At 65.9% G+C, this 57671-nt stretch carries 22 protein-coding genes and 2 pseudogenes (1 of these 24 running past the window's edge); 12 read left to right on the top strand and 12 right to left on the bottom strand.

The annotated features are described in order from the left end of the window. Positions 1-2438: the end of an amino acid adenylation domain-containing protein gene (locus ACFWF1_RS12140; protein WP_379285170.1), read on the top strand. The gene continues 13846 nt to the left of window position 1, outside the view; the window shows 2438 of its 16284 coding nt (coding positions 13847-16284); its start codon lies beyond the left edge, outside the window; the stop codon is at positions 2436-2438. A 71-nt stretch (positions 2439-2509) separates the two neighbouring features. Here ACFWF1_RS12140 and ACFWF1_RS12135 read toward each other — a convergent pair whose 3' ends face one another. Together ACFWF1_RS12135 and ACFWF1_RS12130 are read right to left on the bottom strand one after the other, a co-directional pair. Beyond that, entirely contained in the window at positions 2510-3715 is a 1206-nt protein-coding gene (locus ACFWF1_RS12135) for a cytochrome P450 (RefSeq protein ID WP_379285171.1), read from the bottom strand. 10 nt (positions 3716-3725) lie between these two features. Beyond that, positions 3726-4946 (bottom strand): cytochrome P450, encoded by a 1221-nt coding sequence (locus ACFWF1_RS12130; RefSeq protein WP_379285172.1) that lies wholly within the window; start codon positions 4944-4946, stop codon positions 3726-3728. 329 nt (positions 4947-5275) lie between these two features. Between ACFWF1_RS12130 and ACFWF1_RS12125 the strand changes: the two genes are divergently transcribed. Beyond that, positions 5276-5407: a hypothetical protein gene (locus tag ACFWF1_RS12125; protein WP_379285173.1), complete on the top strand. Its 132-nt coding sequence runs from the start codon at positions 5276-5278 to the stop codon at positions 5405-5407. A 327-nt stretch (positions 5408-5734) separates the two neighbouring features. Next, the gene (locus ACFWF1_RS12120; RefSeq protein WP_379285203.1) at positions 5735-5962 is read left to right on the top strand and encodes an MbtH family protein; all 228 of its coding nucleotides are present in this window, start codon (positions 5735-5737) and stop codon (positions 5960-5962) included. Positions 5963-6076: 114 nt separating this feature from the next. Here ACFWF1_RS12120 and ACFWF1_RS12115 read toward each other — a convergent pair whose 3' ends face one another. The 5 genes from ACFWF1_RS12115 to ACFWF1_RS12095 are packed head-to-tail and all read right to left on the bottom strand — an operon-like array spanning position 6077 to position 28619. Beyond that, positions 6077-7999, bottom strand: coding sequence for an alpha/beta fold hydrolase (locus tag ACFWF1_RS12115; RefSeq protein ID WP_379285174.1), 1923 nt, complete (start codon positions 7997-7999; stop codon positions 6077-6079). Further along, positions 7996-14274: a type I polyketide synthase gene (locus tag ACFWF1_RS12110; protein ID WP_379285175.1), complete on the bottom strand. Its 6279-nt coding sequence runs from the start codon at positions 14272-14274 to the stop codon at positions 7996-7998. Before ACFWF1_RS12110 ends, ACFWF1_RS12115 begins: the two co-directional genes overlap by 4 nt. Positions 14275-14285: 11 nt before the next feature. Next, positions 14286-26246, bottom strand: a complete 11961-nt coding sequence (locus tag ACFWF1_RS12105) for an SDR family NAD(P)-dependent oxidoreductase (RefSeq protein WP_379285176.1) — start codon at positions 26244-26246, stop codon at positions 14286-14288. Positions 26247-26274: 28 nt separating this feature from the next. After that, complete coding sequence (locus tag ACFWF1_RS12100; protein ID WP_379285177.1) at positions 26275-27438, bottom strand: cytochrome P450; 1164 nt, start codon at positions 27436-27438, stop codon at positions 26275-26277. Continuing rightward, positions 27435-28619, bottom strand: a complete 1185-nt coding sequence (locus ACFWF1_RS12095) for a pyridoxal phosphate-dependent aminotransferase (RefSeq protein ID WP_379285178.1) — start codon at positions 28617-28619, stop codon at positions 27435-27437. The genes ACFWF1_RS12100 and ACFWF1_RS12095 overlap by 4 nt, the downstream gene beginning before the upstream one ends. 501 nt (positions 28620-29120) lie before the next feature. Between ACFWF1_RS12095 and ACFWF1_RS12090 the strand changes: the two genes are divergently transcribed. From ACFWF1_RS12090 to ACFWF1_RS12060, 7 genes are all read left to right on the top strand, one after another. Then, positions 29121-30461 (top strand): lysine N(6)-hydroxylase/L-ornithine N(5)-oxygenase family protein, encoded by a 1341-nt coding sequence (locus ACFWF1_RS12090; RefSeq protein WP_379285179.1) that lies wholly within the window; start codon positions 29121-29123, stop codon positions 30459-30461. Between the two features lie 7 nt (positions 30462-30468). Continuing rightward, complete coding sequence (locus ACFWF1_RS12085; RefSeq protein WP_379285180.1) at positions 30469-31029, top strand: hypothetical protein; 561 nt, start codon at positions 30469-30471, stop codon at positions 31027-31029. Between the two features lie 350 nt (positions 31030-31379). After that, a complete protein-coding gene (locus tag ACFWF1_RS12080) occupies positions 31380-32162 on the top strand; it encodes a thioesterase II family protein (protein ID WP_379285181.1) in 783 nt (260 codons plus the stop codon). Continuing rightward, positions 32159-35980, top strand: coding sequence for an SDR family NAD(P)-dependent oxidoreductase (locus ACFWF1_RS12075; RefSeq protein WP_379285182.1), 3822 nt, complete (start codon positions 32159-32161; stop codon positions 35978-35980). The genes ACFWF1_RS12080 and ACFWF1_RS12075 overlap by 4 nt, the downstream gene beginning before the upstream one ends. A gap of 163 nt (positions 35981-36143) precedes the next feature. Further along, complete coding sequence (locus tag ACFWF1_RS12070; RefSeq protein WP_379285183.1) at positions 36144-36689, top strand: hypothetical protein; 546 nt, start codon at positions 36144-36146, stop codon at positions 36687-36689. Positions 36690-36702: 13 nt separating this feature from the next. Further along, on the top strand, positions 36703-37488 hold the full coding sequence (locus ACFWF1_RS12065; protein ID WP_379285184.1) for a DUF4097 domain-containing protein: 786 nt from the start codon (positions 36703-36705) through the stop codon (positions 37486-37488). A gap of 253 nt (positions 37489-37741) precedes the next feature. Continuing rightward, entirely contained in the window at positions 37742-39346 is a 1605-nt protein-coding gene (locus tag ACFWF1_RS12060; protein WP_379285185.1) for an MFS transporter, read from the top strand. A 1052-nt stretch (positions 39347-40398) separates the two neighbouring features. Here the strand turns inward: ACFWF1_RS12060 and ACFWF1_RS12055 are convergent. Further along, positions 40399-41151, bottom strand: coding sequence for an FMN-binding negative transcriptional regulator (locus ACFWF1_RS12055; RefSeq protein ID WP_379285186.1), 753 nt, complete (start codon positions 41149-41151; stop codon positions 40399-40401). A gap of 413 nt (positions 41152-41564) precedes the next feature. Here ACFWF1_RS12055 and ACFWF1_RS12050 point away from each other — a divergent pair, with 413 nt between their 5' ends. Beyond that, positions 41565-42287 (top strand): hypothetical protein, encoded by a 723-nt coding sequence (locus ACFWF1_RS12050; RefSeq protein ID WP_379285187.1) that lies wholly within the window; start codon positions 41565-41567, stop codon positions 42285-42287. Positions 42288-42360: 73 nt separating this feature from the next. Here ACFWF1_RS12050 and ACFWF1_RS12045 read toward each other — a convergent pair whose 3' ends face one another. The 4 genes and pseudogenes from ACFWF1_RS12045 to ACFWF1_RS12030 all read right to left on the bottom strand — a co-directional run. Continuing rightward, complete coding sequence (locus tag ACFWF1_RS12045) at positions 42361-43569, bottom strand: cytochrome P450 (RefSeq protein ID WP_379285188.1); 1209 nt, start codon at positions 43567-43569, stop codon at positions 42361-42363. Between the two features lie 109 nt (positions 43570-43678). After that, positions 43679-43816 carry a hypothetical protein gene (locus ACFWF1_RS12040; RefSeq protein WP_379322182.1) on the bottom strand — a complete coding sequence of 46 codons (138 nt, stop codon included), beginning with the start codon at positions 43814-43816 and terminating at the stop codon, positions 43679-43681. Between the two features lie 27 nt (positions 43817-43843). After that, a pseudogene (locus ACFWF1_RS12035) lies at positions 43844-43900 on the bottom strand (hypothetical protein); the annotation flags it as partial. Positions 43901-44025: 125 nt separating this feature from the next. Continuing rightward, positions 44026-44523 (bottom strand): annotated as a pseudogene (locus tag ACFWF1_RS12030) (hypothetical protein); the annotation flags it as partial. 498 nt (positions 44524-45021) lie between these two features. Between ACFWF1_RS12030 and ACFWF1_RS12025 the strand changes: the two are divergent. Continuing rightward, positions 45022-57671, top strand: a 12650-nt coding sequence (locus ACFWF1_RS12025; protein ID WP_379322173.1) for an amino acid adenylation domain-containing protein, incomplete at its 3' end; no start/stop codon positions are given.

Here is a 57671-nt window from a genome sequence, read left to right as displayed (position 1 = left end):
AGATGTTCGAGCGTCAGGTCGCCCTATCACCGGATGCCGTCGCCGTGGTGGCCGGCGAGGTGTCGTTGACCTACCGGGAACTCGACGCCAGGGCCAACCGCCTCGCCCACGAGCTGATCCGGCTCGGCGCCGGGCCGGAGTCCGTGGTCGGCCTCGCGCTGCCACGGTCGGCGGATCTGGTGACGGGGATGCTCGGGATCCTCAAGTCCGGCGCGGCATATCTGCCGATCGATCCCACATACCCCGGTCAGCGCTCGGAATTCGTACTGGCACAGGCGAATCCGCTGGTGGTGTTGACTGACACCGAGACCGCGACTGGCCTGCCGGTCGGTGCGCTGCCCTTGTTCCATCTCGATCGGCTCGATCTCGACACCGGTCCTTCGGGTGCGCCGGGCGATACCGACCGGCGTTGCCCGCTACGGCCGCAGCACCTGGCGTACGTGATGTACACCTCCGGCTCGACCGGAACGCCGAAGGGTGTGGCCATCACGCAGCGTGGTGTCACCAACGGCATCGCGGGTCTGGTCTCTGCGCTGAAGGTGCCTCCCGCTTCGCGGACGCTCGCCGGGACGTCGATCAACTTCGACGTATCGGTGTTCGAGATCTTTACTACGCTGAGCACCGGCGGCACCGTCGAGGTGGTCAGGAACGTGCTCGAACTGGGGGAGCGCGACAGCTGGCATGGCGGCGTGATCAGCGCCGTGCCCTCGGCTTTCGCCGAACTCGTCGACCGCGTCGCCGGGAAGATCGAGGCGCATGCGGTGGTGTTCGCGGGTGAGGCGCTGCCCGCCGATCTCGTGCGGCGCGTGCGGGAAGCCATTCCGGGTGTCCGGGTGCTCAACGCCTACGGCCAGAGCGAAAGTTTCTACGCCACAACGTATTCGCTGCCGGACGACGACGCGCGGGCCGACAGCGCGCCGATCGGGGTACCCCTCGGCAACATGCGGGCCTATGTGCTCGGTCCCGGGCTGTCCCCGGTGGCGCCGGGCGTGGTCGGCGAGTTGTACGTCGCCGGGGTAGTCGCCCGGGGTTACTACGGACAGGCCGGGCTTACCGCAGGCCGATTCGTGGCCGACCCGTTCGGGCCGCCCGGATCGCGGATGTACCGCTCGGGCGACCTCGCGCGGTGGAACCCCGACGGTGCGCTCGAATACGCGGGCCGGGCGGACGCACAGGTGAAGGTGCGCGGCTTCCGCGTCGAACCCGGCGAGATCGAGGGCGTCCTCGCCGCGCATCCCGAGGTCGGGCAGGCGGTGGTGATCGCCCACGGCCACGGCACCGGCCGCAGGCTCATCGGCTACGTGGTGCCCGAAACAGACAGCGCTGTCCTGGTTTCGGGCCAGTTGCGGAAATTCGTCGCCGACCGGCTGCCGGAGTACATGGTGCCCGCCGCGGTCATGCCGGTGGACCGGCTGCCGCTGATGCCGAACGGAAAGCTGGACCGAGCCGCGCTGCCGGAGCCGGAATACCTCGGCGGTGTGTACCGGGCGCCGCGCACTCCGCGGGAGGAGCGCCTCGTCCAGCTGTTCACCGAGGTGCTCGGGGTGGACCGGATCGGTATCGATGACAGTTTCTTCGATCTGGGCGGGCATTCGCTGCTGGCGACCCGGCTGATCGGACGGGTCGGCGAGGTCTTCGAGATCAACGTGCCGATGCGCATGGTGTTCGAGTTCCCGACCGTCGCGGAGCTGGCCACCCGGCTGGCCGACGGGGCGGCGCCGCAGTTCGAGGACCCGTACGCGGGCTTGCTGCCGATCAGGACCGAGGGTGCCGGGACGCCACTATGGTTCATCCAGCCCGGATTCGGGCTCAGCTGGGCGTATCTCAACTTCGCCGCGCACCTGCGTGACCGGCCGGTGTACGCCTTCCAGGCCCCGGTGTTCAGCGGCTTGCCGGTGCCGGAGACGCTCGATGAGCTGGTGGACGACTATCTGCGCCAGATTCTCGATATCCAGCCGGAGGGGCCGTATCACCTGGTGGGCTGGTCGTTCGGTGGTACTGCGGCGCACGCGATGGCTGCGGAACTGGAGCGGCGCGGACTCGAGGTGGGGCTACTCGGGCTGCTCGATTGTGCGCCCGGCAGCCACTTCGGCGAGGTGCAGGAGCTCGAGCAGGCAGAGGTGGAACACGTGCTCGCGGACTACATCGGCCACCTGGTCGGTTCCGACGAGTATCAGCGGGTGTTGCAGGCGTCGGCGTCGGCGCTGATCAGTCACCTGACGATGGTGCGGGAGTACACCTCTCCGGTATTCGCCGGGGATGTGCTGTTCTTCAATGCGGCGCTGAATCCGCTCGACTCCTTCGCGAGCCTCTGGCAGCCGTACGTCACCGGTACCATCGTCGAGCACGACATCGAGACTGCTCACCCGCAGATGTGTGACCCGCGCCCGGCCGCGGCGATCAGCGAGATCCTGAACCGGGTGCTCGGGGCGCGATGACGAAAGCGGCCGCCTCCGGCGTGAAGCCGGAGGCGGCCGCTGTGTTCAAGCGGTATCCGCAGCGCGCGGATTTACCAGATCACGGGCAGCTCGTGCAGTCCGTAGACGCCTTCTTCGCCCCGGAATCTCAGCTCTTCGAACGGTACCGCCAGCTTCAGGCCGGGGATACGGGCGAACAGCGTGTCGAACACGATCTGGAACTCCAGCCGGGCGAGGGTCTGGCCGAGGCACTGATGCGCGCCATAGCCGAAGGCCAGATGAGCTCGGGACGGGCGGTCGATATCGAACTTCTCGGGCTCCGGGAAGACGCTGGGATCGTGGTTCGCCGCGTTGATGAGCGCCACCACCCCGTCGCCCGCGCGGATGACCTTGCCGCCGATCTCGACGTTCTCGGTGGCGACGCGCATCATCGCCAGTTCGGAAACGGTGAAGTAGCGCAGCAGTTCCTCCACCACCGCTGGGGTCAGCGCGGGGTCCGCAGTGAACCGGGCGCGCTGCTCCGGGTGCCGCAGTAGTAGCGCGACACCGAGCGCGATCGTGTTGGTCGACGTCTCGTGCCCGGCCACCAGCAGCAGGAAGGCCAGGCCGAGCAACGACGCCAGGTTGTCGTCGCCAGCTTCCCGGTTCTTGGCGAGCTGCCTGCTGAGCAGGTCGTCTCCCGGTTCCTTCTGCTTCTTCTCGATCAGATTCCACAGGTAACCGGCGAGTGCGCCGAACGCCTCGTCTCGCTCATGCTCCGGCGTGTTGATGCTGACCAGCTTCGCGCTGGTGGTCAGGAAGAATTGGTGGTCCTCGATGGGGACCCCGAGCTGTGTGCACATCACCAGCGCAGGCACCGGCACGGCGAAACCCGCGACCAAATCGCCGGGCTGCGGGCCTACCAAGAACGCGTCCACCTGGTCGTCGACGATCCGCTGGATATGCGGCCGCAAGTCTTTGACCCGTTTCGCGGTGTATTCACCGACCACCCGGCGTCTGGCCTCGGTGTGCTCCCGAGCATCCAGGTTGATCATCGTCTGGAGCGGCTGTTCGGTCGGTTTCTCCTGGCTGAGCCACGGATAGCCGGGGTGTCGGCTATCCGAGCTGAAGCGAACGTCGGTAAGGATCCTGCGGACGTCCGCGTAACTGGTCAGGGCCCAGATTTCGTCATTGTTCGGCAGCCGGACCCTGGAAACGGGCTCGTCCGCGAGCATTCGTTCGTACGCCGGGGGTGGGGCGAAGGGGCAGGTTCTGGCGAAGGGGATCTTCGCTTCCGCCGAGGTGGTTGGTTCGGTCATGACTCCGCTTTCAGATCCGGACCGGCAACCGGACCAGGTGGGTGCCGTCGCCGGGCCAACTGCCGTATTCGAGTTCGTCACGGCCGACGGCAAGGGCCACGCTGTCCCGGCGGAACAGCAGCCGGTCCAACGCGATCTCGGCCTGCATCCGAGCGAGTGCCGCACCGAGGCAGTAGTGCGCGCCCGCGCCGAACGCGAGGTGCTGCTCGCCCTGGCTGGGCGCCCGATCGATGTCGAGTCGTTCCGGCTGAGCGAACCTGGTCGGGTCGTGGTCCGCGGCGAGGAACGCGGTGGTGACCGATTCTCCGCGCTTCAGCTGTACCCCGGCGAATTCGAGGTCTTCGGTCGCGTACGCCGTCGCCCCGACGGTCACCGGCGTGGTGTACCGCAACAGTTCGTGGATCGCTTTCGGCATCAGGCTGTGGTCGGCCCGCAGCCGGGCGAGTTGTTCGGGGTGATCCAGGAGTGCGAGCAGCGCGGTGCAGAGGAACAGCACCGGCGGTGTATGCCCGGTATTGATCAGCAGGAACACCATCGCGATCATCTCGGCCTCGGTGGCGGGGTCGTGGTCAGCGATCATGCTGGAGATGAGGTCGTCGGTCGGGGCCTCCCGCCGCCGCTGGATCAGCTCCTTCGTGTAGTTGACGACACCCTGCAGGCCCGCGACGATCTCCACCGGTTCACTGCCGGAGACGTACTGCAGGATCCAACCGCGCATCTTTTCCTGGTCAGCCTCCTCGACGCCGATCAGGTCGCAGATGGCGGCATTGGCCAGCGGGTAGGCGAAATCCGCCATCAGGTCGATCTCGTCGCGGCCGTCGAGCTCCTTCAGCAGCGTGTCGGCGACCTGCTCGACGGAAGGGCGCAGCGCGTTGATCCGGCGCGCCGAGAAGGTCCGGATCACCTTGGCGCGCAGCCGGCTATGCTCGGGCCCGTCGATGACGACCAGACTGGTCAAGTATTCGCCGTACTCCAAGGGCAGATCCCAAGCTTTCAGCATCTCGATACCGAGATGCGGGATGTCGACGTCAGGTATTTTGCTGTGGTCCCGGACGAACCGGGTGTCTGTCAGCAGCGCCTTGATATCTTCGAAATGGGTGACAAACCAGGTGGGCGACACAGTACCCGGCAGGACGACGTTGGCGAGCGGGCCCTGTTTACGCAGTTCGGTGTAGCCGCCGACGTGGTCGCTGACCTGCTCAGGTGTTAACTCGACGGGAGACTGAGTCATGGTCTTCCTTTCTGTGAAGTAGACATTGCCGCGAACATTACGTGTGGCGCGGGAACGCGGCCAGAATTTTCGGACCGTAAGCTTGCGTAATTCGCACTGCAGAGTTGACTCTGGACAAACGTGATCGGCCGTGTGCGAGTGCGTCGCCGTCCGGTCGACGGGACACGGTTGCCGGCATACGCAGGCGCCCCCGGTGGTGAATCCACACATTTTTCGTAATACCAGGTGCTACCTCTCGATATGCATTTTCGGTTGCGCCGTAATTCGACGGCACCAATTTCTGAATTCCGGTACTGGGAGCGCGGCGACGAATCCGCACAATGCCTCGAATGGTTCGGTCGGGGTGGCTGGAGGTGCGGCAACCCGAGCGCGTCAACGAGGGCGAAGGCGACTTCCTCTGCACCGGTAACGGGATCCTGGCGGGCAGCGGGATCCGGCCGACGCCGTGGTCTTCGGCTTGAATGTGCTGTCGGACGGCCGGGAATGTGTTCTTGCCGGACCGAGTGGCAGGGCTGGCCAAACGATTGCTGGAGCACGGTTGCACACCAGTCAGCGTCGATCTAACCGAATTACTGAAGGCTGGCGGCAGCGTCGAATGCTGCACGCTCGAATTGCGTGACCGACCGGAGCGCACGCCGGGCCGCGTAATAGCGTTACCCGAGTGCGTTTCGGTCGATATTTTCGCTGATCGACCATCTCTTCGATTCACGTGGTTCGGCGAATTATCGAATATGATGGATATGGCGATGGGGTATCGCATTTTCCGTTCGAGAAATTGGGTTTCGACTATGAGTACCAATCCATTCGACGATACGAACGGCCAGTTCCACGTGCTGGTCAACGAAGAAGGGCAGCATTCCATGTGGCCTGCATTCGCCGAGATTCCGCCGGGCTGGCACAGTATCAACGGCTTGGCCGACCGGCGGAGCGCTTTGTCTTATATCGAGGAAAATTGGGTCGATATGCGCCCCAGGTCATTGCGCGCGGCTATGGCTGCCGACAAAACGGGGGAATAAAAGAAGAAAACCGTCATCGAGTGTTGTGCACTCGATGACGGTTTTCTTTATGAACAGACCCGGGGTTCGGGGGGTTACCTCGACCCCGGGCGATCATTGCGGCATACTCTCCGGTCAGAAAAGCAGCTCTTCGTTTATCTCGGAAACCGCGGCGCATCCGGTCAGGGTCAGCGCGAGATCGATATCGGCGAGCAGGCAGCGCAGGACGTGTTCGACACCGGCCTGCCCGGCGATACCCAGGCCGTACGCGTACGGCCTGCCGTACAGCACCGCGTCGGCACCTAGGGCCAGTGCCTTGACGACATCGGCACCGGTGCGGATTCCAGAGTCCACCAGGACGGTTGCCGCAGGCCCGACCGTCGCGCGTACGGCGGGCAGGGCGTCCACCGCGCCGACACAGCCATCGAGCTGGCGGGCGCCGTGGTTGGAGACGATCACCCCGTCGGCGCCGACAGCGAGCGCCGCGCGCGCGTCGTCGGGGTGCAAGATGCCCTTGATCAGGATGGGCAGGCTGGTCAGACGCCGCAGCCACGCGATGTCCTCCCAGTGCAGCCGCGGCGTCGCGGTCACCTTCGCCCAGTACATCACGTCGGCGAAGTCACCGGCCGCGGGGTCGACGCCCGCGCGGAAGGCCGGGTCGCTGGTGTAGTTCGCGATGCCGATGCCGCGCAGGAATGGGGAAGAGCCGCTGTCGAGTTCGGCCGGGCGCAGGCCGAGACTGGTGGCGTCCACCGTGACGACCAGTGCGGTATATCCACTCCGCTCGGCCCGCCGGACCAGCGACTCGCCTATGGTCCGATCGTTCGGCAGATACAGCTGAAACCAGCGCGGCGCCGAGCCCGCCGCCAACGCCACCTCCTCCATCGTCTGCGCGGAGTAGCTCGAAAGTATCAGTGGCACACCGGTTTCGGACGCCGCTCTGGCCGTGGCAAGCTCGCCGTCGGGGTGCAGGATGGCCTGTGCGGCAACCGGGGCGAGCAGTACCGGCACCGGTAGCCGCGTGCCGAGCAGGCGGACCGACAGATCAGGGCGAGTGACACCCCGCAGCATTCGCGGCATCAGCTGAATGCGTTCCAGCGCCGCCCGGTTCGCCAGTCCGGTCCCGCCCGATCCCGCATTGCCCGCCACATACGCGAACGCGGTGGGTGGCAACGTGGTTCGAGCGACCTCCTCGAGTGCGGTCGGATCGGTGGGCAGCGGCGGCAGCTGGTCACCGAGCCCGCGCAACATCGTGGCGCGGACGAAGTCGGCGGGCCTGGCGTCGCCGGGCTGTACGACAGGTTCGCGTATCCGCTCGGTGAGCAAGGACGAGGTGGCATCTGGCGCATCGAGCAGGGCGAAGTGCCCGCCCGCGAGTACCCGCATCTCGTAGCCGCCATCGGTGTGCCTGGCCCAGTCGCGCATCTGAGTTGGCGTGCTCTTCGGGTCGACGTCACCAAGGAGCACGGTGATAGGCGCGGCGATGATGGCGTCGGAAGCGCACCGGTAGTCGCGCAGGGCGCGATGGTCGGCCCGCAGCACCCGCAGCACCTCCCGGCTGGCGTCCGGATCGTCCAGGATCGGTGTCGGCACCCCACCGAGCAGCCGCAGTCCGTCGACGATGGCGTCATCGGTCAGCGCGTCGACGTCGGCTTCACCCCAATCCTGGGCAGGTGGGCGGGCTGCCGAGACGAACAGCCGGACGACCCCCCGCCCATCGGCCAGCAGCCGGGCAGCCTCGAACGCGACCAGTGCTCCCATGCTGTGTCCGAGCAGGAACAGCGGCACCGACGTGTCGAGTGCGGCGGTTGCCGCCGCGGCCATCGCGCTGATTTCCTCGACGCATGGCTCGGCCCGGCGGGCCTGTCTGCCGGGGTATTGCACGGCGACAACATCTATCTCGGGTGGGAGTGCCCGCGCCAGCCCGCTGAAGGCACTCGCCGCGCCACCCGCGTGCGGAAAACACACCAGCCGGGCGGTGGCGGCCGGCGCCGCGCGCAGCGTTCGGATCCAGGCCGAGGCACGTGTGGCTTCGGGGCGGATGTCGGTCGACGTCATACTGTCACCTCGGTCTTCTCGGTCTCTGCGGGTAGCTGGGTGCGCAGATGGTCAGCCAGGTCGGCTGGCGTCACCCAGTCGTAGATGAAGGTCGCGGGCAATTTGATGCCGGTCGCCTCGGCCAGCCTGTTGCGCAGCTCCACGGTCATCAGCGAGTCGAAGCCGATCTCGTCGAAGACCACATCCGCGCCGATCGCGCCACTGGACCCGTGCCCGAGCACCGTGCTCGTCTCGATGAGAATGGTGTCGAGCAGTGCATCCCCGGTGTCGGAACGGGTTTCGATCGGCACATGCGATTGCCCGGCGACCGACGGCCGAACCTGCTCGCGCTGCCACTGTGCGGCGATGACCACCGGATGGTTCATCGCGATGGCGTCGTCGAACATCCGCAGTCCTTCCTCGGTGGACAGCGGCAGCAGGCCGGCGCGGGCCATCCTGGCTAGGTCGGTCTCGGTGAGCCGGGCACCCATGCCGCCGCTGGAGTCCCACAGCCCCCAGACGATCGACACCCCGGGCAGTCCCACTGAGCGCCGGAATTCGATCAAGCCGTCGAGTACCGCGTTCGCCGCACCGTAAGCGGACTGACCGGGCGCGCCCAGAGTGCCCGCGAGTGAGGAGAACACCACGAAGGTGGACAGGTCGAGCGATTCGGTGAGTTCGTGCAGGTTCAGCGCCGCGTCGACCTTGGGCCGCAGCACCCGGTCCAGCTGTTCGGTGGTCACCGTGGGCAGGAGCCCGTCGTCGACGATGCCCGCGGAGTGGACCACGCCACCGATCGAGACGCCCTCCGCCGACAGGCCCTCGAGCAGTCCGGCGAGTGCGTCACGGTCTGCCGCGTCGCATTGCACGACGCGGATGTCGACGCCCTGCTCGCGCAGGTCATCGAGGTCGCGGACGGCCTCGGCACTCGGGGCGGTTCGGCCGAGCAGGATGAACTGGCGCACCTGGTGTCGGGCTGCCAGATGCTTGGTCGTGAGCCGTCCGAGCCAGCCCAGTCCGCCGGTGACGAGCACCGCCCGCGTGCTGTCCCACCGGTTGCTCTCGTCGAGCGCGAGCACCACCTTGCCGATATGCCTGGCCTCGCCGAGGAATCGGAACGCCTGCGGAGCATCGCGAACGTCCCAGGTCGAGACCCGCGGCGGCAAAATAACGCCCTGCTCGATGAGTTCGGCAACGGCGCGCAGCATCTCCTGGATCTGGTCCAGGCCGAATTCGCCGATATCGAAGGCGCGGTAGCGGACACCGGGATGCTGTGCTGCTACTTCGGCGAGGTCCCGCACGTCGGTCTTGCCCATCTCCAGGAAATGGCCACCGGGAGCGAGCAGGCGCAGCGACGCGTCGGTGAACTCGCCAGCGAGAGCGTTCAGCACCACGTCGAAGCCCGCTTCGCCGGTGGTGCGCCGGAAGTGCCGCTCGAACTCGAGGTTGCGAGACGAGGCGATCCGGTCGCCGGTCAGCCCGGCTGCCCGCAAGGCGTGCCACTTCGCCGGGCTCGCCGTCGCGTAGGCGGTCGCCCCGAGATGGCGGGCCAACTGGAGCGCGGCGGTGCCGACACCTCCGGTACCGGCGTGCACCAGAATCTTTTGTCCCGGCCGCAAATCGGCGAGGTGGATGAGGGCGTAGTAAGCGGTCATGTAGGTGATCGGTATTGCCGCCGCCTGCCGGACTGACAAGCCCCTCGGGATGGCGCACAGCGTCGCGCGATCGGTCACCGTGGTCGATTCGATACTCGTGAACAAGCCCATTACCTGATCGCCCGGTTGCAGATCCTCGACGTCCTTGCCGACCTCGAGGACCTCGCCCGCACCCTCGCTACCGACGACATCGGCACCCGCCGACGAGGTGACCAGCGCGGGCGGGATGACGTTCAGTGTCATCAGCACGTCACGGAAGTTCAAGCCGGACGCGAGCAGCCGTACCCGTACCTGACCCGGCCCGAGCGGTGCGTCCGCCTTGGGCGAGGGTGTCAATGTCATATTGGCGAAGCTGCCCTTGCCGATATGGTCGAGCCGCCAGTGCGGCATGTCAGGCGGCGCGACCAGTGCCGTCCCGGCGGGCCGCTGGACTGCGGTGCCGGGTCGGTACGCGGCGCCGCCGCGCAGGGTCAGCTCGGCCTCGTTGGCTGCGGCCGCGGCGAGTAGCGACTGCCATGATGCCGCCGCGCCATCGATATCGATGTGGGTGAACCGGTCCGGGTGTTCCCGCCGAACGCACCGCAGCAGGCCCGATATCGCGCGTGCGGACAGCGCTGCTTGACCCGCGGCACTGCCGTTCCTGGTCAGCACGACGACCCGGGCTCCGGACAGTCGATCGTCGCGCAGTATGACCTGGGCGGCCTCGACCACCTGGTGCAGTAGGTCGCGAATGGCGACCGGAACTGGGGCCTCGGGGCGCTCGCAGGCGACCACGATCACCTCGGGTATCGGATCGCCCGCGGCGATCGATTCGAGCAACGACGTCGATGTGGCGTACTCACCGTGCAGCCGATCCGACAGCGCCACGCGCAGGGCGTCATCGACCGCGCCGAGCACCACCCAGCCTGCGTCGGCCTGTGCGCTCGAGGCGATAGCCACCTGGTCCCACGTCGGGATCCGGAGGCCGCCGCGAGCACTCGAGCCGACCAGCATCGGCCGCAACGCGAGCGACCCGATGGTGGCGACAGGCCGACCCGTCGCATCGGCGAGATCGATGGACACTTTGTGCTTGCCGATCGTGGTGAGCCGAGCGCGCAGGGCGGTTCGCGCGGAGCCGTGGACGCGCACGCCGGACCAGGCGAACGGCAGCAAGCCGCCTAGGCCGGGTTCTGCTGACGCGCTCACCGCGATCGAATGCAGCGCCGCATCGAGCAGCGCCGGATGGATCGCGACGCTGTCCGCGGACCAGGCGACCGTGTCGGCGTACCGCTGGTCCGGCAGCTCGACCTCGGCGAACAGCTCGGTGCCGCGTTGCCAGATCGCTTGCAGGCCACGGAAGGTGGCGCCGTAATCCAGTCCTCTGGCAGACATGTCGTGGTACAGCGAATCCAGCGACACGTGCACCGGGTCGGCGTCCGGCGGCGGCCAGGTGGTGAGGTCTGCGACGGAACCTTCGGCAGCGCGCGCGATCGTCCCTTGGGCGTTGCGCGTCCAGATCGGTGCGGCCTCGCCCGCTTCGGCGGAGTAGACCGCGACCGAGCGGCTGCCGGTGTCGTCGGCAGGCCCCACCTGCACGCGCACCAGCACGGCGGTCACACTCGGGACGACCAACGGCGCCTCCAGGACGAGTTCGTCGATCAGATCGCACCCGGCGGACCGTGCGGCGCAGGTCACCAGGTCGAGCATCGCCGTACCGGGCAGGATGACCTGGCCCGCCACCGTGTGATCGCTCAGCCACGGATGCGCGGTGAGCGAGAGCAATCCGCTGAGCAGTAGGTCTCCGCTGCCAGGCAGTTCGGCGGTCGCGTTGAGGATCGGATGATCGAGCGGGGTCAGCCCCGCGAAACGCACGTCGCCGTGCGCCGGGGCCGGTTCGGGCCAGTACGCGCGGTGTTGGAACGAATAGGTCGGAAGGTCGACCCGGCGGGCGTCGCAGTCGGCGAAGACCTCGGGCCAGTCGATGTGGCCACCGGCGGCGTGCAGCCGCGACACGGCGGTGAGCACCCCCACCGGCTCGGTGAGTTTCTTCGGCAGCGCCGCGACCACCACGGGCCGGGCCCGGGTCGGCCGCTTGGTGACAGCCCCAGCGAGACCGCCGATCGCCAGCGAACTGAGATCGCTACCGGGGCCGACTTGGATGAAACGCGTGCATCCCAGTTCGGCGAGCGACAGCACCGCGTCGTGGAAGCGGACGGTCCGTCGCGCATGCTCGGTCCAATAATCCGGGGCGGCAAGTTCATCGGCCGTCACCGGCTGCCCGGTCAGGTCGGATACCACCGTCAGCTCGGCGGGCGAGAAGGTCAGTGCGGCCACCACCTCCCGCAACGGCTGCAGCGCCGGTTCCATCAGATGCGAATGGAACGCATGGCTCACCCGCAGCCACGTCGCTTGGCTGCCGCGTGCCGCGTGCCGCTCGAGCACCTCGACCAGCGCGGCGCGCTCGCCGGACAGTACCGTCGAGGTCGGGCCGTTGATCGCCGCGATCGAGATCCGGTCCGAGTACCCGTCCAGCAACAACCTGGCCTCGGCCTGCGGCACCCGCAGTGCGGCCATGGCGCCGCCGTCGGGCAGCTTGCCGATGATCCGGCCGCGCGCGGCCACCAACCGGGCCGCGTCGGCCAGTGACAGCACGCCCGCGACGTGCACGGCGGCGATCACACCTACCGAATGTCCGGTCACCGCGTCCGGCCGGATGCCCCACGATTCCAGTAACCGGAACAGCGCCACCTCGATCGCGAACAGCGCAGGCTGCGCGTATTCGGTCCGGTCGAGTATCGCGGCATCCGGGTCGGCGATGACGTCCCGAAGCGGGCGCTCGAGCTGCGGATCCAGTGCCGCGCACACCTCGTCGAACGCCGCCGCGAAGGTCGGGAAGGCTTCGTAGAGTTGGTTGCCCATCCCCACGCGCTGTGCGCCCTGACCGGAGAACAGGTATGCGGTCCTGCCCTCGGTCGTGGTATCCCGGATCACCGCCGGACCGGGGGTGCCGTCCACGAGCGCACGCAGTCCGGCGAGCAGATCGTTCTTGTTCTCGGGCAGGAACACCGCCCGATGTGACAGGTGACTGCGGGTCGCCAGCGAGAATCCGAGATCGGCCAGCGCCGTGTCGGGTTCGGCGGCCACCCGCTGATACAGGTTCGCCGCCTGGGCGCGTAATGCCTGTTCGGTCCGCGCCGAGAGCGCGCAGGGCACGACCGGAAGCGGCCGCGCGCCGAGATCCGACGGCGCGGGTTCCTCGGTGTACTGCTCGAGCAGGATGTGCGCATTGGTGCCGCTGATGCCGAAGGCCGACACCCCGGCTCGACGCGGGCGCTCGCGCGCCGGCCACGGGCGGGGCGTCGTCAACAACGACACCGCACCGCTCGACCAGTCGACGTGCTCGCTCGGTTCGTCCGCGTGCAATGTTTTCGGCAACAGCCCGTGCCGCATTGCCATCGTTGTCTTGATGATGGCACCGACACCCGCTGCAGCCTGGGTGTGCCCGATATTCGACTTGAGCGAACCCAGATACAGCGGATCGTCCGCCGTGTGGGCGGCACCGTAGGTGCCGAGGATGGCGCGCGCCTCGATCGGGTCGCCGAGTGCGGTGCCGGTTCCATGCGCCTCCACCACGTCCACCTCCGCGGCGGTCAGTCCCGCGTTGCGCAGCGCGTCTTCGATCAAGCGCTCCTGCGCACGTCCGCTGGGGGAGGTCAGGCTGGTGCTCGCGCCGTCTTGGTTGATCGCGGACCCACGGATGACCGCCAGCACGGTATGCCCGTGGCGGCGGGCGTCGGAAAGGCGCTCGAGCAGGACCAGGCCGGCGCCCTCGCCCCAGCCGGTGCCGTCCGCGGCCGCGGAGAACGCCTTGCATCGGCCGTCCGTCGAGAGTCCGCGCTGCCTGGCGAACTCTACGAACGGCGCCGGTGTCGCCATCACCGTCGCGCCGCCTGCCAGCGCAAGCGAGCACTCGCCGCGCCGTAGTGCCGCACTCGCCAGATGGATTGCCACCAGCGACGAAGAGCATGCGGTGTCCAGGGTCATCGTCGGGCCCTCGAACCCGAACGTGTACGAGATCCGTCCGGACGCAACGCTTGTCGAGGTTCCGGTGCTTACGTAGCCTTCCATTTCCTGCGGCGTCGGAGTGCTCGAGGACAGGTAGTTGGCGTACATGATGTAGTCGGCGTACATGATGCCGACGAAGACACCGGTGTCGCTGCCGCGCAGCGTGTGTGCGTCGATACCGGCGTTCTCGAACGTCTGCCACGCCATCTCCAGCAGGTGGCGCTGCTGCGGATCCATGCCGAGCGCCTCACGCGGTGCGATACCGAAGAATTCGGCGTCGAACTGGGTGGCGTCCTGGAGGAATCCACCCTCCTTCGTATAGGTGGTGTGCGGGACGTTCGGGTCCGGGTTGTACAGGGCATCGAGGTCCCAGCCGCGATCGGTCGGAAACGGGCCGATCGCGTCGACCTCGTCGATGACCAGCCGCCACAGATCCTCCGGCGAGCGCACACCACCCGGGTACCGGCAGCCCATGCCGACGATCGCGATGGGTTCGCTGTCGCGATCGGTGAGATCGGCGTTGATCGCTTCGAGCCGCTCGTTGTCCTTGAGCGCGGCGCGCAGCGCAGCGACGATCTGGTCCGGTGTTGATTCCATCGTGGTTCCTCTCATTGCGTGGACTCGTCACGAATCCCGTTGTCGCCGAGCGCAAGCCGAACGAGATCGTCGGTGCCCATCTGGTCGAGAACACTGTCTTGGCTGGTCTGGTCGGTGCCGTTGCCCACGGCGCCGTGCTGGTCGGGCATGAGCTCGTGGCGTAGCCATTCGGCCAGCGCCGCGGGAGTCGAGTGATCGAAGATCAGCGTCGGGGGGAGCGTCATGCCGGTGGCCGCGGTCAGGCGGTTGCGGAACTCGAGCGCGGTCAGCGAGTCGAATCCGAGGTCGACGAACCCGCGATCGGCACGCACCCGCTCGTCGGTGTCGTAGCCGAGCACATCCACCACCTCGGCGCGCACCGTCTCCAGCAGCAGGTGGCTGTGTTCGTGGCCGGGTGCGACTGCCAGGCGCGCGCGTAGATCGGACTCCTGCGCTCGATCTGGCGCCGGGTGGGTCGCGGGGGCGAGTTCACGCAGCAGCGCGGGCGCGTCTTGGGCCAACTCACGCAGATCGAAACGGGCGGCGGCGACGACCGGTGCCGCACTGGTCAGCGCCGCGTCGAACAGGGCGAGACCCTCCTGCGCTGAGAGGGCGACGATCCCCGAGCGCGTCATGCGTCTGCGGTCGGCGTCGGTGAATCCCTCGGTCAGTGTGCTGGACGGCGCCCACAGCCCCCAGGCCACCGAGACAGCGGCGCCGCCTTCGCCGACGCGCTGCTGGGCCAGGCCGTCGAGCACGGCATTGGCCGCCGCGTAGTTGCCCTGACCCGCCGAGCCGAACATTCCGGCCATCGAGGAGAACAGCACGAACGCCGACAGGTCCAGCTCGCGGGTGAGCTCGTGCAGCATGATCGCTGCCTCCGCCTTCGGTCGCAATACCCGCAGCATGCGTTCGGGGGTGAGCCCGGCGATGACGGAATCGTCGAGCACCGCCGCGGCGTGCACTATGCCGGTCAGCGGATGCTCGTGCGGCACGGTGTCGAGCAGGGCGGTCAGCGCGCCGCGATCACCGATGTCGCAGGCGACGATGTGCACCTGTGCGCCAAGGGTTTCCAGCTCTGCCGCAAATTCGGCGGCCCCGTCGGTGTCCATGCCGCGACGGCTGGTCAGCAGCAGGCGCCGCACGCCGTGCTGTTGCACGAGATGACGGGTGATCAGGCGGCCGAGGGTGCCGAGACCACCGGTGATAAGCACGTGGCTGCCCGCGCCGAACGGCGACTGCCCACCGGAACCGTCGGACCTGCGCCGCAGCTTCGGTACGTAGGTACGGCCTGCCCGGATCGCGACCTGCGTCTCGTCCAGCGCCTCGACCAGACGGCGGGTCGAGGCCGGATGCCGATCGATATCGACGAGGCCGAACCGGCCGGGCTGTTCGGTCTGCGCGGAGCGCAGCAGGCCCCACACCGCGGCGGCCGCGAGATCGGGCCACTCGACCGCGTCGACGGCAACGCCGCCTTCGGTCACCAGCACCAGCCGCACGGACCGCAGCCGCTCGTCGCTGACCCATCGACGAGCGAGCGCCAAGACCGCGTCGGCGGCTGCGCCGACTCGGTTTGCGCCGTTGCTGACCGCGGTCGCGACGACGACATCAGGCATTCGGGCGCCGTCGGCGAACATATCGTAGAGCTCGGGGTAGCCATGCGCGATGATGCCCGCCGCGCGGGCCGCGTCGACGATGCCGTACGCGTCAGGGCCGAGCACAGCGACCGCGCGACCACCAGATCGCAGTTCACGGTGGATCCAGCGCAGGTCGTACAGGCCCGCGCCGTCGGCCTGTGCGGCTGCCAGCTCGCGTACCGCGAACTCGGCAGAAAGCACCGGCGCGCCGGACTCGTCGGTGATGCCGACCGACCAGGTCTTGTCGTCGCTGCGGCCGAGCCGCACTCGTACCGCCGCGGAGCAGGGACGGTAGACCGCCAGGTTGTGCCACGCGAACGGGACCGCCGTCGAATCGTCGTCGTAGGCGAGCAGGCAGGCGTGCAGTGCGGCGTCCAGCAGCGGTGGATGGATCAGGAATCCGTCGGCGATGTCGAGCGGGCCGACCTCGGCGTACAGCTCCGACCCGGCTCGCCACGCAGCGCGCAGCCCGCGGAACGCGGGCCCGTACCGGTAGCCGCGAACGGCTAGCCGATCGTAGAAATCATCGAGATCCAGCGCGGTCGCACCCGGTGGCGGCCAGGCCTTGGACTCGTCGGGTGGCGAAATATCTTGTGTGCGTAGCTGACCCGTTGCATGCCGGAGCCATTTCGCCGACGAGTCGACTGGGCGGGAGTAAAGGACGACGCTGTGCTCGCCGTCATCGCCATGGTGTAGCCGCAACTGCAGGTCGACCGGTTCGTCCACCGGCAGTGGACGTTCCAGCGTCAGCCCGGACACCTGTCGGGCGCCGCACCGGTGCGCGGCCTGCAGGGCGAGTTCGGCGATGGCAGCGCCGGGCAGCAGCACCCGGCCCGCGATCACATGGTCGCCGAGCCACGGCGTGGTTGCTGCGTCTAGGCGCCCACCGAACAGCCACCCCGCGTCGTCGGCCAACTCCATCGCCTGGGTCAGGAAGGGGTGACCGGTGTCGGATGCGGCGGTCATCGCTTCGTCTGATGTGTTGTGCCAGAAGCGCTCTCGCTGATACGGGTAGGTGGGCAGCGGTACGGCGTTCCCGTTGTCCGCGAATCGAGCCCAGTCCACCGCCGTGCCGTGCACATACGCCCGGGCCAACGCCGTCAGGAACGTCTGCTGCTCGCCGTGGCCGCGGTGCAACAGTGGTACCGCGACTACGGTCCGGTGCGTGGCGAGATTCGGGGCGATCATGCCGGAGAGGGTGGCGTCGGGGCCGAGCTCGAGGTACGTTGTCACGCTCTCGCCGCCGAGATGGGCGATACCGTCGGCGAAGCGGACCGGTTCGCGCAGTTGTCGAACCCAGTACTGTGGGTTGGCCAGTTCGGCCAGGGTCACCGGACGCCCTGTCAGATTGGAGATGATCGGGATCGCCGGTTCGGTGAGAGTGACGCGGCAGGCGACATCGTGGAATTCATCGAGGATTTCCGCCATGTGTGGTGAGTGGAAGGCGTGGCTGACGCGCAGTCGCTTGGTCCGTCGGCCGACTCGTTGCCACAGCGCCGCCACCTCGAGTACGGCGGATTCGTCGCCGGAGACGACGACCGACTGCGGCCCATTGATCGCCGCGATCACCGCACCGCCGACCAGAGTGGCCGACACCTCCGCCTCGGTCGCCGCGACGGCAACCATCGCACCGCCGCCACGGGCGCGCTGCATCAGTTGGCCGCGTGCGGCGACCAGCATGCAGGCATCGTCGAGGGAGAGTGCACCCGCCGCGCAGGCGGCCGACAGTTCTCCGATGGAGTGACCGATGAGCTGGTCGGGGACGATTCCGTACTCGCGTAGGAGCTGGAACAGGGCGTATTCGATCGCGAACAGTGCGGGCTGGGTGTAGCGGGTTTCGTCGAGTCGACCCGGTCGCTCGGGATCGTCGGCCCACATCAGGTCTCGTAGCGCGACGTCGAGATGCGGGTCCATCCGGGCGCACACGTCATCGAGCGCGGTCGCGAAGGCCGGGTAGGCGTCGTACAGTTCGCGACCCATGCCGACGTGCTGGCCGCCCTGACCGGCGAAGACGAAGGCGACGGCGCCAGCGCCTTCGGCCTGGCCCGTGACGACCGTGCGGGTGGCCGCGCCGCGGGAGAGGGCGTCGAGACCATCGGTCAGATCGGCTCGATTCGCGGCGAGGACGACGGCACGGTCGGTGAGCGCCGACCGGGTGGTCGCCAGTGTGTACGCGAGGTCGACCTCCGCGGGGCGGAGGGGGCCTTCGCCGTCGACGAGCGGCCGTAGCTGCGCCGCCTGCGCCCGCAACGCCCGTTGCCCACGGGCACCGATCACGAAGGGGAGCAGCGCGGGCACGGGCACGTCCCGAGACCGCGTCCGCGGTGTCTGCGGTGGTTGTTCGATGATGATGTGCGCATTGGTGCCGCTGATGCCGAAGCTGGAGATGGCGGCGCGCCGTGGTCGGCCGGTGCTTGGCCATGGCGTCGTCTCGGTGAGCAGTCGCACATTGCCGACGGTCCAGTCGACATGGGTGGACGGTGTGCTGAGGTGCAGGGTCGGCGGCAGGATTCGGTGCCGAATGGCTTCGGTCATCTTGATGATTCCAGCGATGCCCGCCGCGGCTTGGGTATGGCCGATGTTGGATTTGACGCTGCCGAGGTAGACGGGGTGGCTGCGGTTCTGGCCGTAGGTGCTGAGGATGGCCTGGGCTTCGATGGGGTCGCCGAGCCGAGTGCCGGTGCCGTGGCCTTCGACGACGTCGATTTCGGTGGTGCTGAGCCGGGCGTTGGCGAGTGCTTCGTGGATCACCCGCTGCTGGGCGGGGCCGTTGGGTGCGGAGAGCCCGTTGCTGGCACCGTCCTGGTTGACGGCGCTGCCGCGCAGCACGGCGAGAATCGGCCGTTTTTGGCTGCGGGCGTCGGAAAGTCGTTGCAGGAGCAGGGTTCCGGCGCCTTCGGCCCATCCGGTGCCGTCGGCGGTGTCGTCGAAGGATTTGCAGCGGCCGTCGGCGGCGAGCCCGCGTTGCCTAGTGAATTCGATGAAGATGCCGGGTGTCGCCATCACGGTGACACCACCGGCCAAGGCGAGGTCACATTCGCCGTTGCGCAGGGACTGGGCGGCCAGGTGCACGGCGACCAGCGACGACGAACAGGCGGTGTCTACTGTGATGGCCGGGCCCTGCAGCCCGAGTGCGTAGGCCACGCGCCCGGACACCACGCTCGACACCGTGCCGGTGTGCAGCGTGGTCGCGTAGTCGCTGTACATCACACCGGTGAAAACGCCGGTGCGGGTTCCGTGCAGTGTCGCCGGATCGATCTGCGCTCGTTCGATCGCCTCACGGCTGATCTCGAGGAACAGCCGCTGTTGCGGATCCATTTCGGCGGCCTCACGGGGGCTGATGCCGAAGAAATCGGCATCGAAAAGGTCCGCGTCATAGAGGAATCCGCCCTGTTCGGTGGCCGTCTTGCCATCGACGTCCCAGCCTCGGTCCGGCGGAAACGGACCGACGGCGTCGGTGCCGCCGGACGTCAGCTCCCACAGATCTTCGGGTGAGCGCACATCACCCGGATAACGGCAGGCCGCGGCGACGATGACGATGGGGTCGTCCATCGGTGCCGCCGATACGGTCGGCCGAGTGGTGGCCGCGGGCTTGCGCACGAGTTCGGTCATGAGGTGGTCGATGAGCGCGCCCGGCGTCGGATAGTCGAAGACCGCGGTGGCGGGTAAGGCGATCCCGGTGCCCGTGCGGATTCGGGATCGCAACTCCAGCGCCGTCAGCGAATCGAAGCCGAAATCCTTGAACGCGGTGGTTTCGACGACGTCCGCCGACCCGGTCAGTCCGACAACCGATGCCGTCGCCGTGCCGACGAGTTCGGCGATCCTGCGTCGCCGCTGGGCCTGCGGGAGTTCGGCGGTCTGATCAGCCCACGACCGCGCCTCGCCGCTCGCCCGCCCCGAGGGCAGGCCGTCGGTGCCGACGAGCGAACGGAGCAAGGCCGGAGTGGATTCGTCGGCTGCGCGCAGCGCTGCGCGGTCGAGTTCTACGGGCAGCATCAACGACCGATTCGCGGCGATTGCCGCGTCGAACAGTTCCATGCCGCGTTCGGCGGACAGCGGCAGCACGCCATGACGAGCCCAGCGCAGCCGATCGGTCTCGGTCAACGTCGCGGTCAGTCCGCTCGGGGAGTCCCAGAGACCCCAGGCGAGTGCGGTCGCGGGCAGACCGTCGGCGCGGCGATGCGCCGCCAGCGCATCCAGGAAGCCGTTGGCGGCAGCGTAATTCGCCTGCCCTGGGTTTCCGATGACGCCCGCGATCGAGGAGAAGAGGACGAAGGCCGACAGTGCGATGTCGGCGGTGAGTTCGTGCAGATGCCATGCGGCGTCGGCCTTCGCTCGCAGGACCTGGTCCAGGTCGGCGGGTGTGAGGTTGACGACGGTGGCGTCGGCCAGGACACCCGCCGTGTGGATCACCGCCGTCAGCGGATGCGCGGCCGGAATGTCTGCCAGCACCGTGGCAAGTGCGGCACGATCCGACGCGTCACACGCGCGGATCGTCACGTCGGCTTCGGACAGTTCCGCGGTCAGTTCCGCCGCGCCCTCGGCCCCGTCGCCGCGCCTGCTGAGCAGCAGCAGGTGCTGGACGCCGTGCCTGCTGACCAGGTGCCGGGCCACAAGGCGGCCGAGCGTGCCGGTACCCCCGGTGATCAGAACCGTGCCCGCCGGATCGAATTCGGGTGTGCCTGGCGGCCACGGGGTGCGCTCAAGTTGGGGTGCGGAGACCGTTCCGCCGCGCGCCACGAGCGGCAGCCGGGTGCCGACAGGTCCGGTCAGCGCCGAGAGGACATGACGATAGTCGACTGGCGTCTCATCGAGATCTAGCAGCGCGAACCGGTTCGGATGTTCGTTCTGTACGACGCCGAGCAGTCCGCGCGCCACCGCACCCGGCAGGTTGCGCGCGTCGTCGCCCGCCGCGAACCGGGTCAGCAGCAGAGCCAGGGTTTCGGTGAATCGGTCGTCGGCGAGTAGCCGCTGGACGTGGTCGAGTTCCGTTCGCGCCGCGGCGTGCATCGCGTCGGCGGAGTTCGTGCCGGGGACCTGTGCGAACACGACACCGTCGGGTGCGGGCAGGCCCGCGTCGACTGAGGCGATGAGAGCCGCGAGGTCTCGGTGCTCGGCGACGGTGACACCGGCGGCGGACAGCCCGGCGACGGCGTCGAGCGGGTCGCCGCCGACGACCGCCCAACGGCCGAGTACGGATTCGGTGCCGACCGGGATCGGGCGCCAGCCGAGATGATGGAGTCCGGTGCGCGTCACCGCCACGGCAGGGGCAGGCCGCAGGACGAGCGCGGCGATCGTCAGGACCGCGGTGCCCTCATGGTCGGTCGCGGTGAGCGCGACTACGTCGCGACCGGCTGGCACCACGCGGACGCGCAGTGAGGTCGCCTGTGTCGCATGCACGGTGACACCGTCGAACGAGAACGGCATGAGCAACCGCGCGTCGTCGGCCGGTTCGCGGAGCAGGCACACCTGGAGCGCGGCATCGAACAGTGCCGGATGAATACCGAAGCCGTCCACGGCGAGCCCAGTATCCGGTAGGGCGACCTCGCCGTACGCTTCTCGGCCGTTGTGCCAGGCTGATTCGAGTCCGCGGAAGGCCGGTCCGTACCCGTAGCCGAGTTCGGCCAAGCGTTCGCGGAAGCCGTCGAGGTCGATCTGTCCGGCGTCGGCAGGCGGCCACGCCTGTCGGTCGGGTGCGGGATCCTCGGTCGTTAGGGTGAGTGTGCCAGCGGCGTTCTTGGTCCAGTGGTCATCATCGGCCGGACTGGAATACAGCGCGAAGGAACGGTCAGCCCCGTCGCCGGGCTGCTCGACGGCGACCTGGAAGCGCACCCGTTCGCTCGGGGGAAGCAACAACGGCTCCGTGAGCACGACATCAGCCAACCGACCGAGTCCGAGTTGCCCGCCGACGGCGAGTGCGATCTCCACGATTGCGGCACCCGGCAGCACGACCGTATCCGCAATCCGATGGTCGGCCAGCCACGGATGATCGGCCGGTGACAGGTGGCCCGTGTACAAGAGCCCGCCGTCCTTGGCGAGCACGGTCACCCCATCGAGCAGCGGATGATCGACCGAAGTGAGTCCTGCCCCGTGCTCCACCGTGCCGGGCGTATCGATCCAGTACCGGCTGCGCTGAAACGCGTAGGTCGGCAGCGGGACGCGGCGTGCACCGATCCCGTCGAAGAACGCGGCCCAGTCGACATCGACACCGTGGCAGTGCGTTTCGGCCAACGCGGTGAGCATGCGAGTTGTGTCGTCATCGTCGCGGCGCAACGTGCCGACGGCGGTGCCGTCCAGTCCGGCGGTATCAATGGTGGCCTGTACCGCGGCGGTCAGCACCGGGTGCGGGCTGATCTCGACGAACAACCGGTGCCCGCGTTCGAGCAGCGCCTCGGTCGCCGCTTCGAATTGGACTGGCTCACGCAGGTTCCGGTACCAGTAGGCGCCGTCCATCACTCGGGTATCGGACAGGAATTCGGCGGTCACCGACGAACACAGCGGGATGTCCCCGGTGTGGGCCTCGATACCGGCGAAGGCCGCGATCAGCTCGGACTCGAGCACGGCGACGTGGGCCGAGTGCGAGGCGTAGTCGATGTCGACCCGGCGGGCGCGCACCTCGTGACTCGCGCAGAACGCACTGAACTCGGCCAGCGCGGCGGTGCTGCCCGCGACCACGGTGTGCGCCGGGCTGTTGATCGCGGCGAGCGTGATCTGGCCCTGCCAGCGGTCGAGGTGTTCGCGCACCCAGGCCGCTGACTGAGTCACCGATACCAGCCCGCTGCGCCCCGCCAGCGCCCGCAGCGCTCGGCTGCGCAGCGCGACGATGCGGGCGCCGTCCGTCAGGGACAACACACCCGCGACGCACGCGGCGGCGAGCTCGCCTTGCGAATGCCCGATCACCGCGGCGGGCCGCACGCCGTACCAGCGCCACACGTCGGCCAGCGACACCATGACGGCCCACAGCGCCGGCTGCACCACGGCGTCGCCCGCAAGGGCTGGCGCGTCGTCGGTACCGCGGACGACATCCAGCAACGACCACTCGACGAACGGTTCGAGCGCGGTCGCGCATTCGTTCATCCGACGGGCGAACACGGGTGAGGTCTCGAGCAGCCCGGCGGCCATCCCAGCCCACTGCGAGCCCTGTCCAGGAAAGACGAACACCGGGCGCACGTTCGAGCCCGCCACTGCCTTGATCACCTCCGTGATCGCGGCACCCGCAGCCAGCTCGCGCAGCCGACGTGCCAGCTCGTCACGATCGGTTGTTACCACGGCGGCGCGGTGCGCGAAGCGGGCGCGCTCGAAGGTCAGCGAGTCGGCGAGATCGCGCAACTCGAATTCCGGGTGTTCGTTCAGGTGTGCCAACAGCTTGGCGGCTTGGTCGGCCAGCGCCTGTTCGGACTTCGCCGACAACAGCACCGGGACGGGGGTGGTGCCGCCGCGGCGCCGTCGTCCGGGCCGGGTCTCCGGTGGCTGTTCGATGATGACATGTGCGTTGGTGCCGCTGATGCCAAAGCTGGAGATGGCCGCGCGGCGAGGGCGGCCGGTGGTGGGCCAGGAGATGGTGTCGGTGAGCAGTTCGACATTGCCGCTGTCCCAGTCGACGTGGCGGCTCGGGCGGTCGATATGCAGCGTCGGCGGGAGCGTGCCGTGCCGCATCGCCATGATCATTTTGATGACGCCTGCGATGCCTGCCGCGGTTTGCGTGTGGCCGATATTCGATTTGATGGAGCCAAGGTAAGCCGGGTGTGGCCGGTTCAAGCCGTAGGTGGCCAGCAGCGCTTGGGCCTCGATGGGGTCGCCGAGGGCGGTGCCGGTGCCGTGCGCCTCGATGGCGTCGATGTCGGCGGTGCCGAGCCCGGTGCTGGCGAGTGCGTCGTGGATGACGCGTTGCTGGGCGAGGCCGTTGGGGGCGGACAGACCATTGCTGGCCCCGTCCTGGTTGATGGCCGAGCCGCGCAGCAGCGCGACGACGGGGTGGTTGTCCCGGCGGGCATCGGAGAGCCGTTGCAGGACAAGGATTCCGGCGCCTTCGGCCCACGCGGTGCCGTCGGCGCCGTCGGCGAAGGATTTGCAGCGGCCGTCGGGGGCGAGTCCGCGTTGCCTGCTGAATTCGAGGAAGATGCCCGGTGATGACATGACGGTGACGCCGCCGGCCAGTGCCAGATCGCATTCGCCGTCGCGCAGTGCCTGGGCAGCCAGATGCATCGCCACCAGCGACGACGAGCAGGCAGTGTCGATGGTGACCGCCGGGCCTGCCAAGCCGAGCGTGTACGCCACGCGTCCCGAGGCCACCGAGGTGTAGGTGCCGGTGAGCACCCGCCCGCTGGTGGCGCCGTCGGCCTCGTGCATCCGTGGTCCGTAGTCCTGCGCCATCACACCGAGGTAGACCCCGGTCGGCGAATCGTGCAGCGTGGCCGGGTCGATGCCCGCGCGTTCGATCGCCTCCCATGCTATTTCCAGCGTCAGCCGCTGCTGCGGGTCCATCGCGGCGGCCTCGCGGGGGCTGATGCCGAAGAAGTCGGCGTCGAACATGGTGGCGTCGTAGAGGAATCCGCCCTCGCGGACATAGGTGCGACCGGCCCGCTCGGGGTCGTCGTCGAATAGGCTGTTCAGCGGCCAGCCACGGTCGTCCGGGAATCCGGAGATGACATCACGGCCCTCGGCGACCAACTGCCACAGGCTTTCCGGTGAGGTGATGCCGCCCGGGAAACGGCACGCCATGGCGACGATCGCAATGGGGTCGTCGGCCGGAATCGGACGCCGCCGCGCGGACGCGACCGTGGTCTCGACGCCGCCGACAACTGACTCCAGATAAGTGGCGAGTCGCTGTGGTGTGGGGTGATCGAAGAGCACGGTCGCGGGCAGCCGCAGACCGGTGCCCGCCGCGAGCCGGTTGCGCAATTCCAGCGCACCCACCGAATCGAAGCCGAGATCCCGGAACGCGGTGTCCGGCTCCGGCGCCGGGCGGCCGAGCATGTGCGCCGTCTCCGCGAGCACAAGATCGATCAGCGAACTCGCCGTCTCTGCCTCGGCCACGCGGGAGAGTTCAGGGGCGGGCAACTCGATCAGTGGTGTATCAGCAGGGAACAGCGGCGTCCAGTCCACGGCGACACCGGCGGTGTGTGCCGCGGCCAGGGCGGTCAGGAAATGGCGGGTGCCCACGCCACCGCGCCGGATCGAGGCCGCGACCACCGCAGCCGAACCGACTTCGTCGAGGGTGTCCTGCACTGCGGCGATGATGACGGGATGCGGGCTGATCTCCAGGAATACATCGTGATCGGACAACGACCGGATGGCTCGTTCGAATTCGACTGTCCCACGCAGGTTTCGGTACCAGTAGTGCGCGTCGAGCGGCTCGTCGCGGTGCCCGGTCACGGTCGAGCGGAAGTCCACCTCGGGTGGGTGCGGCCGCACGGTGGCGAGATCATCGAGCATGCTCTCGCGTAACTGCTCGATATGTGCCGAATGCGCGGCCACGTCGACCGAAACCTGTTTCGCTGCAATGCCTTCCGCATTCAACGCGGCCAGCAGCTCGAGCACCGCGGCTCGGTCGCCGGTCAGGATCACCTGTCGTGGGCCGTTGATCGCGCCGATCGATACCCGGGTGCCCCACTCGGCCAGTCGCGGCGTGATGACCGCGGCGGGCAACGGTACCGACAGCATCGCTCCCTGCCCAGATAACCGGGCCTGGGCCTTGCTCCACAGCGCCACCACGCGGGCTCCGTCGTCGAGCGACAGCGCGCCCGCGACGACGGCGGCGGCGATCTCGCCGTTGCTGTGCCCCACTACGGCGGCGGGGGATACACCGAAAGACCGCCACATCGCGGCGAGCCCGATCATGGTCGCGAACAACGCGGGCTGCACCACATCGTCACGATCAGGCGCGGGCGCATCCGGCGCCCCGCGCAAGACGTCGTGCAGCGACCAGTCGATGTATGGGGCCAACGCCCGCGCGCAATCGTCGATAGCCGCGCGATAGACGTCCGAACTCTCCAGCAGGTCCGCGGTCATACCGGCCCACTGCGAGCCTTGACCTGGAAAGACGAACACCACCCGATCGCGCGCCGCAGCGGTGCCGTTGATCCGGCTCGGTGTCGGCCTGCCCGCCACGAGAGCGGTCAATTCGGCGCTCGCTTGCTCGATGGTCTCGGTCAGGAGCACAGCACGGCTCGGCTGCGGATCACGTGCAGTCAGCGACAGGCCAACGCTCGCGATCGAGTCGCGGCCGCCGACTAGGTCGTCGCGCAGTTGCCGGGCGTACCCGCGCAGTTCGGCGGGCGTCCGTCCGGACAGTACCCAGGGGGTTGCGGCGCTACGAAAGCTGCTCGGCTCGCCGACATGGTTTCTTGCTGACATTTGGGATCCTCCCGCGGGCATTCGCCTGTTACCACTCGACCAAGAACTGTGAGAGGCCGCGCACGGCCATCCCGTCCATCCAGACCACCGCATCGGGGCAGTCGGCGATGCGCAGCCGCGGCAACCTGTTCAGCAATCGGTCGAGCACGATCCGGAGCTGCAGGCGCGCCAATGTCGCGCCGAGACAACGGTGTGGTCCGTAACCGAACGTCAGATGGCCGTTGCCGTCGCGATCGGGGTGCAGCTGTAAGGGATCCGGGAATGCGGCGCCGTCCCGGTTCCCGTGCAGCAGCGACACGATGACGGTGTCGCCCGCCGCGACCTCGACGCTGCCCAGCGGCAGCGGTTCGACCGCAACCCGAATAAAGGCAAGCGGGGTCGACGGCGTGAGCCGGATCAATTCGTCGACGGTGCCGTCGAGCAGGCCGGGATCGTTGAGCAGCGCCTCGTAGGCCGTGCGGTTCGACAGCAAAGCGTGCACGGCAACCCCGATCTGGCCGACGGTCGTCTGATACCCGGCCATCAGGAGCGTGAGGCCCATGGTGAGCAACTCGGACACCGACATCCGGCCCTCGTCGTGCGCGAGGATCATGTCCATCAGCACGTCCTCGTCCGTGGTCCCGCGTTTCGCGGTGATCAGGTCGGACATGTAAGCGGAGATCTCGAGGCGCCTGCGCGCTTTTTCCCGCGGCGTGCTGACGGACAGGTCGAACAGCACGTCGACCCAGTCCTTGAACAGCGTGTGATCCTCGCGGGGCACCCCGAGCAGCGTGCAGAGCACGCTGAGCGGCATCGGCGTCGCGACGTGTGCGATCAGATCGACGACCGGACCGGCGGCGATCATCGAGTCGAGATACCGGTCGGCGAGTGCTTCGATCGACGGGGTCAACGCGGTCATTCGCTTAGGGCTGAACGCGCCGGTGAGGACGCGTCGCAGCCGTAGGTGTTCGGCGCCGTCCATACTCATCATCGAGGCTGCGGTGGGCTGCACGTCGGCAGCCTTCGTATTCCCCGGTGCGGCGGCCGCGGCCCGACTGAACCGCTGATCGGCCAGCACGCGTCGGGCCAGCGAATAGTCGCGCACCAGCCACGCGGTGCCGCCCGGTGTGGGTATGGCGAGCATGTCGGCATCGTCGTGCTTGTCGAGGAAGTCGGGCAGCGGGCCGAGGTCGGTGATGTGGGCAGTCGTCATCGGGCGCGCTCCGGCTGCGGCGCGGTACGGCTGAGCCGGTCCTGTGCGGCCCGCAGCGTCTCGAGTGGTCGGTTGAACGCTATTCGGACGTACTGGTCGCCTTCGGCCGGGTCGTCGAAGAATACGGTGCCCGGCACCACGAGTACCCCAGTGCGCTCCATCAGCTCACGGACGAAAGGCATACCACCGTAGCGCTTTCCGGTCAGGGCGCTGATCTCGGCGAAGATGAAGACGCCGCCCTCGACCTGCGCGAACTCCATCCCGTAGTCATGGAAGATCTGCTGGGCGAGGTCGCGGCGCTCGGTCATCCGCACGAGGACCTTCGACAGATCCAGCGCCGGGGCCGCGGCGGCGGCCGCGGCCTGCAGCGGCACCGCGGCGCTGAAGGTCGTCAGGTAATGCACCCGCCGCAGCACCTCGGTGCGCTTGCGGTCGGCCCGCAAGTACCCCAGCCGCCAGCCACTCAGCGCGTGGCTCTTGGATAGCGAGCCGACGACGATGCTGCGCTCCGCGAGTCCCGGCACGTCGGCGACGGACAGATAGGGGCGGTCGTCGAACACGAAGGCGCTATACACCTCGTCGCAGATGGCCGTGACATCCCACTTCTCGCAGAGCGCCGCGATCTGGTCGAGTTCGTCGCGAGTCAGCACGCGTCCGGTGGGGTTGCTCGGTGTATTGAGCACGATCGCGCGGGTCCTCGACGAGAACGCGGCAGCAAGCTCGGCCGGGTCGAAGCGCCATTCCGGGCCGCGCAGGCGCACGAATCGTGGTGTCGCGCCGGCGAGTGCGACGGTGTCGAAGAACTGGTCGAACCCCGGCACGAGCAGGATGACCTCGTCGCCCGGGTCAACGCTCGCGAGCAGTGCGGCGGTCAACCCAGCCGTCGCACCTACGGTAATGGTGATTTCGGTGTCCGGGTCGGTCGGCGCGTTGAACCGGCCTGCGACGTACTGACGCAGGGGTCGGTCCCCGAACGGCAGTTCGGTCTGGTTGCGCCCATCCCGCATCGCACGTTCCGCCGCGGTGATGAGTTCATCGGTGGTATCGGGAAAGCGTGGTGTGCCTATCGCCAGATCCACTTGCGCGGCATACGACATCAGGAACACCTCGCCAAGGCCGGTGTTCGGCAGCCTTTCGGCCCGTGCCGAGAAAGGCGATCTGGCAATCGGGGAAAGTGTCATTGAGTCCTCCTGAACAGCGAGTTCAATTCGCCTGTCTGCGAATTGATCCGGGCAGGGCAGAGTGTGTTACTCCAGGTGTCCTGTCGACCGGACATCCGAACGTTACGCACTCATTCGGTGCATACTCGACGATGCGAAAGATTCCTGTACTTACCGTTCCGTCCGGTGTATGTGCCCGGAATCAGTTGGCTGATTCGCAAAGGGGTGACCACGTCGTCCGGAATCCATTGGATCTGCCTGAAGCATACCGATCTAGATTCCGAGCTCTAGTTATCCGCACGTGTTCGTCCGTTGTTCGTTTCCCACAGCATCAGCGCATTCGGAGAGGTTGACATGCGGTTTTCGTGCTTCGATCGAACGGTTCTGTCCTGCCGCCGGGACAGTGCGGCGTTAAGCTGAGCTATATGTCGCAATGGGTGGCGCCGGGTATGCTTGTTAAAAATTCGACCGCCATCTCGCCTGTTCGGAGGGGGAGCATTGTCCCTGCATGAAAGAGATAAAATGTATGATGTTGTCGGTGTTGGATTCGGACCGTCGAATTTGGCGTTGGCTATTGCGCTGGAGGAACAACCGCTACTGAATCTGCGAGAGCGATCGAGCGCGTTGTTCTTCGAGCGACAGCCGACATTCGGATGGCACCGGCACATGTTGCTGCCATCGGCGACGATGCAGGTAGTGTTCTTGAAGGATTTGGCGACATTCCGGAATCCGGTGTCACCGTTCAGCTTCGTTTCCTTCCTGCACGCGTCTGACCGGCTGGCGAAGTTTTCCAACAAGCAGAGCTTCTTCCCCACGCGCCGTGAGTTCCACCAGTATCTGGAGTGGGCCGCGTCCAGTTTCACCGACCGCGTGTTCTACGAATCCGAGGTTTGCGAGGTCCGGCTGCCAAGCAATGCCGAATCGGGCCCAGCCGAGCACCTGGAGGTGCTGGTCCGGACACCGCATGGCAGACGCCAGGTCAGCGCCCGCAACATTGTCGTTTCCACCGGCCTTGTCCCACGCATGCCGAGGGGCGCTGAGCGCGGTAAGACCGTCTGGCACAGCTCCGAATTCCTGGCACAGTTCCAACGCGCCGATCCGCAGCAGCTGACTCGGGTCGGAGTGGTCGGGGCTGGGCAGAGCGCCGCCGAGATCACTCGGTTCCTGCATACCGCCCTGCCGCATGCCACGGTGTACTCGATCATCCCCGCCTATGGGTACTCGATTGCCGACGATACGCCTTTTGCCAATCAGATCTTCGACCCGATCGCAGTCGATGATTACTACTTCGGCACCGCACGCACCCGTGAGGCGTTTTGGCAGTACCACAAGAACACCAACTACTCGGTGGTCGATGATGAAGTGATCGACGATCTGTTCCGGCTTTCGTACGAGGAATCCTTGTCCGATTCGGTGCGCCTGAACTTCCTCAATCTGACGCGCGTGCTCGGCGTCGAGCATGACGGAGCCGGGACCCGGGTCCGCCTGTTGTCGCTGCAGGACGGCGGATCACGCGATCTCGACGTCGACGCGCTGGTCTGCGCGACGGGCTACGACGCGATGGACCCGTCGAGTCTCCTCGGCGACCTCGACCGCTACTGCCTGCGTGATCAGTTCGGGCAGTATCAGGTCGAACGTGACTACCGAGTCGCGACGACACCGGACCTCGCCTGCGGTATCTACCTGCAGGGTGGCACCGAGCACACGCACGGGCTGTCGGCTTCGCTGCTGTCGAATATCGCCGTGCGCAGTGGTGAGATTGCCCAGTCCGTCACCGACCGCCGGGGCGAGGGCGGGTTGCGCAGTCGCGAAGCGGCCTCGGAATTCGCGGGACCTGGGCCAGAAGCCAAATTGATGCCATAATTGCGCCATGGAACTCAGGTGGCATGTCGACAAGGTGCTGCGAGAGCTCTCAGCTGCGGCTGAGTCGGGTGGCGCGGAGGCGCGCGAACATGCCGAACGTCTCCTTGTGCCACTCTCCTCGGCCGTTCAGCTGATGCTGCTCGACGTACTGTCGACCGCTGCGGAAGAGATAACCCGAGAACTGGTGCCAGGGTCGGTCGAGCTTCGCCTGCGTGGGCTCGACCCGAGTTTTGTCGTGACGCTGCCCGCGGACCAGGTATTCGACGGCGAGCTCGAGGAAGATGCCGAGAGACAGCCCGGTTCGGCTCCGCACTTGCCTGCCGTCATCGCACCTGCGCCGATCGGCGGCGACGAGGGCGCGATCTCCCGAATCAACTTCCGCCCGCCCGAATACTTGAAGGCTCGGATCGAGCAGGCGGCCCGTCAGGAACAGCTGTCGGTGAATACCTGGCTGGTCCGGGCGGTGTCCGCAGTCCTCGAGTTCGATGCCCGCGCCCAACGCCCGGAACGGCGTGCGGTGCGGAGCCGCCCGCGCGACGCCCAACGCTACACAGGTTGGGTGGTCTAACCGGTAGTGCCGCGGTCCGGTGCGGGTGCCTCGGTCCCGCGTCGGAGCCGATTCGGCGAGCCCCGGAGACTGCTCCCTCTCGAGCGGTTTCCGGGGCCGCCACTCAGTGCCGCGGACCGGCGAGCGTGGCTGATAAAGCGATGTCCCGTCGACGGGACATCGCTTCAGTCGTTTCAAATTCGACATACGGGTAATTTCGGCAGCCTATTTATTGACTGAGAATCCTGTCGGGTGGCACATTGAGTGAGATCGCGCAGGTCGTAATTTCCGGCATAAACCGGTAACCGCCTGCGGTCTGCCGGTCGGCAATATGCATGCGAAATAGAAACTCGTGAGGTAGGTGGCAGCCCATGGTCGTTCATAACTGCGGACTGATTCCGGAGAGTCCATACTTTTGGTGCGCGCGGCGGCCTGAGGTCCGCGGTCGACTCATCTGCTTTCCCCATGCGGGAGCCGGCGCGTCCAGTTACGCGGACTGGGTCGCTTGGTTGCCCGACGATATCGAATTAGTAGCGGTGCAGCTACCTGGACGACAGGATCGGGTGGCCGAGGAACCTTTCACCGAGGTCGAGCCTCTGGTCCGAGCGGTGGCGGAGGGCATAGCACCGATACTGGACCGTCCCTTCGCGTTTTTCGGACATTCGACGGGTGCGGCATTGGCCTACGAGGTGGCCAAAGAATTGCGTGCGCAAGAACAGTCCGGCCTCGGTCATTTGTTCCTCTCCGGACAACCGTCACCTGGCGTGCGCGCTGGTAAAGAACTGTACCGGCTCCCGGACGACGCGTTCCGGAAAGAATTGGTCCAACTCGGCGGCATCAATGCCGAGATCGCGGCCGATGAATACGTGATGAGTGCGGTGCTGCCGGTGGTGCGCACCGACTTCGTACTGTGGGAGCCGCATTTGTCGAAACCCGATACGCCCCTGGATTGCCCGATCACGGCGCTGGTCGGCACGACGGATCCACGTGCACCCGAAGAGAGCATGCGGGGTTGGCGTGAACAGACCACCGCGACATTTGCCATGCGGCGGTTCACCGGCGGGCACTTCTATTTTATGGATTCGCTGGCCGATCTCGTCTCGTTCGTCGGTGCGCAAGCCCGCGAGGCTCTCGCGGCGGGGGCGGCGAAATGAGAATCAACGGTTACCCGGACAACGAGACGCTCGCCGAGATCACCGACGCCGTTCGCGCCGTCCCCGGCGTCGATGACGCTGTCGCGGTGGTGCGCGCGAGCGTATCCATGGCGGCGGCAGCGGATGCGTCACCGAGTTCGCTGCCAATGCCCGAGCTCATCGATGGCGAGGCAGCGATGGCGGATCTCGACGGCGGCGCGGTGCACTACCCGCCGGACGCTCCGCGCAACCTGCAGGAAGCGTTGCGGCGAGCCGCTGCCACGGCACCCGAGCGCGGCACGATATTCATCCGACAGGGCCGCCCCGACGAAATGCAGGCCTTCCCGGTACTGCTGGACGAGGCACAACAAGTGCTGGCCGGGCTGCGGGCGGCAGGTCTGCGACCCGGCGACGCGGCGCTGTTCATCTTCGCCGATCATCGCGATTACACCACCGCGTTCTGGGCGTGCGTGCTCGGCGGGTTCGTCCCGACACCCGTCGCCGTCGCACCCGACTATCAGGCACCGAACGATATGAACCGGAAGCTGCACAACGCCTGGCAGTTGCTGGGTCGGCCCGCGCTGCTGACCGACACCGCCACCGCGATAGCTCTGGCGGACGTACGGACCCTCTGGGACGAGCCGGAGGTGCGCGTTCTCACCGTTGCCGAACTGGTAGAGAACCCGGCGGATACCGCATGGCACGAAGTTACCCGTGAGACCCCGGTGCTCAATCTGCTGACCTCGGGGAGCACCGGCGTGCCGAAGTGTGTGCAGCACACGCACGCCAGCGTCACCGAACGCTCGTTCGCCGATATTCAGGCCCGTGATCTCGACGCCACCAACGTCAGCATGACGTGGATGCCGTTGGACCACGTGAGCTTCGTGATGTACAACGTGCGCGACGTGTTCCTCGGTTGCTTGCACGTCAACGCCACGACCGATCATTTCCTGGCAGACCCGTTGTGCTGGCTGGATTGGATCCACCGGTATCGGGCGACCGACACTTGGGCACCAAACTTTGCGTTCGCCCTCGTCAACGAGCACGCGGAGCAGATCCGGACGCGGGCCGCGGCATGGGACCTTTCCTGCATGCGGTACTTCGGCGACGCGGCGGAGCCGGTGATCCCCGCGACCAACCACCGCTTCCTGCAACTGCTGGGACCACACGGCCTTCGCGAGGATGCGGTCTGCCCGATGTGGGGTATGGCGGAGACCTGCTCGGTCGTCACCTTCACCAGGCAGAACCGCAACAACTCCGACGCGGGTTGCGTGGCCGTCGACATCACGACGCTCACCGGAAACATCCGGGTGGTCGAACCTGGCGCCCGCAATGCGACGGTGTTCTCGACGGTAGGTCCTCCGATGCCGGGCGTACGGATGCGGGTGCTCGACTCCGAGGGCGACGTGCTGCCGGAATTGCGACTCGGCGAGCTGATGGTCGCCGGGAAGACCATGATGCGCGAGTACTTCGGAAACCCGAAGGCACAGCGTGAATCCTGGGATTCGGCGGGCTGGTTCCGTACCGGTGACCTCGCGTTCGTGTACAACGGCGAGGTAGTGATCGCCGGTCGCAAAAAGGACCAGATTATTGTCCGGGGCGTCAACTATCTGGCCCACGAGATCGAGGACGTGGTGGGCCGACTCGACAACGTGCGCACCACGTTCGTTGCTGCCGCCGCGGTGCGCGAGCAGGACGAGGGCTCCGATCGGTTGGCTGTGTTCTATGTCCCGTTGCGGTGGGACGCCGACGCGTTGGCGGCATCGGCTTCGCAGGTGCGAGCCGTGCTCGTGCGGGAAGTGGGGATCAAGCCGGACGTGCTCGTGCCGGTCACCGAGGCGGAATTCCACAAGACCGGTAGCGGCAAGATTCAACGCAGCGCTTTCGTCGCCGACCTGCGGGCGGGCGTGTTCGGCGACCGGGTGCTCGGAGCTCTCGGCGGGCAGCCCACGGATACCTGGTTTGCCCGGCGGGAATGGGTCGAGGTCCCCGCCGCTCCGAGCGACTGTGGCGCGGGAGCGACGGTGGTGTTCGCCGAATCGGACGACCTTCACCGCCTCGCGATCGACGGACAGGTGGTCGGGGTATCGCGCGGAACCGAGTGGACCGAACCAACTCGCGACACGTTCCACGTTCCGTCCGACGATCCTGCGCAGCTACGGCGGCTGCTGTCACTGACGATGGCGCGCCACGGCACCATTTCCACCATCGTCTTTGCGTGGCCGTTATCCGCGGCAGGGGACGAATCCGCGCGGCTGACCCAGGTGACTGCGGAGTTCGCCGCCCTCATCGGGGCGTTGAGCGGAGCGGAGTTCGCGCGCTCACTCGTGCTCGTGGTGACTCGCGGCGCCGTGCACGCGGATGCGGGCGACACAGTGGATCTCGGCCTGTGCGCCATCCCCGCGTTGATTCGCACCGTCAACGCGGAACTACCCGGTCACGTTGTCCGCCAAGTCGATCTGTCGTCGAATCCTGACGATGACGCGCAGGAACTGCGCGCGGAAATCGTCGATCGCGAGCGCGGCGGTAGCATCGCAGCCCGGCAGAACCGGCGATGGCAGCCACGGGTACGCCCTGTCATCGAGTCGGATGCTGTCGTCGAGTCGGATGCCACTGCCGAGGCACCGTATCTGGTCGTCGGCGGCACCTACCTGATCACCGGCGGGCTCGGTGGCCTTGCCCACCGCGTGGCGCGGGATCTACTCATCCGCTTCGGCGCCCGACTGCTGCTGGTGGGTCGATCACCAGCAGCGGGTGACAAGGCGGAGCGATTGGCGGAACTGACGGCGCTTGGTGACGTCATGTACCGCCAACTCGATATCGCCGACAGCGACACGATGGGGCAAGTCGTGCGGGCGGCCGAGGCGCGGTGGGGTCGAGGGCTGGACGGAGTGTTCCATCTGGCCGCGGCGGACCCGACCGGCCAGTGGGAGAGCCTGGAGCAGCACACCGTCGTCGCGGAATCGGCCGCGGGTTTCGCCGAGCAGTATCGGGCGAAAGTGTCGGGCACGCTCGCTATCGCGGAGGTGCTCGAGACGCGCCCGGCCGCGTCGCTGGTGCTGTTCGGCTCGGTGAACGGCGAATTCGGTGGACACGGGTTCGGCGCGTACTCCGCTGCCAACAGTTTCCTGGTGGGTTTCGCCGACTATTGGCGGCATACCCGGGATCGTGCGGTGCGTTGTCTCGCGTGGAGCATGTGGACAGACGCCGGTGTCAATCGCTCGCGGTCGACCGGACCGCTACAGGGCCGGGGATTTCGACCGCTCGACTCGGAGACGGGCGTACGGCTCCTGTGGGACGCGCTGGCACAGCCACACCATTATGTCATCATCGGTCTGGACTTCACGCACCCGATAATCGTGGCCGAAGTCACGCCGGAGTTGTTGCGCGCCAGCGAGATTCTCATCGGGTACGCCGGTGCCGTGATCGCGCCGGACGCCGTGAGCGCGGCCGTGGCAGGCTACGCCGCGGCCGCGGTGGTCCCGCTGCGTCCGGTCCGCATGCCGAATATCCCGCTGCACGCCGACGGCCGCGTCGACACCATTCGCCTGCTGCGTGCCGCCGCGCCCGACGGCGATCGGCAGAAGTCGGCCCCGGTGGTGGACGGTCTCGAGCGCCAGATCGCCGCGCTGTGGTCCGATGCCCTGAGCAAACCGGATATCGGCCGGGACGACTCGTTCTTCAATCTGGGGGGCGACTCGCTGTGTGCGACGCGGCTCCTGGCGATGGTCGACCGCCAGTTCGAGGTTCGACTGTCACTGCAGCATCTCTATGCGGGCCCGACTGTCGCGGCGATGGCGGTAACCATCGCGCAGCGTCGGACGGCCGCCGCCGTCTGACTCGAGAAAACCGACAAGCCGCCATGGCGTCACATGACGTTATGGCGGCTTGTCGGCTGAATGGGGGTGCTCACCAGTGGCTCCAACGGAACTGCTCATCGTTATGGCGCCAATCTTCGGTCCGGAGGTTGCGTGCGGGCCTAAATGGTGCCAAAATGGCATCATGAGAATCGGCAGGTACGTCGACAGTCTGCAGCGGGATATGGCGGTCGCCGCGTTGGCGGGCGGTGCGGAAGGGCGCGAACTCGCTGACCGCCTGATCGCCCAGCTGTCGTCCGCAATCCATTTGACCACGTTGAAAGTGTTGGCTGCTGCTGCGGAGGAAACCACCCTTGAGCTGGCCCAGGGGTCAGTCGAAGTCCGGCTCCGCGGTTTCGACTCAACCTTCGTCGTGAGGCTGCCGTGGAGCGACCACTTCTTCGACGGTACGGACGACCCGGAACCTTCGGACGCCGAATTGGCGCCATCGCTGAAATTGATGGTGTCGCAGATGGCGAGCTGGCAAGGGGGAGTGGCGTCATGGATCAACTTCCGCCCGCCGGAGTATCTGAAGGCCCGAATCGATGAGGCCGCCGTGCGCGAGCAGCTGTCAGTGAACGCCTGGCTGGTTCGGTCGGTATCCGCGGTGCTTGAGTCCGACGATTACGTGCGGCGGCCCGACCGTCGCGCACCGCGCCGTGCCGAGCATTACGCCGGCTGGGTCAGGTAAAGGTAGGGGGATCGTGACTGTTTTCGATACGCCAGAACCGATTTTCGTGACCATCGAACTCGGGACCGGGGATATTCGCCTGCAAGCCGCCCAGCGCGCCGACACCATCGTCGAGGTGCGTCCGAGCGACCCCGCGAACGACGCGGACGTGAAGGTCGCCGAACATGTCGTGATCTACTACGCCGATGGCACATTGGTCGTCAAGGCGCCGCGATACCGTGGCTTGCTGGCCAGATCGGGATCGATCGACGTGACGATTCAGCTGCCCGCGGGCTCAGATATCTCAGGAGTAGCGCGAGACGCCGCTTTCCGGGCTACCGGCAGGTTGGGCGACTGCCGCTACAAGACCTCCACCGGCGATATCCAATTGGCGGAATCCGGCACGTTCAACCTGGTCACCAGTGTCGGCGATATCACCGTCGACCTGGCGGAGGGCCCGGTCGAGGCGACGACCAGTTCGGGCGCGATCCGGATCCGTGAGCTGCTGGGGCCTGCGGTGCTCAAGAATTCCAACGGCTCAATTTCCGTCGACAAGGCGCACGCTGCCATCGAAGCCAAGACCGCCAGCGGCGACATCAGGATCGCCGAGGCGGGACGCGATTCGATCATTCTCGGCACGTCGGTCGGTCAGCTCGAAGTCGGCGTACGAACCGGCACCGCAGCGTTGCTCGACGTGCGTTCCATGGCGGGCAACGTGCACAACTTCCTGACTCCGGCAGACGGCCCTGGATCGTCCGACAGGACGGTCGAAATACGTGCCATTACCACGGTTGGTGACGTCGCGATTCGTCGCGCCTGAACGAGCAAGTGCATCGATCTAACAGGGGAGGGATTTAAGGGCCGACGCGGTTGTTTCTGCACTGTGCACGTGTCGCAATCGCTCAACATTTTTCTGGTCGAGCAACGTCTCGATCACTTATTCGATTTGATCCGATTGCGCTGAACATTGTCTCGATGGTTATCGCGTGATAATTATAGGAGTTTAAATGGATAAAACCGGTAAATTGACCGTCGACGAGCGTAGGCCATCACGGGCTGACGATCCACCCTCGGTGGCGAGCCCCCCCAAAACCTCGCTGAAGACGTGGCTCAGCCTGGTCGCGGTCGGCTTGGGCATCATGATGGTGCAACTCGACGGCACCGTTGTCGTCGTCGCGAACCCTGCCATCGCCGATGATCTCGGTGCAGGCCTGAACAGCCTGCAGTGGGTGATGACAGGTTACCTCTTGGTGCTCGCCGGCCTGTTGATCCCGGCAGGCAATCTGGCCGACAAGATCGGCCGCAAGAAGTCGTTCATCATCGGTGTCACTGGTTTCACCGTTGCGTCGCTGCTGTGCGCGGTATCCAATTCGATCGAGTTGCTTATCGGTGCGCGAGTGCTGCAGGGCATATTCGGATCATTGCTGATTCCGGCGGCCCTCGCGGTGGTCAAAGCGGCATTCCCGCCGGAGAAACTGGCCTCGGCGATCGGGCTCTTCAGTGGGGTCACCGCGGTGGCGTTGGCGTCAGGCCCGATTATCGGCGCCGTTGTGGTCGAGCACCTGAGCTGGCCATGGGTGTTCTGGATCAACCTGCCCCTCGGCATCCTCAGCATTATCCTTACCGTTCTCGTCATCAATGAGTCCAAGGAGAAGTCGCCGAAGCCGCTCGATGTTCCTGGCGGACTGAGCATCACCCTCGCGATCGTCAGCCTGGTCTGGGCCCTCACACACGGCGAGCAGTACGGCTGGGGATCGGTCAAGACCCTCGGCTACCTCCTCGGCGGTATGCTGCTGCTCGGTGCCTTCGTCCTGATTCAATCAAAACGCAAGCACCCGATGGTGCCGCTCGACCTGTTCCGCATCCGCTCGCTGTCGGTGGGCTGCGTGCTGATGATCGTCACGATGTTCGCGTTCTACGCGATCATCTACTACCTCAATTTCTTCTTGCAGGGAATGCAGGGCAAGGATCCGATTCCCGCGGCGATCGCGGTACTCCCGCTGACGCTGACCTTCATCATCTCGGCGCCGATCGGCGGCTTCGCGACCGAGAAGTTCGGTGTCAAGGGCCCGTTGGTGGTCGGGGCGCTCTGCATCGCGGCCTCGTCGCTGCTGTTGCTTCGGCTGGAAATCGACTCCGGGATGCTGGTTCTCGGTCCGCCGCTCGTCCTCAGCGGTATCGGCCTCGGCCTCATGATGGTCGCGGCGACACAGGCGATCGTCGGTAGCGCGCCGACGGAGAAGGCGGGCACCGCTGCGGGTATGCAGAATTCCTTGTCGCAGCTCGGCAGCCTGCTCGGCACCGCGGTGTTCGGCACCATCCTGTCCGCGGTGATCAGTTCCCGGTTCGCGACCCAGTTGTACGACGCCTTCGGCAGCGGTCGGCCGCCGGTTGTGGATCAGCTGGCGAACGACGTTGATACGCTCAAACTCGTCGAGCTCGGCTTTCCACCCCAGGCGGAGACTGCCTACGCCCAGCAGGCGATGGCGAACGGCGCGCCCGCCGATCAGGCGGCGCAGTTCGCAGCGACGTTCGCGCATGCCGCGCGTGAGACGTTCCTCAGCGGTCTGCACACGGTGTTCCTGGTCAGTGCCGGAGTCGCGGTCGTCGCGGCCCTGCTCTCGCTGCTGGTCTCCAACGAGGACACCAAGGGTGACCAAATGGCCGCCTACGTGTAGTCGTGCACTTAGAGTGCCGCGCGCGAACCTTCCGGTCCTGCCGGTCGGTTCGCGCGTGTCGCGTTGTGCGGCCACAGCATCGGATGAACTTCAACGACGGTGGCGCGCGTTCGCCCGCGATGATCCGGATCCGGCCGAAGCGCAGATTGATGACGGTGTGGATCCGTTCGGGCGTATCGAATGTGGGCATTTCGAGTCTCTTTCCGACGTTATGAGATGGCTCGGCGGCGGGCCAGCCGCAGTCGCACGTGCTGGTGTGCTGGCACGGCGTCATCGCTCGGAACGCCATTACAGCGCCATTATGACGCCGTAGAGCGGGTGCTCGCGACCGGACTTTGAAGGTGATCCTGGCGGCGTTACATTAAGCCTGGAAACAGTCCTTGGAGATATGGCGCCGCATGGATGCCATGACTGTCCGGTAGGTGCGCGGTGGTCGAGCACAGATTCGCTCGGCGGGATACTGGAGCCGGTCGACGCGGGAACGCTACATACGGGTTTCGGGATCGCTCGCTGGGCGGTCGGCTGATGTCGAGCCGGATCACCGCCTCCTCGATGACCGGAAGTTGCCCGATCTGGGCGGCCCAGGGCGAGTGGTGAGTCAGCCTGGGATGCAACCTATTCCACGGTCTGGCCACGGCCGGACCGTAGCGATGAGTCTCGGTCGCGGTGGTCACCGTCGACTCGCCCGGGCGCCGAAGACGAACTCGCCATTGTGGCGGGGTTCCTCCGGCGATGAGGTTGGCGATCACGATGCGCAGCGGTGACGGCCGCGGCGAGGCTTGGCCCACAAGGGCTACTCTGCTCGCGCGATCCGTGACTACCTACGGCGTCGTTGCATCGCCGCCACCACTGCCGAACGAGCCGATCAACGGGCCAATCGCCAGCGGCAGGGCAGGCGGCCGCCGACGTTCGGTCCGATCGTCTACCCCCGACACAATATTGTTGAACGCTCGTTCAACCGGCTTGAGCGATACCGGGTGATCTCCACGCACTAAGGCTCTTCCCGGCACCTGGGATCCGCCCGCACTATCGGGTGACGGGGAGTTGCTGGACTACCTGGTTTCGGACGGCTCCGTGAGAGATTCACCGGACATCCGCCGCATTAGGCATGCTGTTTCGTGGTGCCGTCCGGACTTATTGTCCGAGAACGATCGCACCACTCGCTGCTTGACTTCGGGCGGTTGCTCCTGGCTCAGTTTGAACATGCCCTCGGCGTGCGACACCGAAAACCGGAACGCGCCTACGCCGGGGAGCAGTTTGTGGAAGTAGTCGATGGATTCGGACATATCCCAGCCGTAGCCGAGTTCTTTTTCGTAGGCGGTCACTGTCGCTTTCACCACATCGAGTGTCTGCTCCGGCGAATCGATCGTTTCCAGTACCCCGTGCACATGGACCGCCGTGAAATTCCAGGTCGGCGCTGCGGGCGTGACCTGGTATATGGTCGGCGAGACGTAAGCGTGCGGGCCAGTGAAAACCAGCAGTGCGGGCGTCGGTGATCGCAGCGCCTGCCAGTGCGGGTTCGCGCGATTCATATGTCCCAGCAGTTCGATACCGGAAAGATCTCCGTTGGGTTCCTCGACTGCCGCTGGGTCCAGTATTGCCGGTAAGTGTGTTATAAAGGGCGCATCCGCCGTCGTATTATTGGTCGCCAGTTGCGCCAGCGGATACTGGCGGATCAAGTCGATGAGCCAAGAGGTGTCCGGCTCGCGGTATTGTGCAGGAACGAACATATATCGCACCCTTTCGATATTTCCGGCAAGATCGCAGCACAGAGCTGCCGTGATGCGATCGACCGATCGCGACATTTCTTTCGCGGAAAACGTAACGAGTCGTGTCGTATGCCGACAACCTATCCGTTCGTCAATGAATTATTCCTGTACCGATAGCGTCGTCCCGTTGACAGGACGAAGCGGAGTGGTCAACTATGGGCTGGCAAGGACGTTTGGGTGAGCGCTGCGATGGTCCGCAGCGCGTCGTGGGTGATGATGAGATCGAGCAAGAACACCATCTACCGGTCATCGGGGGATCTCCCGACAAAGTGCTGAGCCGCCGCTGACGCCTTGACCTTGCTCATCGAGTCCCGGCTGCGGCAAAGCGTATTCACTTGCGCCGCAATCAAGATTAAGATTGCCACCTACTGAAGACCGAGTCGACGGACGGGAGCGGGGATGACGTCTGGCGCGCTGACGCGAGGCGGGCTGGAATCGTCGACTTCTGGTTGACGACGGAGATGTTCAACCCGCAGAAGGTGGACAGAGTCGACCGCGAGCGTCAGGTCTTCGCCGTCGAGCGCAATCAGTCTCTTCCGTGGGAGCCGGGTCACGAGCTCGCCACCTGGCATCTGCGTTCGAACCAGGCGTGGCAGCACATCGTCTACTTGGGGGTCTACCAGCTCGACAAGGCCGTCGATCTGTTGTCGTCTGTGTTCGAGCCGGATCCTGAGAGCTACGACGAACGACCGACCGGTGAAAGTTCAATCGCCGCGTTCGCGGTCGCCGAAGACGGGCGGGCCGTTGATGATTCCCAAGTGCTGTCTAGCTGTGCATGGGCGGTCGCGAAGGTGCTGCGAGAGGGGCCGGACCAGGACTGGGCCGCCGAATTTCAGGACTCCTCGATGGACTTCAGCCGTGACTGGCGCGACTTCGTCACGGTGGCAGAGCCCCCGCTACCACAGGAGATCGAATCGCCGCAACGGTCGGCGTCGGCGTTGATCAGCCATATAATGATGGTGAACAACTTCACGTCTCCGGTGTTCTCCGGCGATGCGCTGTTCTTCAACGCGACGCTGAACCCGGACGATTCCTATGCAGGGCACTGGAAGCAGTACATCACCGGCACCGTCGATGAGTACGACATCGAAATCGGCCACCCGCAGATGTGTGACCCGCGTCCGGCCGTGGAGATCAGCAAGGTCGTGAACCGGATACTCGGCGACCGATGACACAAAGGACTGCGGTCACCTCCGAATCGGAGGTGACCGCAGTCCTTTGCGTGCAGGATCGGCTGACGGTGGTCTACCAGCTGACGGGCAGCTCGTAGAGGCCGTAGGTGCCCTCTTCGCCCTTGAACTTCAGCTCTTCGACCGGGACCGCCAGCTTCAGGCCGGGAATGCGGGCGAACAACGTGTCGAACACGACCTCTAACTCCATCCGCGCAAGGCTCTGGCCGAGGCACAGATGCGGGCCGAAGCCCAAAGCCAGGTGAGGATGGGACGGGCGGCGGTTGATGTCGAACTCGTTGGGCTCCGGAAAGACGTCAGGATCGTGGTTGGCCGCGTTGATCAGTGCCACAACACCCTCGCCGGCGCGGATGATCTTGCTGCCGATCTTGACGTCCTCGGTCGCGACGCGGACCGCCGCGAGATCGGCAACGGTGAAGTAGCGCAGCATTTCCTCCACCATCCCCGGGGTCAGCGAGGGGTCGGCGGTGAATCGGGCGCGCTGCTCCGGATGTTGCAGGAGCAGCGCGGTACCGAGCGCGATCATGCCGACCAAATTCTCGTGCCCGGCCACCAGCAGCAGGAAAGCCAGGCCCAGCAACGACATCCGGTCGTAATCGCCGCATTCCCGGTTCTTGGCGATCTGCCTGCTGAGCAGGTCGTCGCCCGGATTGTTCTCCTTCTTCTCGATCAGGGCCCACAAGTAGCCGCCGAGTGCGCTGAACGCCTCGTCCCGCTCGCTCTCCGACGACGCGATGCTGACCAGTTTCGTGTTGATGGACAGAAAGAACTGGTGGTCGTCGAGGGGGACCCCGAGTTGCTCGCACATCACCAGTGCGGGCACCGGCACCGCGAGCGCCGCCACCAGATCGACCGGCTTCGGACCGTCGAGGAGCGCGTCCAGGTGCTTGTCGACTATCAGCTGGACCTGCGGCCGCAGGTCCTTGATCCGCTTCGCGGTGTACTCGCCGATCACCCGTCGGCGGGCCTCGTTATGTTCCGGGGCGTCCAGGTTGACTATCGTCCGGACCGGCTGCTCGGTGGGCTTTTCTGGGGTGAACGTCGGATATCCCGGGTGCCGGTTGTCCGAGCTGAAGCGGGCGTCGGTGAACATGGCGCGCACGTCCGCATAACTGGTGAGCGCCCAGACCTCGTCGTTGTTCAGCAGCCGGACCCGGGCAACGGGCTCCTCCGCCAGCATCCTTTGGTACTCGGCGGGCGGAGAGAAGGGGCAAGTTCTGGCGAACGGGATCTTCTCCTGGGGCGATATGGCTTGTTCGGTCATGACTCTTCTTTTCGGTTTGTTGTGTCGACACTGCTGGAAGCCGCCGGAACGCCGTGAGCGCACGGCCCGAGTGGCCGTGCGCTCACAGGCCCGTCGGTACATACGTGGTTCAGAGTCGGACCGGCAACCGGACGAGGTGGTTGCCGTCGCCGGGCCAGCTGGCGTATTCGAGCTCGCCACGGCTCACCGCGATGGCGAAGCTGTCCCGCTGGAACAGCAGTCGGTCGAGCGCGATCTCGGCCTGCATCCGGGCCAGCGCAGCGCCGAGGCAGTGGTGCGCGCCCGCCCCGAACGCGAGGTGCTCCTCACCGTGGTTGGGCGCCCTGCCGATATCGAGCCGTTCGGGATGCTGGAATTTCTCCGGAGCATGGTAGTCGATGTGCCCGGACGCATCCAGTCGTAGTGCACCGCACGGTAGTACCGCCCCGTCACCGACGCTGGTGAGCGGTGTGTGAGATGGCCGCCGACGTTAAGGTCGAGCCCCGGCAGCGTGCCGCCAGGTGGTATGAGAGCCGCGAGCACCGCGAAGTTCGCCGAAGAACACGAATGCGGCTGCACATTGGCGTACTGCGCGCCGAAGAGTTCCTTCGCGCGTTGCACCGCGAGGCGTTCGACCTGATCGAACTGTGCCGAACCAGGGTGGTATCGCGCACCGGGATAGCCTTCGGCGGTCACATTCGACAATGCTGCGCCGCTCGCCGCCAGCACGGACGGATCCGCAGCGCTCGCCGATGCGACCATTGCCAGTGTGGCGCGTTGGTAGCCGATCTCGGCATCCAGTATGGTGCCGAGTTCCGGGTCGTCGCGCTGCAATGATTCGATGCCCGCGCGCAGCAGCTGGGCCTGGTCGCCCACCGTCACGGTCGCCACCGCTGTCGCGGGTGTCGCGTCCGTGGAGGAACCGGTATTACGGTGTGCTGTCCGCACTGGGGCGATGTTCGACCGACCGGTCATCTGCCGCACCTCTTTTCTTGTTCGATACACACTCGAACGAGCTGACCTGTTTCTCGCGAAACCCAACTCCCGGCCGCCGGTCGAACTCTGGAACAGAGCCCGTTTCCATCGTGCGCTTATATGCGACGAATTCTGCGCGAAGGTGACCGATGAGGTAGGAATTGATTCCGGAAAAGGGTCGGAGCGAGTTCCTTTCATTTCAGTAGTACCCGAAAGATGGTCTGCGGGCAATAGATCCGAGTCGGGGACGACACAGGGAAACCGGGGGGTCAACGGGCTGTCCCGTCGACGGGACAGCGGGCTTGACCAGGGGCCGAACTGTCAGAAAGCTGTGCTGAAGCGGTCGGTGGCAGCCGGAACCATTTCTCCTGACTCGGGTGGATGGGGGCCTCACCGCGATGGACGGAAAGCCGTCACGGAAATTTCTGCGCTGCAGGTCTTTCTTTGTCCGGATGGTCTGCCGGTGGATTCGAAAGTGTTTGGGAAGGTTGAAACGAAATGATTGAATTGTCGTTCGCTCAGCGCCGTTTGTGGTTCCTGCATCGTTTCGAGGGGCTTTCCGCCACGTACAACCTTCCGGTGGTGTCACGGCTGACGGGCGTGGTCGACGCAGAATCGATGGCGGCGGCGCTGCGGGATGTGGTGACCCGGCACGAGATCTTGCGGACATTGATCATCGAGGACGCCGATGGTGTGCCGTTTCAGCTGGTGGTTCCGTTCGAGCAGGCCGGATTCACTCTGGAGGTGGCCGAAGTCGCTGCGGATGCGGTCTCGGGTGAGATAGCGAAATTGGTGGGCCACCGGTTCGATCTGACGGCCGAGATCCCGGTCCGGGCCGCGCTGTTGCGGTGTGGGCCCGAGGACCATGTCCTGATCCTGATCCTGCATCATATTGCCGCTGACGGTGAGTCGATGGTCCCGTTGGCGAAGGACCTCGCAGCGGCCTACACCGCGCGGCAGACCGGCAGTTCGCCTGCATGGGACGAGCTGCCGGTGCAGTACACCGATTACACGCTCTGGCAGCGGGAAGTGCTCGGTGACGAAGACGACCCGGACAGTGCAATCGCTACGCAGCTCAGATACTGGCAGAAGGAGCTCGAAGGGCTGCCGCCGGAGGGTCGGCTGCCCCTGGATCGGCCGCGTCCACCGGTTCCCGGTCATGCGGGGGGGCTCGTCGAATTCGCGATCGAGCCCGAGGATTGGGCTGCGGTCGAGGAGCTTGCCCAGCGCAGCGGTGCGTCCTCGCCGATGGTCCTTCAGGCGGTACTGGCAGTACTGATGGGTCGATTGGGTGGTGGTACCGACATCGCGATTGGTTCGCCGATCGCGGGCCGCACCGATGAGGCGTTGTCGGATCTGATCGGGTGCTTCGTCAATACCTGGGTGCTGCGTGTCGATCTGTCGGACGCTCCGACCTTCACGGACGTCGTGGAGCGAGTCCGTGACAAGGCCCTGTCCGCTTACGACAATCAGGACGTGCCGTTCGAACGGCTGGTGGAAATCCTCAATCCCGAGCGCACGAGTGCATATCATCCGCTGTTTCAAGTGATGTTCGCATGGCAGGGCACCGGTCCGATCGACCTGACGATGCCCGATCTGCACGCGACACTGGAAATGGTGTCTTCGTACACGGCGAAATTCGACCTCGAATTCGCGATCGGCCGGAACCCGGTCGGTTCCGGTGCCGACTGCTCACTGGAGTACGCGACCGACCTGTTCGATCACGATACTGCCGGCGCGATTGCCCAGCGTTTCCTGCGATTGCTGCGGCAGTTGACGGCTGAGCCGCACCGCCCGATCGTGGCAGTAGATGTCCTGTCCGACGCCGAGCGTGCTCACCTGTCGGAGATCAATGCCACCACGGTAAAGCTGCCCGAATCGTCGGTGGTCCAACTGGTGGAGCGATGGGCTGATGCTCTGCCGGAGATGCCGGCGGTGGTGTGCGATGCCGAGTCGCTGACGTATGCGCAACTCAATGCGCGGGCCAACCGGCTCGCGCGGGAACTCGTGGTCCGGGGCGTCGGACCGGAGTCGCTGGTGGGGTTGGCTCTTCCTCGCGGTGCCGACCTCGTCGTGGGCCTGCTGGGAATCTGGAAATCGGGCGCTGGCTACCTGCCCGTCGACCCGAGGTACCCGAGCCGCCGGTTGAACTGCGTCTTGTCCGAAGCGCGCCCGGAGCTGGTGTTGACAGACTCGGCGACTCGCGGACTCATACCGGAAGCTGCGGCGCCACAATTCCTGATCGAGGAGCTCGATCCGGCCGCGAGTGACGAGGCGAATCTGACTGCGGGTGAACTGCTCGCGCCGCCACACGAGGACAATGTGGCGTACGTGATGTACACCTCCGGTTCGACCGGGAGGCCGAAGGGTGTCGCGATAACGAATGGCGGTGTGGTCAACGGGATCTCAGGTCTGATTCAAGCGCTGGGCATCGGCGTCCGGTCACGAATCCTGGCAGGCACCTCGATCAACTTCGACGTGTCGGTATTCGAGATATTCAGTGGGCTGAGCGCAGGCGCGACCGTCGAGGTAGCCCGTGACGTGCTGGAGCTGGCTGAGCGCGAGAGCTGGACCGGCGGCGTGATCAGCACGGTGCCAACGGTTTTCGCGGACCTCTTCGAGGAGATTGCCGGTCGTACTCGGGTGGAGAGCCTGGTGTTCGCCGGGGAGGTGCTGCCCGCCGCCCTGGTGGATCGGGTGCGTGCGGTGTGGCCGCGCGTCCGAATTGTCAATGGGTATGGGCAGAGCGAGAGCTTCTATGCCACCACCTATCGATACCCGGCCGGTCAGGAGGGCGTCGCTGGTACGGGCGCGGCGCCGATCGGCACACCGTTGCCGAACATGCGGACGTATGTCCTGGACGAGGCGCTCACACCGGTGCCGCCGGGCGTGGTCGGTGAGCTGTACGTCGCGGGGGCGGTGGGGCGTGGTTACTATCATCGTCCGGCGCTCACCGGGGAACGGTTCGTCGCGGACCCCTATGGGCCCGCTGGCGCGCGAATGTATCGAACAGGCGACATGGCGCGGTGGAATGGCCAGTGGCAACTGGAATGTGTCGGGCGCGCGGATTCACAATTGAAGATCCGAGGGTTCCGTGTCGAACCCGGTGAGGTCGAGGCGGCACTCGCCGCGCATCCCGCGGTCGAGCAGGCGGTGGTGGTCGCGCACGACGGTCGTGGTTCCGGTCGTCAGCTCGTCGGTTACGTCGTGCCCTCGGCGGATGCGTCATTGCCGCAGCCCGCGCGGCTGCGCCGATTCGTAGCCGAGAGACTGCCCGAGTATTCCGTGCCTGCGGTGATTGTGGTGCTGGACAAACTTCCGATGGACTTGAATGGCAAAGTGAATCGATCGGCGCTGCCTGAACCAGAGTTCTCCGGTGGCGCGTACAGAGCACCGCGCTCGGTCGAAGAAGAAGTGCTTGCTTCGGTTTTCGCCGACGTGCTGGGTGCAGGCCGCGTCGGAATCGACGACGACTTCTTCACGATCGGGGGCGACAGCATCCGGTCGATACAGGTTGTCACGCGCGCACGAGTTCACGATATCGCTGTAACACCACAGGACGTCTTCGAGCGCCGTACTGTCGCTGGACTGGCGGAGGCCGCCATGGCCAGACGGCTTGCCGGAACCGCGGTGGTGCTGGACGAGCTCGAAGGCCGCGGTGTCGGCTCGATGCCGCTGATGCCCGTCGGGGCATACCTGATGGAGTTGGGTGGCGAGATCGGCACGTTCTCCATGTCTGCACTCGTGGATCTACCGGTCGGTATTGATTCACGGCAGCTCGCGGCGACGCTGTCCGCAGTGCTGAACCGCCATGACATATTGCGCTCACGACTGGTCGAGGAGGGCAACGGGTGGGCGCTGCAAGTGGCTCCGGCGGAGAGCACCGCCGCGTCCGCGCTGATCGAAAGGGTTGTCTGTGATGGTGATTGGGAGTCGTCGGGCTGGCGTGCGCTTGCCTCGCGGAAGTTGAACGAGGCGTTGTGCCGGTTGTCTCCGGTTGACGGAGTGATGGCGCAGTTCGTGTGGTTCGATCCCGGTGCGCGAGTTCCTGGCCGGATGTTGTTGGTGTTGCATCACTTTGTGGTGGATGGGGTTTCGTGGCGGATTTTGTTGCCGGACCTCGCTGCGGCTTGGGAACAGGTGCAGGCCGGTTCGGAACCGGTGTTGCCACAGGGGGGCACGTCGGTGCGGCGCTGGGCGCATGCACTTGCGGATGCCGCCCTGGCCGAGGAACGGGTGGCGGAACTTCCGCGGTGGCAGGCGGTCGTGCAGGGTTCGGATCCATTGTTGGGTTGTCGGTCGTTGGATCCGGTATCGGACACGATGTCGACGGTGGAGGTGGTACGGGTCGAGTTGGCGGTTGGGGTGACTGCGGCATTATCGACGGTGTTGCCTGCGGTGTTGCGTTGTGGGGTGGACGTTGGGTTGTTGACTGGTTTGGCGTTGGCGGTGGCGCGGTGGCGTGAGCGTCGTGGGGTGGTGGATCGGTCGGTGCTGGTGCGGTTGGAGGGGCATGGCCGGGAGGAATCGGTGGTGGCGGGTGCGGATTTGTCTCGCACGGTGGGGTGGTTCACCAGCATGTTCCCGCTGCGATTGGATGCCGGGAGTGGTGATGTGGGGGAGGTGTTGAAGGCCGTGAAGGAGCAGGTGTTGGCTGTTCCGGATAAGGGGATCGGTTATGGGTTGCTGCGTTATTTGAATTCTGAGACTGCGGGCGTGCTGGCGGGGTTTGCCGATCCGCAGATCGGGTTCAACTATCTGGGCCGTTTCTCGGTGACGGATATGCCGGAGGATTTGCGGGGTCTGGGCTGGACTCAGACGCTGAACACCGACGACCTCGATGCTGATGGTGGTGCACTGCCGGCGTTGTCTGCGCTGGAGATCAACTGTTTTGTCGCCGACGGTCCTGATGGCCCGAGGCTGGAGGCGACGTTCGGGTTCCCTTCCGGGGTGTTGAGCCGAGACGCGGTGGCCGAGCTGGCTGATCTTTGGCATGGCGCTTCGACTGCGGTGGCCGAATACGTGACACAGCCCGGGGCCGGTGGGTTGACGCCGTCGGATCTGTCATTGGTTTCAGTGGGGCAACAGGACATTCAGGCGTGGGAGGCGCGGTACCCGGCGCTGTCGGATGTATGGCCTTTGACCCCGCTGCAGTCGGGTTTGCTGTTCCACACGGTACTGGCCGACCGGACCACGGCCGTGGACGCCTATCAGGTGCAGTTGGTGTTTCATCTGGCCGGGGTGATGGACGCCGATCGTATGCGCCGGTCCGGAGAAGCATTGCTGGATCGGTATCCGAATCTGCGGGCCGTGTTCGTGCCTGCCGCAGGTGGGGAGTGGGTGCAGTTGGTGGTCGATGGGGTTGTGCTGCCGTGGGAGGAACTCGACCTGCGGACACTGCCTGCCGACGAACAGGCCAGGGTGTTCGAGGAGTTCCTCATCGCGGACCGGACACACCATTTCGATCTGGCGGTCGCGCCGTTGTTGCGGCTTGCGTTGGTGCGGTTGGCCGATAATCGGTCCGAGTTGGTGCTGACCGCGCATCACGTCCTGTTCGACGGCTGGTCGATACCGCTGATTCTCCAGCAATTGCTCACCGGCTACGCCGATTATGGCCTGGCGAATGAATCCATCGCGCCACAACGCGGTGGCTATCGCGACTACCTGGCGTGGCTGACCGCACAAGACCGTCAGGCCGCAGCGCAGGCATGGACCAGAGAGCTGACCGGTATAGACGAACCTACACTGCTCGCCCCCGCCGCGGCGCACGCCAATGATCTGTCGATGGCGCACATCGCGGTGGCACTGGATGCCCGCCGGACCGGCATGCTGGCCGGGCGGGCGCGCGAACTCGGCGTGACGATCAATACTCTGGTCCAAGGGGCCTGGGGCATCACACTCGGTGCGATGACCGGCCGGTCCGATGTGATGTTCGGGGCCACTGTGTCCGGGCGGCCCGGGGAAGTGCCCGGTATCGACTCCATGGTCGGCATGTTCATCAACACGCTGCCCGTACGCGTACAGCTTGCATCGACCCGTACGCTCGCCGAGACGGTCACCGATCTGCAGCAACACCAGACCGCACTGCTCGACTACCACCACTACGGGTTGACCGATATTCAGCAGATCCTGGGACTGCAGACCCTGTTCGACACCCTCGTCGTCTTCGAGTCCTATCCCGTCGAACCTGTACCCGACCACGACGACCCCGACGCGCTCACATGCACGGGGCTGCGCCCATCTTCGGGCTCTCACTACCCACTGACCATCATCGTCGATGCGGAAACCGAACTGCGGCTGGCACTGCAATATCGACAGGAAGTCTTCGGCCGCGACTTCGTCGAGAAGATCGCGGACCGGCTCCAGCTGGTCTTGCGGCAGCTTTCCGAGGAACCCGGACGCGCACTGGGCACGGTGCGAATACTGCCTGATGCTGAGCACGATCGTCTGCTGCGCGGGCTCAACGATACGGCGCGACCGGTATCGGACATCACGTTGCCCGAGTTGTTCGAACGCCAGGTTGTCATTGCCCCCGAGGCCGACGCGTTGATTGCCGATGAGCTCACCCTGTCGTATCGGGATGTGAATATTCGGGCGAACCGGCTTGCGCACTGGCTGATCCAGGGCGGTGTGGGCCCGGAGACAGTGGTGGCGATCGCCCTGCCGCGCTCGGCGGACATGATCATCGGTCTGCTCGCGGTGATGAAAGCCGGCGGCGCATACCTCCCAATCGATCCGGCGTATCCGCACGAGCGGATCGCCTTCATGATCGACGACGCGCAGCCCACTCTGGTGCTGACGCATACGGCCTATGCAACCAGCCTGCCCGGTACGTGCTGGACGATCATGCTGGACGATCCGGACGTGCACGGCACACTGGCGGCGCAGTCCCCTGCCGACCCGACCGACAACGATCGGACCGCGCCGCTCGACCCGCGAAATCCCGCCTACATCATCTACACCTCGGGTTCGACCGGACGCCCCAAGGGCGTGATCATCCCGCACAACACCCTGCCCAGCCTGGCACGCACGGAACTGGACTGTGCGAACGTCACCGCACAGTCGAGGGTGCTGGCGTGCACCTCGCCGAGTTTCGACATCTCGGTCACCGAGTGGGTCGCCGCCTTCGCCGGTGGAGCGGCGCTCGTCGTACCTTCGGGGCAGCTGATGGGTGATGCGCTGGCTGCCGCACTCTCCAGGGCGGCGATCACCACCGCCATGATTCCCACCGCCATACTCGCTACGGTGCCGCCGGGCAGCTTCGACGACCTCACCGTGCTGGGCGTCGGTGGCGAGGCGATGTCGATCGGTATGGTCGAGGACTGGTCGCCCGGACGCAAACTGTTCAACGGGTACGGCCCGACCGAGACCACCTGTGTAGCAACGATGAGCGATCCGCTCATCGCCGACGGCGGCCCGACACCGATCGGCAAGCCGGTGGCCAATGCCAAGGTGTACGTGCTCGATCAATGGCTGCGGCCGGTACCGGAAGGCGTTGCCGGTGAGCTGTACGTCAGCGGGAAGGGTTTGGGCCGTGGCTATTTGAATCGTGCCGCGCTGACCGCGGAACGATTCATTGCCGATCCGTTCGGTGAACCCGGCACACGGATGTACCGCACCGGCGATCAGGTGCGGTGGCGTCCGGACGAGCAGCTCGACTTCTTCGGGCGAATCGACGACCAGGTGAAGATCCGAGGCTTCCGGGTCGAGCCGGGCGAGGTCGCATCCGTGCTCGAGACACATCCGCGTTTGGCCGAGGCAGCAGTACTCGCTCGCGCTGGCCGCAACGATCGGATAGGAAAGCAGCTCATCGGCTACGTCGTGCCCACCGCCGATGTCGCCGTCGACGAGTTGCGCGCCTTCCTGACACAACGGCTTCCCGACCATATGATTCCGGTCGCCTTCGTCATTCTGGACCGGTTGCCGCGCACCGCGACCGGCAAGCTGGACCGCGTTGCACTGCCGAAGCCGGAGATGATCGGCATCGACTATCGCGCCCCGCGGACCGGCGCCGAGCGGGCGCTCGCGGAATTGTTCGCCGAGGTGCTGAGCATCGAGCGCGTCGGCATCGATGACAACTTCTTCGCGCTGGGCGGGCACTCGCTGCTGGTGACCCGGCTGGCAGGCCGCGTTCGCGAAGCGCTGGGGACCGAGCTGGCCCTGCGCTCCGTGTTCGATTCACCCACTGTTGCCGAGTTGTCCCTGCACTTGTCGGCCGATGGCCGCACACGGCCAGCGCTGCGGCGCCGGGAAGGCCGCCCGGAGACGATACCGTTGTCGTTCGCTCAGCGGCGCATGTGGTTCCTACATCGTTTCGATGGACCGTCCGCTACCTACAACATTCCGATCGCCGTGCGGCTCCGCGGTGCGCTCGACCAGGCGGCGATGGTTGCCGCACTGCGGGATGTGGTTGTCCGGCATGAAAGCTTGCGAACCTTGATCGGCGAGGACGGGCACGGAACACCGTTTCAGCGAGTGATTCCGGCTGCCGGCCTCTCTTTCGAGGTGCGGCTGGCCGAGGTGACACCGGATGCCGTAACCGGTGCAGTGTCGGAGGTGATGGCTCACCACTTCGACCTGGCAACGGAACTTCCGATCCATGCGGTGCTGTTCCGATCCGCGCCCGAGGAGCATGTGCTCGCACTCGTGATGCATCACATCGCCGCGGATGGCGCGTCGATGGTTCCGCTGGTGCGTGACCTCTCTGTGGCGTACACCGCTCGCTGCGCAGGTGTCGCGCCCGTTTGGCCCGAACTTGCGGTGCAGTACGTCGACTACGCGCTGTGGCAGCGGGAGCTCCTGGGCGAAGAAGTCGATCCGGACAGCCTTATGGCTACACAGGCGGCGTACTGGCACGCCGAGCTGACCGGTACCACGCAGCCGCTCTTGCTACCGGCGGACCGTCCGCGTCCACCGGTGGCCAGTCATCGGGGCGCCATGCTCGAGTTCACTGTCGAACCGAAGCTTCTGACAGCGGTTCGAGAGTTCGCTCGCGCGCATGACGCCACCATGTCCATGGTGATGCAGGCGGCTCTGGCAGTGTTGCTCGGACGGCTGGGCGCGGCCTCCGATGTGTCGATAGGGTCACCGATCGCAGGGCGGATCGACGAGGCCCTGTCGGATTTGGTCGGGTTCTTTGTGAACACATGGGTCCTGCGGGTCGATCTTTCCGGCGCACCGTCGTTTGCGGAGGTTGTGGATCGGGTTCGAGGAAAGGCCTTGTCGGCCTACGACAATCAGGATGTTCCGTTTGAGCGCTTGGTCGAGATTCTGAATCCGGAACGGACAAGTGCACATCACCCGTTGTTCCAGGTGATGTTCGCTTGGCAGGACGCCATCGGGATCGACTTCACGCTGCCGGGATTGGCTGCCGAGCCCGTGGTGATTCCGACCCCGACCGCGAAATTCGACCTGTACATCACCGTGGCCGAGAACCCCGACAGCGCCGAGAATGGGGCGCGAGGCTACCTGGAATATGCGACGGATCTATTCGATCGCAGCACTGCGGGGGGCTTCTCGGAGCGCTTCGTGACCTTGCTCGAACGACTGGTGGCAGCGCCTGAGGAGTGCGTCGCCGTCGTGGATGTGCTGTCCGGCGAGGAACGGATCCGGATATCCGGAGTCAATGAGACATCAACTCCTGCAACAGGATTGACGATTTCGGCGATGGTCGAGCATCGAGCCGCCCGGTGCCCCGATACGACAGCGTTGATTTGTGGTGACGTATCACTGACCTACGCCGAGCTGAATGCTCGCGCGAATCGCCTGGCGCGAGTTCTCGTAGGCCGTGGAGTCGGTCCGGAGAAGCTGGTGGGGCTGGCGCTGCCACGGTCGGTGGAACTGGTGATCGGACTGCTCGCGGTGGTGAAGTCGGGCGCAGGGTACGTGCCGGCCGATCCCAGGTACCCGGGTCGTCGGCTGGACTTCGTGTTGTCACAGGCGCAGCCGGTAACAGTGCTGACCGATTCGGGAACGGCCGAGACGATTCCGGAGGCGGGAACGCCACGGATTCTGATCGACGAGCTGGATCCGGCAGTGGGCGACGACAGTAACCTCATCGATGCGGATCGGATCGTTCCCTTGCGGCCGGACAACCTCGCCTACGTCATGTACACCTCGGGATCGACTGGGACGCCGAAGGGTGTCGCGATCACCAACTCTGGTGTGGTCAACGGTATTCGGGGACTGGTGGATGCCGTCGGGATCACCGGGGAGATGCGGGTGCTGGCCGGGACGTCGATCAATTTCGATGTCTCGGTATTCGAGATATTCAGCGCACTGAGCGTCGGTGCCACTATCGAATTGATGCGCGACGTACTGGAACTGGCCGAGCGCGACGGCTGGACCGGCGGAGTGATCAGCACGGTGCCTTCTGTTCTCGCTGGATTGCTGGACCAGATCGCAGAACATGTCGTCACCGATACGTTGGTGTTCGCCGGTGAGGTACTGCCCGGATCGCTGGTGGAGCGGGTACACGCAGTTTGGCCGCAGACCCGGATTGTCAACTGCTATGGGCAAAGTGAGAGCTTCTACGCGTCGACCTATCGCTACCAGCCGGAGATCGTGGGTGGTAGCGGTGGTACCGCCGCCCCTATCGGTGCGCCGCTGGGAAATATGCGCATGTATGTGCTGGGCGATGGGCTCGTCCCGGTCCCGCCGGGCGTGGTGGGCGAGTTGTATGTGGCCGGTGCGATCGGGCGCGGCTATCACGATCGAGTCACGCTCACAGCGCAACGATTCGTAGCGGATCCCTTCGGGCCCGCGGGGCACAGGATGTATCGCACCGGCGACTTGGCGCGGTGGAATCGTCACGGGCAACTGGAATGCGTAGGCCGAGCAGATTCCCAGTTGAAGATCCGTGGCTTCCGTATCGAGCTGGGTGAGGTCGAGGCGGCCGTGCTCACCCATCCCGCGGTCGGGCAGGCAATCGTAACGGTCGGCGAAGGACGGACGGGAGCAAAGCAACTCGTCTGCTACGTCGTGTCGGCCGGTGCGGCAGATGTATCAAGCGGCATCGATGTCGACATAGACGCACGTCTCGAGGTATCTCGGTTGAGGCATTTCGTCTCCGAGCTATTGCCGGAGTTCATGGTGCCCGCGGTATTCGTTGTGCTGGAAGAACTTCCGCTGGACCTCAATGGGAAGGTGAACCGGTCGGCCTTGCCCGAACCGGAGTTCACGCCATCGGCGTATCGTGCGCCGCGCTCATCGGACGAAGCCATCCTGGCCACGGTCTACTCCGAGGTTCTCGGGGTGGAACAGGTCGGTGTCGACGACGACTTCTTCGCTACCGGGGGCGACAGCATCCGGTCGATCCAGGTCGTCACCCGAGCGCGCGCCCACGGCATCGATGTCACCCCGCGAGACGTGTTCGAATGCCGGACCATCGCCCGGCTGGCCGCAGCAGCCGAGGCCAGACGGCTTACCGGTGCACCGATCAGACTGGTGGAACTGGACGGTGGCGGCGTCGGCGTGATGCCGTTGATGCCGATCGGCTCGTATCTCGTGGAGCTGGGCGGCGACATCGGAAAGTTCTCCATGTCCACGCTGGTCGACTTGCCGAGTGGTATCGATGCGACGGGGGTGGCAGCCACCTTGGCTGCGGTGCTCGACCACCACGACATACTTCGGTCTCGGCTGGTCGATACCGACGGTGGATGGATGTTGCAGGTGGATCCGCAGCACACGGTCGATGCCGAAGTCCTGATCGAAAGGGTTGTCTGCGAGGATGATTGGGAGTCGTCGGCGTGGCGCGTGCTCGCATCGCGGAAGCTGAACGAGGCGTTGCGCCGGTTGTCGCCCGTGGACGGTGTGATGGCGCAGTTCGTGTGGTTCGACGCCGGTGAGCGGGCGGCGGGCCGGTTGCTGTTGGTGCTGCATCACTTCGTCGTGGACGGGGTCTCGTGGCGGATTCTGTTGCCGGACCTGGCTGCGGCGTGGCTGCAGGTGCGTGACGGACGGACACCGGTACTCCCGGCAGCAGGAACGTCGGTACGGCGCTGGTCGCACGCCCTCGCAGAAGAGGCTGCCGACCAGCGCAGGGTCGCTGAACTCGACATGTGGCAGGCGATGCAGCAGAACCCGGATCCGTTGTTGGGACACCGATCCTTGGATCCGGTGCTGGACACGATGTCGACGGTGGAGACGGTGCGGGTCGAATTGCCCGCCGCGGTGACCGAGATATTGATGGGCACGCTGCCAGGGGTGCTGCGCGCCGGAGCGGACATCGCGTTGTTGACTGGTTTGGCGTTGGCGGTGGCGCGGTGGCGTGAGCGTCGTGGGGTGGTGGATCGGTCGGTGCTGGTGCGGTTGGAGGGGCATGGCCGGGAGGAATCGGTGGTGGCGGGTGCGGATTTGTCTCGCACGGTGGGGTGGTTCACCAGCATGTTCCCGCTGCGATTGGACGTCGGAGGGTGTGATCTGGGTGAGGCGTTCGCCGGGGGTGCAGGGGCCGGGGTGGCGCTGAAGGCCGTGAAAGAGCAGGTGCTCGCCGTTCCGGACAAGGGGATCGGTTACGGGCTGCTTCGCTACCTCAACCCCGAGACCGCGGGTGTGCTGGCGGGGTCTGCTGATCCGCAGATCGGGTTCAACTATCTGGGTCGTTTCTCGGCCACGGACATGCCCGAGGATCTGCGAGGTCTGGGCTGGACCCAGACCATGAACACCGACGACCTCGAGCTCGACACTGGTGATGGTGAAGGTCTGCCGGCGCTGTCGGCGTTGGAGATCAGCTCTTTTGTAGCCGATGGTCCCGATGGCCCGAGGCTGGAGGCACTGTTCGGGTTTGCTTCGGGCATGCTCACCCGCACCGAGGTAGCGGAGCTGGCCGATCTGTGGTGCGCGGCATTGACGGTGCTGGCCGAATACGCGACACAGCCGGCGGCCGGTGGGTTGACGCCGTCGGATCTGCCGCTGGTTTCAGTGGGGCAGCAGCAGATTCAGGCGTGGGAGGCGCGTTACCCGAGCTTGTCGGATGTATGGCCGCTGACCGCATTGCAGTCGGGCCTTCTGTTTCACTCGATGTTGACCGACCCCGATGCGGCGATCGATGCGTATCAGGTGCAGTTGGTGTTTCATCTGGCCGGGGTGATGGACGCCGATCGTATGCGCCGGTCCGGAGAAGCATTGCTGGATCGGTATCCGAATCT

This window comes from Nocardia sp. NPDC060255, from assembly GCF_042727395.1.
Lineage (GTDB): Bacteria > Actinomycetota > Actinomycetes > Mycobacteriales > Mycobacteriaceae > Nocardia.
This window is presented reverse-complemented; position numbering and strand designations above follow the sequence as displayed.

Bases quoted from the DNA above. Each gene is read 5' to 3' on its own strand.
- ACFWF1_RS12040 (WP_379322182.1), bottom strand. From the start codon at position 43,816: ATGCAGGCCGAGATCGCGCTCGACCGACTGCTGTTCCAGCGGGACAGC.
- ACFWF1_RS12125 (WP_379285173.1), top strand. From the start codon at position 5,276: ATGGTTCGGTCGGGGTGGCTGGAGGTGCGGCAACCCGAGCGCGTCAAC.
- ACFWF1_RS12075 (WP_379285182.1), top strand. From the start codon at position 32,159: ATGAGAATCAACGGTTACCCGGACAACGAGACGCTCGCCGAGATCACC.
- ACFWF1_RS12130 (WP_379285172.1), bottom strand. From the start codon at position 4,946: ATGACTCAGTCTCCCGTCGAGTTAACACCTGAGCAGGTCAGCGACCAC.
- ACFWF1_RS12090 (WP_379285179.1), top strand. From the start codon at position 29,121: ATGTATGATGTTGTCGGTGTTGGATTCGGACCGTCGAATTTGGCGTTG.
- ACFWF1_RS12110 (WP_379285175.1), bottom strand. From the start codon at position 14,274: ATGGAATCAACACCGGACCAGATCGTCGCTGCGCTGCGCGCCGCGCTC.
- ACFWF1_RS12100 (WP_379285177.1), bottom strand. From the start codon at position 27,438: ATGACGACTGCCCACATCACCGACCTCGGCCCGCTGCCCGACTTCCTC.
- ACFWF1_RS12115 (WP_379285174.1), bottom strand. From the start codon at position 7,999: ATGACGTCGACCGACATCCGCCCCGAAGCCACACGTGCCTCGGCCTGG.
- ACFWF1_RS12045 (WP_379285188.1), bottom strand. From the start codon at position 43,569: ATGACCGAACAAGCCATATCGCCCCAGGAGAAGATCCCGTTCGCCAGA.
- ACFWF1_RS12055 (WP_379285186.1), bottom strand. From the start codon at position 41,151: ATGTCGCGATCGGTCGATCGCATCACGGCAGCTCTGTGCTGCGATCTT.
- ACFWF1_RS12080 (WP_379285181.1), top strand. From the start codon at position 31,380: ATGGTCGTTCATAACTGCGGACTGATTCCGGAGAGTCCATACTTTTGG.
- ACFWF1_RS12070 (WP_379285183.1), top strand. From the start codon at position 36,144: ATGAGAATCGGCAGGTACGTCGACAGTCTGCAGCGGGATATGGCGGTC.
- ACFWF1_RS12120 (WP_379285203.1), top strand. From the start codon at position 5,735: ATGAGTACCAATCCATTCGACGATACGAACGGCCAGTTCCACGTGCTG.
- ACFWF1_RS12135 (WP_379285171.1), bottom strand. From the start codon at position 3,715: ATGACCGAACCAACCACCTCGGCGGAAGCGAAGATCCCCTTCGCCAGA.
- ACFWF1_RS12105 (WP_379285176.1), bottom strand. From the start codon at position 26,246: ATGTCAGCAAGAAACCATGTCGGCGAGCCGAGCAGCTTTCGTAGCGCC.
- ACFWF1_RS12095 (WP_379285178.1), bottom strand. From the start codon at position 28,619: ATGACACTTTCCCCGATTGCCAGATCGCCTTTCTCGGCACGGGCCGAA.
- ACFWF1_RS12085 (WP_379285180.1), top strand. From the start codon at position 30,469: ATGGAACTCAGGTGGCATGTCGACAAGGTGCTGCGAGAGCTCTCAGCT.